The organism is Nocardia sp. NPDC058658 (genome assembly GCF_042716665.1).
In the GTDB taxonomy this organism is placed as follows: domain Bacteria; phylum Actinomycetota; class Actinomycetes; order Mycobacteriales; family Mycobacteriaceae; genus Nocardia.
This window is the reverse complement of record NZ_JBHXRR010000001.1, coordinates 450,360-506,548: the sequence shown is the minus strand read 5'-3', so window position 1 is coordinate 506,548 and position 56,189 is coordinate 450,360. Positions and strand designations below refer to the sequence as shown.

At 66.4% G+C, this 56,189-nt stretch carries 55 protein-coding genes and 1 pseudogene (2 of these 56 cut by a window edge); 33 read left to right on the top strand and 23 right to left on the bottom strand.

What is annotated here, in order from left to right:
• Window positions 1–472: the end of a phosphotransferase family protein gene (locus ACFWUP_RS02445; protein ID WP_379229966.1), read on the top strand. Its footprint begins 566 nt before the window's first position; 472 of the gene's 1,038 nt are visible here — the last part of the coding sequence; its start codon lies off the left edge, out of view; it ends in the stop codon at window positions 470–472.
• Window positions 473–479: 7 nt separating this feature from the next.
• Here ACFWUP_RS02445 and ald read toward each other — a convergent pair whose 3' ends face one another.
• Window positions 480–1,580 carry an alanine dehydrogenase gene (gene ald / locus ACFWUP_RS02440; RefSeq protein ID WP_379229964.1) on the bottom strand — a complete coding sequence of 367 codons (1,101 nt, stop codon included), beginning with the start codon at window positions 1,578–1,580 and terminating at the stop codon, window positions 480–482.
• 120 nt (window positions 1,581–1,700) lie between these two features.
• Between ald and ACFWUP_RS02435 the strand changes: the two genes are divergently transcribed.
• Window positions 1,701–2,204, top strand: a complete 504-nt coding sequence (locus tag ACFWUP_RS02435; protein ID WP_379229963.1) for an Lrp/AsnC family transcriptional regulator — start codon at window positions 1,701–1,703, stop codon at window positions 2,202–2,204.
• Window positions 2,205–2,206: 2 nt separating this feature from the next.
• Here the strand turns inward: ACFWUP_RS02435 and ACFWUP_RS02430 are convergent, their stop codons facing one another.
• On the bottom strand, window positions 2,207–3,109 hold the full coding sequence (locus ACFWUP_RS02430) for a helix-turn-helix transcriptional regulator (RefSeq protein ID WP_379229961.1): 903 nt from the start codon (window positions 3,107–3,109) through the stop codon (window positions 2,207–2,209).
• Window positions 3,110–3,257: 148 nt separating this feature from the next.
• On the opposite strand from ACFWUP_RS02430, the gene ACFWUP_RS02425 reads away from it, so the two are divergent.
• The 6 genes from ACFWUP_RS02425 to ACFWUP_RS02400 all read left to right on the top strand — a co-directional run bounded on the left by ACFWUP_RS02425 (window position 3,258) and on the right by ACFWUP_RS02400 (window position 8,414).
• A complete protein-coding gene (locus ACFWUP_RS02425) occupies window positions 3,258–4,472 on the top strand; it encodes an MFS transporter (RefSeq protein WP_379229959.1) in 1,215 nt (404 codons plus the stop codon).
• A gap of 38 nt (window positions 4,473–4,510) precedes the next feature.
• On the top strand, window positions 4,511–5,473 hold the full coding sequence (locus tag ACFWUP_RS02420; protein WP_379229957.1) for an alpha/beta hydrolase: 963 nt from the start codon (window positions 4,511–4,513) through the stop codon (window positions 5,471–5,473).
• On the top strand, window positions 5,454–5,636 hold the full coding sequence (locus ACFWUP_RS02415) for an alpha/beta hydrolase (protein WP_379229955.1): 183 nt from the start codon (window positions 5,454–5,456) through the stop codon (window positions 5,634–5,636). Before ACFWUP_RS02420 ends, ACFWUP_RS02415 begins: the two co-directional genes overlap by 20 nt.
• 27 nt (window positions 5,637–5,663) lie before the next feature.
• Window positions 5,664–6,143, top strand: coding sequence for a cyclophilin-like fold protein (locus ACFWUP_RS02410; RefSeq protein WP_379229953.1), 480 nt, complete (start codon window positions 5,664–5,666; stop codon window positions 6,141–6,143).
• Window positions 6,144–6,192: 49 nt separating this feature from the next.
• Window positions 6,193–7,479: an MFS transporter gene (locus ACFWUP_RS02405; RefSeq protein WP_379229951.1), complete on the top strand. Its 1,287-nt coding sequence runs from the start codon at window positions 6,193–6,195 to the stop codon at window positions 7,477–7,479.
• A 119-nt stretch (window positions 7,480–7,598) separates the two neighbouring features.
• Complete coding sequence (locus ACFWUP_RS02400) at window positions 7,599–8,414, top strand: cyclase family protein (RefSeq protein ID WP_379229949.1); 816 nt, start codon at window positions 7,599–7,601, stop codon at window positions 8,412–8,414.
• A gap of 6 nt (window positions 8,415–8,420) precedes the next feature.
• On the opposite strand, the gene ACFWUP_RS02395 is transcribed toward ACFWUP_RS02400, so the two are convergent.
• Window positions 8,421–9,977 (bottom strand): FAD-binding oxidoreductase, encoded by a 1,557-nt coding sequence (locus ACFWUP_RS02395; protein WP_379229947.1) that lies wholly within the window; start codon window positions 9,975–9,977, stop codon window positions 8,421–8,423.
• A gap of 174 nt (window positions 9,978–10,151) precedes the next feature.
• On the opposite strand from ACFWUP_RS02395, the gene ACFWUP_RS02390 reads away from it, so the two are divergent.
• Window positions 10,152–10,502 carry a hypothetical protein gene (locus ACFWUP_RS02390; protein WP_379229946.1) on the top strand — a complete coding sequence of 117 codons (351 nt, stop codon included), beginning with the start codon at window positions 10,152–10,154 and terminating at the stop codon, window positions 10,500–10,502.
• A 6-nt stretch (window positions 10,503–10,508) separates the two neighbouring features.
• On the opposite strand, the gene ACFWUP_RS02385 is transcribed toward ACFWUP_RS02390, so the two are convergent.
• Window positions 10,509–11,300, bottom strand: coding sequence for a GTP pyrophosphokinase family protein (locus ACFWUP_RS02385; RefSeq protein WP_379230928.1), 792 nt, complete (start codon window positions 11,298–11,300; stop codon window positions 10,509–10,511).
• A 253-nt stretch (window positions 11,301–11,553) separates the two neighbouring features.
• Here ACFWUP_RS02385 and ACFWUP_RS02380 point away from each other — a divergent pair, with 253 nt between their 5' ends.
• Complete coding sequence (locus tag ACFWUP_RS02380) at window positions 11,554–13,614, top strand: AMP-binding protein (RefSeq protein WP_379229944.1); 2,061 nt, start codon at window positions 11,554–11,556, stop codon at window positions 13,612–13,614.
• 94 nt (window positions 13,615–13,708) lie between these two features.
• On the opposite strand, the gene ACFWUP_RS02375 is transcribed toward ACFWUP_RS02380, so the two are convergent.
• Window positions 13,709–14,263 carry a hypothetical protein gene (locus tag ACFWUP_RS02375; protein WP_379229942.1) on the bottom strand — a complete coding sequence of 185 codons (555 nt, stop codon included), beginning with the start codon at window positions 14,261–14,263 and terminating at the stop codon, window positions 13,709–13,711.
• A 111-nt stretch (window positions 14,264–14,374) separates the two neighbouring features.
• Between ACFWUP_RS02375 and ACFWUP_RS02370 the strand changes: the two genes are divergently transcribed.
• The 8 genes and pseudogenes from ACFWUP_RS02370 to ACFWUP_RS02335 all read left to right on the top strand — a co-directional run.
• Window positions 14,375–14,695 (top strand): hypothetical protein, encoded by a 321-nt coding sequence (locus tag ACFWUP_RS02370; protein ID WP_379229940.1) that lies wholly within the window; start codon window positions 14,375–14,377, stop codon window positions 14,693–14,695.
• 167 nt (window positions 14,696–14,862) lie between these two features.
• A complete protein-coding gene (locus ACFWUP_RS02365) occupies window positions 14,863–16,563 on the top strand; it encodes an alpha/beta hydrolase (RefSeq protein ID WP_379229939.1) in 1,701 nt (566 codons plus the stop codon).
• On the top strand, window positions 16,560–17,726 hold the full coding sequence (locus tag ACFWUP_RS02360) for an LppA family lipoprotein (RefSeq protein ID WP_379229937.1): 1,167 nt from the start codon (window positions 16,560–16,562) through the stop codon (window positions 17,724–17,726). Before ACFWUP_RS02365 ends, ACFWUP_RS02360 begins: the two co-directional genes overlap by 4 nt.
• Before the next feature lie 61 nt (window positions 17,727–17,787).
• Window positions 17,788–18,153 carry a hypothetical protein gene (locus ACFWUP_RS02355; protein ID WP_379229935.1) on the top strand — a complete coding sequence of 122 codons (366 nt, stop codon included), beginning with the start codon at window positions 17,788–17,790 and terminating at the stop codon, window positions 18,151–18,153.
• Window positions 18,150–18,794, top strand: coding sequence for a DUF3558 domain-containing protein (locus tag ACFWUP_RS02350; RefSeq protein WP_379229934.1), 645 nt, complete (start codon window positions 18,150–18,152; stop codon window positions 18,792–18,794). The genes ACFWUP_RS02355 and ACFWUP_RS02350 overlap by 4 nt, the downstream gene beginning before the upstream one ends.
• 52 nt (window positions 18,795–18,846) lie before the next feature.
• Window positions 18,847–20,169, top strand: a complete 1,323-nt coding sequence (locus tag ACFWUP_RS02345) for a hypothetical protein (protein ID WP_379229932.1) — start codon at window positions 18,847–18,849, stop codon at window positions 20,167–20,169.
• Window positions 20,169–20,888: an ESX secretion-associated protein EspG gene (locus tag ACFWUP_RS02340; RefSeq protein ID WP_379229930.1), complete on the top strand. Its 720-nt coding sequence runs from the start codon at window positions 20,169–20,171 to the stop codon at window positions 20,886–20,888. The genes ACFWUP_RS02345 and ACFWUP_RS02340 overlap by 1 nt, the downstream gene beginning before the upstream one ends.
• 154 nt (window positions 20,889–21,042) lie before the next feature.
• Window positions 21,043–21,298, top strand: a pseudogene (locus ACFWUP_RS02335) (N-6 DNA methylase); the annotation flags it as partial.
• Here the strand turns inward: ACFWUP_RS02335 and ACFWUP_RS02330 are convergent.
• The 3 genes from ACFWUP_RS02330 to ACFWUP_RS02320 form a co-directional block, all read right to left on the bottom strand.
• A complete protein-coding gene (locus ACFWUP_RS02330) occupies window positions 21,214–21,477 on the bottom strand; it encodes a hypothetical protein (RefSeq protein WP_379230972.1) in 264 nt (87 codons plus the stop codon). The pseudogene ACFWUP_RS02335 and the gene ACFWUP_RS02330 sit on opposite strands and share 85 nt — an antisense overlap.
• A gap of 155 nt (window positions 21,478–21,632) precedes the next feature.
• A complete protein-coding gene (locus ACFWUP_RS02325; protein WP_379229929.1) occupies window positions 21,633–22,688 on the bottom strand; it encodes an alpha/beta fold hydrolase in 1,056 nt (351 codons plus the stop codon).
• Between the two features lie 144 nt (window positions 22,689–22,832).
• Complete coding sequence (locus tag ACFWUP_RS02320) at window positions 22,833–23,630, bottom strand: SAM-dependent methyltransferase (RefSeq protein ID WP_379229927.1); 798 nt, start codon at window positions 23,628–23,630, stop codon at window positions 22,833–22,835.
• Between the two features lie 171 nt (window positions 23,631–23,801).
• On the opposite strand from ACFWUP_RS02320, the gene ACFWUP_RS02315 reads away from it, so the two are divergent.
• On the top strand, window positions 23,802–24,125 hold the full coding sequence (locus tag ACFWUP_RS02315; protein WP_379229925.1) for a hypothetical protein: 324 nt from the start codon (window positions 23,802–23,804) through the stop codon (window positions 24,123–24,125).
• 181 nt (window positions 24,126–24,306) lie between these two features.
• Complete coding sequence (locus tag ACFWUP_RS02310) at window positions 24,307–25,527, top strand: cytochrome P450 (protein ID WP_379229923.1); 1,221 nt, start codon at window positions 24,307–24,309, stop codon at window positions 25,525–25,527.
• A 43-nt stretch (window positions 25,528–25,570) separates the two neighbouring features.
• Here ACFWUP_RS02310 and ACFWUP_RS02305 read toward each other — a convergent pair whose 3' ends face one another.
• From ACFWUP_RS02305 to ACFWUP_RS02295, 3 genes are read right to left on the bottom strand one after another with little or no spacing between them, the layout of a single operon-like run.
• Window positions 25,571–26,800: a cytochrome P450 gene (locus tag ACFWUP_RS02305; RefSeq protein WP_379229921.1), complete on the bottom strand. Its 1,230-nt coding sequence runs from the start codon at window positions 26,798–26,800 to the stop codon at window positions 25,571–25,573.
• Window positions 26,797–27,225, bottom strand: a complete 429-nt coding sequence (locus tag ACFWUP_RS02300) for a roadblock/LC7 domain-containing protein (protein WP_379229919.1) — start codon at window positions 27,223–27,225, stop codon at window positions 26,797–26,799. Before ACFWUP_RS02300 ends, ACFWUP_RS02305 begins: the two co-directional genes overlap by 4 nt.
• The gene (locus ACFWUP_RS02295) at window positions 27,225–28,460 is read right to left on the bottom strand and encodes a sensor histidine kinase (protein ID WP_379229918.1); all 1,236 of its coding nucleotides are present in this window, start codon (window positions 28,458–28,460) and stop codon (window positions 27,225–27,227) included. The genes ACFWUP_RS02300 and ACFWUP_RS02295 overlap by 1 nt, the downstream gene beginning before the upstream one ends.
• Before the next feature lie 431 nt (window positions 28,461–28,891).
• Here ACFWUP_RS02295 and ACFWUP_RS02290 point away from each other — a divergent pair, with 431 nt between their 5' ends.
• The 11 genes from ACFWUP_RS02290 to ACFWUP_RS02240 all read left to right on the top strand — a co-directional run bounded on the left by ACFWUP_RS02290 (window position 28,892) and on the right by ACFWUP_RS02240 (window position 41,126).
• Window positions 28,892–29,050 carry a hypothetical protein gene (locus ACFWUP_RS02290; RefSeq protein WP_379229916.1) on the top strand — a complete coding sequence of 53 codons (159 nt, stop codon included), beginning with the start codon at window positions 28,892–28,894 and terminating at the stop codon, window positions 29,048–29,050.
• Between the two features lie 237 nt (window positions 29,051–29,287).
• Window positions 29,288–30,238, top strand: a complete 951-nt coding sequence (locus tag ACFWUP_RS02285) for an MHYT domain-containing protein (protein ID WP_379229914.1) — start codon at window positions 29,288–29,290, stop codon at window positions 30,236–30,238.
• 867 nt (window positions 30,239–31,105) lie between these two features.
• Window positions 31,106–32,296 (top strand): lipid-transfer protein, encoded by a 1,191-nt coding sequence (locus ACFWUP_RS02280; RefSeq protein ID WP_379229912.1) that lies wholly within the window; start codon window positions 31,106–31,108, stop codon window positions 32,294–32,296.
• Between the two features lie 35 nt (window positions 32,297–32,331).
• The gene (locus ACFWUP_RS02275) at window positions 32,332–32,772 is read left to right on the top strand and encodes an SRPBCC family protein (protein ID WP_379229911.1); all 441 of its coding nucleotides are present in this window, start codon (window positions 32,332–32,334) and stop codon (window positions 32,770–32,772) included.
• On the top strand, window positions 32,769–33,641 hold the full coding sequence (locus tag ACFWUP_RS02270) for a MaoC/PaaZ C-terminal domain-containing protein (RefSeq protein WP_379229909.1): 873 nt from the start codon (window positions 32,769–32,771) through the stop codon (window positions 33,639–33,641). The genes ACFWUP_RS02275 and ACFWUP_RS02270 overlap by 4 nt, the downstream gene beginning before the upstream one ends.
• A 13-nt stretch (window positions 33,642–33,654) precedes the next feature.
• Window positions 33,655–34,533: an SDR family oxidoreductase gene (locus ACFWUP_RS02265; protein WP_379229907.1), complete on the top strand. Its 879-nt coding sequence runs from the start codon at window positions 33,655–33,657 to the stop codon at window positions 34,531–34,533.
• A gap of 2 nt (window positions 34,534–34,535) precedes the next feature.
• Window positions 34,536–36,743 carry an acyl-CoA dehydrogenase gene (locus tag ACFWUP_RS02260; RefSeq protein ID WP_379229905.1) on the top strand — a complete coding sequence of 736 codons (2,208 nt, stop codon included), beginning with the start codon at window positions 34,536–34,538 and terminating at the stop codon, window positions 36,741–36,743.
• A 220-nt stretch (window positions 36,744–36,963) separates the two neighbouring features.
• Complete coding sequence (locus ACFWUP_RS02255; RefSeq protein WP_379229903.1) at window positions 36,964–37,647, top strand: TetR/AcrR family transcriptional regulator; 684 nt, start codon at window positions 36,964–36,966, stop codon at window positions 37,645–37,647.
• An 83-nt stretch (window positions 37,648–37,730) separates the two neighbouring features.
• Entirely contained in the window at window positions 37,731–38,690 is a 960-nt protein-coding gene (locus ACFWUP_RS02250) for a diiron oxygenase (RefSeq protein WP_379229902.1), read from the top strand.
• Window positions 38,621–40,015 (top strand): lipase family protein, encoded by a 1,395-nt coding sequence (locus ACFWUP_RS02245; protein WP_379229900.1) that lies wholly within the window; start codon window positions 38,621–38,623, stop codon window positions 40,013–40,015. The genes ACFWUP_RS02250 and ACFWUP_RS02245 overlap by 70 nt, the downstream gene beginning before the upstream one ends.
• 79 nt (window positions 40,016–40,094) lie before the next feature.
• Window positions 40,095–41,126: an alpha/beta fold hydrolase gene (locus ACFWUP_RS02240; protein WP_379229898.1), complete on the top strand. Its 1,032-nt coding sequence runs from the start codon at window positions 40,095–40,097 to the stop codon at window positions 41,124–41,126.
• Here the strand turns inward: ACFWUP_RS02240 and fadD5 are convergent.
• The 3 genes from fadD5 to ACFWUP_RS02225 are packed head-to-tail and all read right to left on the bottom strand — an operon-like array spanning window position 41,116 to window position 44,482.
• A complete protein-coding gene (gene fadD5 / locus ACFWUP_RS02235; protein ID WP_379229896.1) occupies window positions 41,116–42,678 on the bottom strand; it encodes a fatty-acid--CoA ligase FadD5 in 1,563 nt (520 codons plus the stop codon). The genes ACFWUP_RS02240 and fadD5 overlap by 11 nt on opposite strands.
• A gap of 17 nt (window positions 42,679–42,695) precedes the next feature.
• Window positions 42,696–43,502, bottom strand: a complete 807-nt coding sequence (locus ACFWUP_RS02230) for an enoyl-CoA hydratase (RefSeq protein WP_379229894.1) — start codon at window positions 43,500–43,502, stop codon at window positions 42,696–42,698.
• Complete coding sequence (locus tag ACFWUP_RS02225; RefSeq protein ID WP_379230926.1) at window positions 43,499–44,482, bottom strand: NAD(P)H-dependent flavin oxidoreductase; 984 nt, start codon at window positions 44,480–44,482, stop codon at window positions 43,499–43,501. The genes ACFWUP_RS02230 and ACFWUP_RS02225 overlap by 4 nt, the downstream gene beginning before the upstream one ends.
• Before the next feature lie 172 nt (window positions 44,483–44,654).
• On the opposite strand from ACFWUP_RS02225, the gene ACFWUP_RS02220 reads away from it, so the two are divergent.
• Complete coding sequence (locus tag ACFWUP_RS02220) at window positions 44,655–46,151, top strand: aldehyde dehydrogenase family protein (RefSeq protein WP_379229893.1); 1,497 nt, start codon at window positions 44,655–44,657, stop codon at window positions 46,149–46,151.
• Window positions 46,152–46,186: 35 nt separating this feature from the next.
• Complete coding sequence (locus ACFWUP_RS02215) at window positions 46,187–47,332, top strand: acyl-CoA dehydrogenase family protein (protein ID WP_379229891.1); 1,146 nt, start codon at window positions 46,187–46,189, stop codon at window positions 47,330–47,332.
• A gap of 49 nt (window positions 47,333–47,381) precedes the next feature.
• On the opposite strand, the gene ACFWUP_RS02210 is transcribed toward ACFWUP_RS02215, so the two are convergent.
• The 9 genes from ACFWUP_RS02210 to ACFWUP_RS02170 form a co-directional block, all read right to left on the bottom strand.
• The gene (locus ACFWUP_RS02210) at window positions 47,382–48,038 is read right to left on the bottom strand and encodes a class I SAM-dependent methyltransferase (RefSeq protein ID WP_379229889.1); all 657 of its coding nucleotides are present in this window, start codon (window positions 48,036–48,038) and stop codon (window positions 47,382–47,384) included.
• A 143-nt stretch (window positions 48,039–48,181) separates the two neighbouring features.
• Window positions 48,182–49,426, bottom strand: coding sequence for a TetR/AcrR family transcriptional regulator (locus ACFWUP_RS02205; RefSeq protein WP_379229887.1), 1,245 nt, complete (start codon window positions 49,424–49,426; stop codon window positions 48,182–48,184).
• A 52-nt stretch (window positions 49,427–49,478) separates the two neighbouring features.
• Window positions 49,479–50,144 carry a hypothetical protein gene (locus ACFWUP_RS02200; RefSeq protein WP_379229885.1) on the bottom strand — a complete coding sequence of 222 codons (666 nt, stop codon included), beginning with the start codon at window positions 50,142–50,144 and terminating at the stop codon, window positions 49,479–49,481.
• Between the two features lie 11 nt (window positions 50,145–50,155).
• Window positions 50,156–51,340 (bottom strand): MCE family protein, encoded by a 1,185-nt coding sequence (locus tag ACFWUP_RS02195; RefSeq protein ID WP_379229884.1) that lies wholly within the window; start codon window positions 51,338–51,340, stop codon window positions 50,156–50,158.
• The gene (locus ACFWUP_RS02190; protein ID WP_379229882.1) at window positions 51,337–52,449 is read right to left on the bottom strand and encodes an MCE family protein; all 1,113 of its coding nucleotides are present in this window, start codon (window positions 52,447–52,449) and stop codon (window positions 51,337–51,339) included. The genes ACFWUP_RS02195 and ACFWUP_RS02190 overlap by 4 nt, the downstream gene beginning before the upstream one ends.
• Entirely contained in the window at window positions 52,446–53,540 is a 1,095-nt protein-coding gene (locus ACFWUP_RS02185; protein WP_379229881.1) for an MCE family protein, read from the bottom strand. Before ACFWUP_RS02185 ends, ACFWUP_RS02190 begins: the two co-directional genes overlap by 4 nt.
• Window positions 53,540–54,538, bottom strand: coding sequence for an MlaD family protein (locus ACFWUP_RS02180; RefSeq protein WP_379229879.1), 999 nt, complete (start codon window positions 54,536–54,538; stop codon window positions 53,540–53,542). The genes ACFWUP_RS02185 and ACFWUP_RS02180 overlap by 1 nt, the downstream gene beginning before the upstream one ends.
• Window positions 54,535–55,557, bottom strand: coding sequence for an MCE family protein (locus tag ACFWUP_RS02175; protein WP_379229877.1), 1,023 nt, complete (start codon window positions 55,555–55,557; stop codon window positions 54,535–54,537). Before ACFWUP_RS02175 ends, ACFWUP_RS02180 begins: the two co-directional genes overlap by 4 nt.
• A 4-nt stretch (window positions 55,558–55,561) precedes the next feature.
• A protein-coding gene (locus tag ACFWUP_RS02170) for an MCE family protein (protein ID WP_379229875.1) crosses the window boundary here: on the bottom strand, window positions 55,562–56,189 show its 3' end. 833 nt of this gene lie beyond the right edge of the window; only the last 628 of its 1,461 coding nucleotides appear in the window; its start codon lies off the right edge, out of view — the gene reads right to left on this strand; the stop codon is at window positions 55,562–55,564.

Sequence of the window (56,189 nt, the reverse complement as noted above, 5' to 3'; positions counted from 1 at the left end):
CCTGGCCGCCGACGTCCCCGCCGAGTCGCCGGTCGGGATCGTGCACGGCGACTTCCGGCTGGACAATGTGCTGACCGACGCCGACGACCGGCCCGCCGCCGTCATCGATTGGGAGATGGCGACTCTCGGTGACCCGCTCACCGACTTGGCATTGATAGTCGTCTACGGCCGCCTCGCCGCCGGAACCTCGGCCAATGCGAACGTGGCGGACGCGTCCGTGGCGCCCGGGTTCCTGTCCGAAGCCGAGATCATCGCGCGCTACACCGAGCGCAGCGACCGTGATATGTCGCGCTTCGGCTTCTACCTGGGCCTGGCGGCCTTCAAGCTCGCCGCGATCCTCGAGGGCGTGCACTACCGCTACCTGCACGGCCAAACAGTGGGCGCGGGTTTCGACAGCATCGGCGACGCGGTCGAACCGCTGCTCGAAACCGGCCTCGTCGCACTGAGTTCCGATCAACCCAGCGCGCGATAGGGGTTGCTCACCCGCCCTGTGCCACGAGGTCATGGGCGGCGGCGACCGGGACGTTGGTGACGTGGCCCGCGTGGGTGTTCAGGCCGAGGGCGAGGCTGGGGTCGTCCGCGCACGCGCGTTCCCGGCCCTTGTCGGCCAGGGCCACCACGTAGGGCAGCGTCGCGTTGGTGAGGGCGTAGGTGGAGGTGTGCGGCACCGAACCCGGCATGTTGGCCACGCAGTAGAACGTCGAGCCGTGGACCGGATAGGTCGGGTCCGCGTGGGTGGTCGGGCGCGTGTCCTCGAAGCAACCGCCCTGGTCGACGGCGATATCGACCAGCACCGAACCCGGCTTCATCTGCGCGACCAGTTCGTTGCTCACCAGTTTGGGTGCGGCGGCGCCGGGGATCAGGACCGCGCCGATCACCATGTCCGCCGCGCGCACCTCCTCGGCGATGGCCAGCTTCGACGACGCCAACCCGTGCACGCGATTGTTGTAGCGCCAGAACGACATTCGCAACTTGTCGAGGTCGGTGTCGAGCAGCGTCACGTCCGCGCCCATTCCGAGGGCGATATTGGCCGCGTTCTGGCCTGCGACACCGGCGCCGATGATGACCACCTTGGCCTGGTCGACCCCGCCGACGCCACCGAGCAGCACCCCGCGACCGCCGTAGGGCTTCATCAACGCGTGCGCACCGACCTGCGGCGCCAGACAGCCAGCGACCTCCGACATCGGGTACAGCAGCGGCAAACCACCGGAGGGCAATTGCACGGTCTCGTAGGCGATGGCCGTAACCCGTTGTGCCAGTAGCTGTTCGGTCAACGGCCGATCCGCGGCCAGATGCAGGTAGGTGAACAGGATCAGCCCTTCGCGCAAGCGGTGGTACTCCTGCTCGACAGGTTCCTTGACCTTCAACACCAGGTCCGCGCCCGCCCAGACATCATCGGCGTCGGCGAGGATCTGCGCGCCCGCAGCCAGGTATTCGGAATCCGGAATCGATGAGCCCACCCCGGCCCCGGCTTCGATGATCACGGAATGACCGTTCGACACGAGTTCGTGCACCCCGATCGGCGTGATCGCGACGCGAAATTCGTTGTTCTTGACTTCCTTGGGGACACCGATGCGCATGATTGCTGCTCCTCCAGGATGCTCGGGTTCTGCTATGAGCATCGAGAATTTCTGCGGCAATCGTCTATAACTCCTGCACAAGCAACGGAATTTGTTACATATACCGAGTATTCTGCGGTGATGGCGTCGCCACAGCAACACCAATCGCACCCCGTGCAGCCGTTCCGCGGGTCGCCATCGAACCTCGACGACATCGACCGCCGCCTACTCGCCGAACTCGCCGAGGACGCCCGCGTCCCCAACAACGTCCTGGCGGCCCGGGTGGGCATCGCCGCCTCCACCTGTTCACTGCGACTACGCAGGCTCCGCGACCTCGGCGCGATCCGCGGCTTCTACACCGACATCGCCCTGGAGGCACTGGGCCTGCCGATCCAGGCGATGATCTCGGTCCAGGTCCAACCGGCCGCCCGCGCCCGCATCGGTGAACTCAGCACCAAGCTCGCCGCACTCCCGGGCGTGGTGAACGTGTACTTCCTCGCAGGCACGGTCGACTTCCTGATCCAGGTATCGGCAGCCTCCCCGGACGCGCTGCGCGAGTTCGTCACCCAGGAACTCAGCGCAACCCGCGAATTCGCCTCGACCGAAACAAGCCTGGTCTTCGAACACATCCGAAGCACCCATTGAGATCAGGTGTGTGGTTCCGCGGGGGACGGCACGGCGAGGTTGGTCGCGGCCCAGTTGGCCAGCAGGGTCATGGCATCGGCTGAGGGGCTGGCCGGTTCGGGGCTGTAGAAGGTCAGCACCAATCCCGGTTCGGCCGGGAGCGGCATCGTCTCGTAGCCGACCTCGATGTCACCGACCACGGGGTGGTGGAAACTCTTGGTGCCGGTGTAGTGCAGGCGCACATTGTGTTTGGCCCAGCGGGTGCCGAATTCCTCGCTACGCGTGGACAATTCACCGACCAGGTCGGAGATGGTCCGGTCGTAGGGGTCGCGTCCGGCGTCGGTGCGCAAGAGGTTGACGGCGTTGTCGGCGGCCCGGTCCCAATCGGGGTAGAAGTCACGGGCTTTCGGGTCGAGAAAACAGAACCGCACGAAATTGACCGGTTTGCTCAGGTCGGGGTGCAGCGGGTCGGGGTACATGGGGGAGTAGAACGCGTGGGCCAGTCGATTGGCGCACACGAGATCCTGGCGGGCGTTGCGCACGAACGCGGGCACGGTCGAAGCGTCGAGTAACCGTTGCACCATCGGCCGGGTGGTCTTGGTGCGGCGCGGGCGGGTGCGGCGCGGACCGGTGGTGATCGCGCGGTGCAGGTCGAACAGATGGGAACGTTCGGCTTCGTCGAGTTCGAGTGCCCTGGCGATCGCGTCGAGCACCGGCGCGGACACACCGGTGACCTTGCCGCGCTCGATCTGGGTGTAGTAGTCCACCGAGAGCCCGGCCAGGGTGGCGACCTCCTGGCGGCGCAAACCCTTCACCCGGCGCTTGGCGGCGTCGTAGACCGGCAACCCGACCTGGTCGGGAGTGATCTTGGCGCGGCGTGACGCGAGGAACTCCCCGATCTCGGCGGCGCGTTGCTGGCTGTCCATACCTGCGAGGCTACGGCCCAGGTCACGGCCTGTGCCAGGTGCTGTGAGGGGGGTGCTGCCGGCACCCCTCTGATCCTCGCCTCCCACACATCGCGGTGACGGCGTTGCATGGATATCGAGCGAACAGGCAACGACGAAAGAGGCGACAGTGACGGCAAGCTCGGCGACCCGGCTGCCCCGGGTGGTGTATGTGCTCGGGGCCGGGATCTTCCTCATGGGCACCACCGAATTCATGATCGCGGGCCTGCTGCCCGAGGTCGCCGGTGACCTCGGGGTCGATATCGGGCGAGCCGGGTTGCTGGTCACCGCGTTCGCGGTCGGGATGATCATCGGGCCGCCGGTGATGGCGTTGGCGACGGTCCGGCTGCCTGCCAAGGCGACGCTGATCGGTGCGCTGGCGGTGTTCGCGCTCGGTCACGCCGTGGCCGCGGTGAGTGACTCGTTCGCGGTCGTGACGGCCTCGCGGGTCGTCACGGCGTTGGCCACCGGCACGTTCTGGGCGGTCGGCGCGGTGATGGCCACGAAGGTCGCGGGGCCGGGGGCCGGGGCGCGGGCGTTGGCGGTGATGTCGGGTGGGTTGAGCCTGGCGGTTGTCGCCGGTGTCCCGTTGGGGACCTTCGCCGGTCAGCTCACCGGGTGGCGTGGCACGTTCTGGATGTTGGCTGTGCTCGCGGTGGTGATGATCGTGGCGGTGTCGCGGCTGGCGCCCGACGAGCCCACCGCGCAGGTCTCGCCGCACACGGAACTGTCGGCCGAGGTGGCTGCGGTAAAACCGTGGCGGGTGTGGGTGGTGCTGGGCGTGATCACCTTGGCGCAGGCGGGGTTCCTCGGCGCGTACAGCTACATCAGCCCGCTGCTCACCGACCGGGCGGGCATCCCGTCCGCGCTGGTCCCGCTGGTGCTGGTCGGCTTCGGGATCGGCGCGCTCGGCGGCACCGCGCTCGGCGGGCGGCTCGGCGACCGGTACCCACTGCTCGTCATCGCTGTCGCGATCACGGCCACCGCCACATTGCTGGCAGTACTGGCGGCCACTGCGTCGCATTCGCTGATCGTCGTCACGGTGGTCGTGCTGCTCGGCGGCGCCGGACTCGGCGCCAACCCGGTGCTCATCGCCCAGACCATGCGGCACGCCGCCCCCGGTTCGACGTTGGCTTCCTCGCTGGCCACAGCCGCGTTCAACCTCGGCACCGCCGGGGGTTCGGCACTGGCCGCGACCACCCTGACCACCTCACTCGGACTGGTCGGCCCAGCGGTACTCGGCGCCGCACTGACCGCGTCCGCGCTGATCCCCCTTGCCGTGCTGGCGGCAACCACCGTCGCACGAACGGCGTCGTCGACGCCCGAACTCACCCCCACTCGCTGATGGCGAATCCCCACACCTCGACAACCAGGAGAACGATCATGCGAACCGACACCACCCGAAACCGGCTGCGCCACATCACCGGAGCCGGAGTCACCGCACTCGCGGTGCTGGCCGCCACCGCGTGCACCGCCACCGAGCGCACCGGCACGAACGCGGGCCCGGCGATCACACCGGTCGCCGATCTGGCATCCGGTGACACCTCCCGCGGCGCGGCCAACTTCTACACCAGCGACCGGGTCACCACGGAACCGGTGAAGTTCGAAAACCAGTATCAGATGGAGGTTTCGGGCAACCTGTTCGTCCCGAAGGATCTCGACCGAAACGCCAAGGCCCCGGCCATGGTCGTGGGCCACCCGATGGGCGCGGTGAAGGAGCAGAGCGCCAACCTCTACGCGACGAAAATGGCCGAACAGGGATTCGTCACCCTGTCGCTGGACCTGCCGTTCTGGGGCGGCAGCGAGGGCGAACCCCGCAACGCCGTCGCCCCCGACATGTACGCCGAAGGCTTCAGCGCCGGTGTCGATTTCCTGCGCACCCAGTCCTTCGTCGACCGCGAGCGCATCGGCGCGCTCGGTATCTGCGGCAGCGGCAGCTTCGTGATCAGTGCCGCCAAGATCGATCCCCGGATCAAGGCGGTAGCCACGGTCAGCATGTACGACATGGGCGCCGCAGCCCGCAACGGACTCAACCACTCGGTCACCCTCGACCAGCGCAAAGCCATGATCGATGCCGCCGCGGCCCAGCGCGATATCGAATTCACCGGCGGGCCAACCGAATACACGGGCGGAACCGTCCACGAACTCACCGCCGACTCCACCCCGACCGAGCGCGAGTTCTACGACTTCTACCGCACCCAGCGCGGTGCGTTCACCCCACAAGGTTCGTCGCCGGAGCTGACCACCCACCCCACGCTCTCGAGCAACGTGAAGTTCCTGAACTTCTACCCGTTCAACGACATCGAGACCATCTCCCCCGCGGCCGATGCTGTTCGTCACCGGTGAGACCGCGCACTCGCGTGAGTTCAGCGAAGACGCCTTCGCCCGGGCCGGTGCGGCCAAGGAACTGGTGATCGTGCCCGGTGCCGGCCACGTCGACCTCTACGACCGCACCGACCTGATCCCCTTCGACAAACTCACCACCTTCTTCCACACCAACCTGGGGTAACCCCAGCACCGGAAAGGAGCCACGATCATGCGTGGAATTGTCATTGCGGCACTGCTGTGCCTGGGTGCGGTTGCCTGCTCGGCGGACCAGGACAGGCCGCCCCCACCCGGCTCCGGAACGCCGACCACATCGGCCGACGAACACCGCGTCGGCACCCCGATCCGTCTCGTGATCGGTGAGCAGACGCTCACCGCGACCGTGTGGGAGACACCGACCGGTGCCGCGCTGCTCGACCAGTTGCCGCTGACGCTCACCTTCGCCGACCTCAACGGGGTCGAGAAGGTCGCGCCGCTGCCGCGACGCCTCACGATGGACCAGATGCCCGCAGGCGCCGACGCCGAAATCGGCGATCTCGGCTACTACGCGCCGACCGGCGACCTCGTTCTCTACTACGGCGAGGTCGGCTTCTGGAACGGCATCGCGCGCATCGGCCGCATCGACGGTGACCTGTCGATCATCGCCGACCGTTCCGAAGACTTCGTCGGGGTCGTCGAACGTACCGAATAGGTCCGGACCGTACCCGGCGTCGGGACAGACTCTCTGCGACGATGGGCCCATGAGTACCACCGCCCGACCGGGTGTGATCACGGCTGGCACGTTGGTTCTGTTGTCGTCGCTGTACTTCGCGCAGGGGCTGCCGTTCGGTTTCTTCACTCAGGCGTTGCCGGTGGTGCTGCGGGAATCGGGGTTCTCGCTGGTGGCGATCAGTGCCTCGGGGGTGCTGTTTCTGCCGTGGGCATTGAAGTTCCTCTGGGCGCCCTATGTCGATCGGTACGGCACTCGGCGGACCTGGCTGCTGGTGTTGCAGTTGCTGTCGGCTGCGGTGGCGATGGTGTTGGCCTGTCTGGATCTATCGGCTTCGCTGCGGTGGTTGTTCGTCGGCATCGTGGTCGTGAATCTGCTGTCGGCGACGCAGGATGTGGCCACCGACGGGTTGGCCGTGCGCATGTTGGGGGCGCGTGAGCGGGGGCTGGGGAACGGGATTCAGGTCGGTGCCTATCGGGTCGGGATGATCGTCGGTGGTGGAGCGCTGCTGTGGTTGTATGCGCTGGCCGGGTGGCGGGCGTTGTTCCTGGCCATGGCGGTGTTGATCGTGGCGACCACGATGCCGGTGTGGTTGATGCGGGAGCCGGTCGCGGACCGGTTGCCGCGACCGAAGCCCGCGCGGCTGCTCGGGGCCTGGTGGATCAGACTGCGGCGACCCGGGATTCTCGCCTTCATCGGGTTGATCGCGGCGTTCAAATTCGGGGACTCGATGGCTGCGGCGTTGACCGGTCCCTTTCTGTCCGACGCCGGACTCGACCTCGGCGAGATCGCGCTGATCAAAGGCGTGCTGTCCTCGGCGGGCGCGCTGGCGGGTGCGGCTCTGGGTGGCTGGATTGCCTACCGGTTCGGTCGCCGGAAGGCGCTGCTGATCGGCGGACTCACCCAGACGGCGAGCATCGCGCTGTACCTGTTCGCCTCGCTCGGCATCGGTGGTTTCGAACTGCTCGTCGCCGCGAGCCTGGCCGAGCACGTCTTCGGCGGTGCCGCTACCGTCGCCGTCTTCGCGCTCATGATGGACGCGTCCGAACCCGACCACGCGGGCAGCGACTACACCCTCATGGCCTGCGCCATCGTCGTCGTCCAGGGTGTGGCGGGCATGGTCGCGGGACTCGTCGGCGATGTGGCCGGTTACCCCGCCATCTTCATCACGGGGCTGGTTCTCTCCGGACTCGGCTGTGGCGCAATGGTTCTCGGCCTCGAGCGGGGTCTCGGGCCTGCGAACCTGTACTCCGGCGACCCGCAGGACGGCGGCTCAGGTGTCGTCGGACAGCACCGCGGCAAGGAATTCGCCGAGTAATCAGCGGTGATGGGTGTCCACGCCTGGGCCGCGGCGATCGGACGCGTCTGGGTACCGACACCGGGTTCGTCGGCCGCAATCAGGCGCCGGACCCGGTTCCCTCGGCTATCTTGAGTCCGATGTGTTCGCCCGAGATCGTTCGTTTCGCCCGAGAGCGCGCCCCGCAGCCGAGTCGGCGGGCGATGCTCGGCCTCGCCGGGCTCACCGCACTGGCCGCGGTGGCTCCCGCGCCCGCTGTCGCCGCGCCGCGCCGCGGCGTCGTCGACCTCACCCACACGCTCACCCCGCACCTGCCGGTGTGGCCGGGTAATCCGCCGATGGTGATGGTGCCGGTGGCCTGGCACGCGACGGGTGGGTTCGGGCAGTTCGCGCTCGGATACTGGGAGCACACCGGCACCCACATCGACGCGCCTGCCCATCGGATTCCCGGTGGCGCCACCACCGAGGCCCTCGCCGTCGACGACCTCGTCGCGCCGCTGGTCGTCATCGACATCAGCGCCAAGGCCGCCGTCGACGCCGACGCGGTGGTGACCGTGGCTGATATCGACAACTGGCGCTCGCAGCACGGGGACATCCCCGAACGTGCTTTCGTCGCGATGTATTCGGGGTGGGAGCGGCGCATCGCCCAACCGTCGACTTTCCTCAATCTCGACGAACGAGGAACGCCGCACGCGCCGGGATTCGCCGCCGAAGCCGCGCAATACCTTGTCGCCCAATGCGGGATCGTCGGAGCCGGTGTCGACACGCTCAGCCTCGATTGCGGCGCCGACCCCGAATACGGTGCGCACACAGCCCTTCTCGGTGCGGGCCGCTACGGCGTGGAGATGCTCGCCAACCTCGCCGCGGTACCGGCGGCCGGTGCGACGATCATCGTCGGGGCACCGAAACACGCAGGCGGTACGGGCGGGCCGTGTCGGGTGCTTGCCCTCACCTGAGCGGCATCACCAATCCGGTCGGCCGATCGAAAGCCGGTGCTGGAAAACATTTCTCGGATCGGCGGCGGCTTTGACTCGAAGCAGTCGCTGATAGTTGTCGCCGTAATAGAAGGCGTGCCACGGCAGCCCGGAAGTATTCCACGCGGCGTCGGCCAGATCAGGGTCCGGATAGTTGATATAGCTGCCGCCGTAGACCTCGTTCGGGACCGGAACGCCGCCGGTCGAAGCATGGACATCGCGGTACATCTCGCGCGCCCAGCGCACATACCGATCGTCGTCGAAAGGCAGTCGCCACGAGGCGTGGATCAGCATCTTCATGAACGAATCCCGTGCGGGCATGGCCGTCGCGTCCGCGGCGACGGCATTGATCGCGCCGCCGAACGGCAGGAACTCGAGCTGGGATTCGCCGAGGAAACCGAGATCGGTGATGTAGCGGTAGAAGATTCGGAGTTGGTCGGGGGAGTAGGCCTTGCGCAGGTACGCGGCTTTCACCTTCACGCGGGTGGTGTTCACGCCGTTCGCGTAATACACCTGGTTCACGGTGTCCAGGTAGGACAGCTGGGTGACCGGGGTGAGGAACGGCGGCGGGAACACACCTTCGCTCACGGTGGCGACGAACTCGTCGAAACGTGCTCGCGCGTCCGGTGTTTCGGCATCGAACAGGATCAGCATCTCGGCCGCGCCGGTGCCGGTGGTCCTGATCATCAGCGGCGCGTAGAGACCGGCGAACTCGTCGCCGGGCGCACTGTGACGTTCGAAGAACCCGAGATAGTTGCCGAGCAATCGGACGAACGAGTCCTCGGTGGTGACGGGCAGGATCAGGCGCGCGTTCAGCATGTCGGCAGGCGGTTTCGGCAGTGCGCGTGCGGGATCGGCGCCGTCGGAGTCGGGCGACCGGAGCAGGTACCGGGTCACCACACCGAAATTGCCGCCGCCACCACCGGTATGTGCCCACCAAAGGTCATGGTGGGGACCATCTTTGGTCGCGACCACGATATTCGCGGACCCATCGGCATCGACGGTGACGACTTCCACCCCGACCAGATGATCGGCTACGAGGCCGAATCGCCGTGACAACGGACCGTAACCACCACCGCAGACATGCCCGCCCATCCCGACGCCGAGGCAGATGCCGCCCGGCACCGTCACACCCCAGCGGTGCAGGGCGTTGTACACGGTGCCGATGTCGGCGCCGGCGTCGACCGAGAAGGCCCGATGATGTTCGTCCCAGAACACCGCGTTCAACCGGCCGAGGTCGATGATCGACCGGGTCTGCGCGTTGTCGACGAAATCGTCGAAGCAGTGCCCGCCCGAGCGTGCCGCGATCCGCGAGTCCTCGCCCACCGCCCCGGCCACCGCGCGACGCACCTCGTCGGCGCTGGTCGGCACATAGATCCTCGCCGGTTGCGCCACGAACCGCCGGTTGTATCCGCGCGAGGCCAGCGACTCGAAATCACCCGCACCGACCACACGCTCCTCGGCGCGCACCGGGGGCATTCCGAGCGCGGCCACCGCCCCGCCCACTACGGCCGCGGTGATCAACTTCCGACGTGAGAGCGGCACCGGATTCCTTTCCCGTCACGCGGTTCGCGATGAACCTGGTCGGACACTAGCGGAATCGCCGGTGCGCGGACGGCAGAAATGCGGAGGGGCCGAACTCTTCGGCGGGTGGGCATGGCGTGAATCCTGTGCTCTGATGGAGGCAGGATCACCGCCCACCAACGGGAGGTACGACCATTGCCTGACAACGTCGCGAAGACCGAGGACCAGGCTTTTCGCCTGGTCGTGCGCTATGGCCTGTCGGTGATCGTGGTGGCCGCGGTGGTGTGCGCGATCGCCACCGTCTGGGCGGCGAACAGGAGCGCCTGCGCGAGCGCCGACACCCGACTGTGCGACGACCCGGCCAAGATCGCGGTCCTGTTCGGTCCCGGCCTGATCCTGCTCGCCGGGGGAATCGGCGCGTTCGTGCACACCTATCAGCGCTGGCGCGACGGCCGGAGCTGGCGGGCGTGGCAGGGCGCGGGCTGGTTCCTGTTCATCCTGATGACCGCCTATCTGGCGATCGGCGCCGGTTCGTTCACGAACTGAACCGGGTCAGGCCGGCGGATCTGCCGGGCGCAGGTAGACGGGGTGACCGCCGGTGAGGCTGTTGTACAACATGCTGAGGTCGAGCGAATCCGTGGACGGTTTCGGCTTCGGTTCACCGCTGCGGTCGACCTGACGGTGCAGGGCTTCCATCTTCTCGTCGAGTTGCGTGGCGACCTCGGCGGCCTGGGCGAGATCGGCCCGCAGATTCGGGGGCACCTCGCCGCGGTACTTGTAGTAGATCTTGTGTTCGAGGCTGGCCCAGAAATCCATCGCGATCGTGCGGATCTGGATCTCGACCGGAATCAGCTCGGTGCGGTCGGAGCGGAACACCGGGATCGACACGATCAAGTGCATCGACTGGTAGCCGTTGGGCTTGCGATGGGTGATGTAGTCGCGTTCCTCGAGGACCGTGATGTCCTCCTGACCGGCCAGCATGTCGCGGATCGTGCCGATATCGGAGATGAAGCTGCACACCACCCGCACCCCGGCGATGTCCAGGACGTTGTCCCGGATAGCCCCCAGGTTCATCGCGTAGTTCTTCCGACGAACCTTCTCGAGCACACTTTCGGGCGACTTGAGCCGCGACCCCACGTGCTCGATGGGGTTGTACTCGTGGGTGTTGTTGAAGTCCTCACGCAAGATATTGATCTTGGTCGTCACTTCGTCGATCGCGAACTTGTAGCCGAGCATGAAGTCGACGAACTGCTCCCTGAGCATTCGCAGGTCATCGATGCCGACGCCGTCCCCGTCGCGGAGCGGGCCGTCACCGGGGCTGGGGTCGCGCTGCCACTGTTTCATCGGTTTCCATTGTGCCGTTCTTCCGGCGAACACCTCGACCAGTGCGTTCGGCGTCACGTTGGCAACTGTCACAGCTATCGGTGGTTCGGTTCGTACGGCCGACAGAATCGGAAGATTTTTCATTTGCCCACGGGCCGACCGGCCGAAGATGGGTTCTGGTGCAGTGCCTGACGACGGGCACCGTCACGGCACGGGGGCCGAGGCGAGCAGGCACTACCCGGCAGTGTGGCCGGGCTGAGGAAAGCGCACAGCAATGCCGAGTGATGTCGTCGATGTGTCCGTGGAATTCTCCGTCCCGCGCCGGGCGCTGTGGGATGTGTTGCTCGAACCGCAGAGTTATCCGCGGTTGTGGGCCGGAATCGGGGGCTGCGATCGGCTCCTGAATCCCGACGGGAGCACCGTGTGGGAGATCAGAATCGGTGACCGGGCGGTCGGCATCCGACGGACCGGGCTGGCGCTGACCATCGGCCGGTGGTACGAGAGTTTCGAACTGCACAATCCCGAATCGGGGAGTTTCGCGCTGATCCGGCTCACCGGCGACGAGCAGCGCACGAGGGTGAGCGTGACCGTGTTCGCGGCGCCGCGCCTGCACCCGAAGCTGGCGGGCGTGACGAACGCGGTGATCATCGGATGGGTCAAGGACGGACTTCGCCACGCGGCCGACGTGGTGGCGGGCGCGCGCACCTCGGTGGTGGCCAATGGCAATCGGGCGCCGATCCGGCGCAAGTCCGAAATCGTGCGCTGGTGGGTGCACTCGGGTCAGGTGGCGCCGCCGCTCACCTCGGCGAGGCAGCTGCGTTCGCTGTACCGCTGGGGTTTCAATCTCGCCGGCGGATACGCCGCCGGTGCCGCGCACAGCCCGGACCAGGTCGCCCTGATCGACGACGAGAGCACCGCCTCCTTCGCCGAAACCGACAAGCGGACCACCGCGTTGGCGGGGGCGATGTACGAGATCGGGCTGCGCGCCGGTGACGCGGTGGGCCTGCTGGCCGGAAACCATTGCGGCATGGTCGAATCCATGGTGGCGGCGGGCAAGCTCGGGGTCGATGTCGCGCTGCTGAACTCGGGGCTCTCGGCGCGGCGGATCGAGGATGTCGTGCAGCGGCACCGGCTGTCGGCGTTGTTCGTCGACGCCGATCTGGCGCATCTCGTGCAGTACCTGCACACGGATCTGCCGCGCTTCTTCACCGACGACGCGCCCGCCGACCCCTCGCGGATCACCATCGAAGACCTCATCGCGATCCGCCACACCAAGTTCCCCGTCCCCACCTCGCCCGGACGGCAGATCGTGCTCACCTCGGGCACGAGCGGCACGCCGAAGGGGGCGCGGCGTCCGCACCCGAAGGGTTTCGACACGCTGGTCGCGCTGCTGTCGCAGATCCCGATCCACGCGGGCAGCACCATGATGATCCCGGCGCCGCTGTTCCACACCTGGGGGCTGTCGGCACTGCAACTGAGCACCGCGGTGCGCGCCACGGTGGTGCTGACCCAGGGCTTCGACGCCGAGGAATGCCTGCGCCGCATCGCCGAGCACGGGGTGCACACCCTCATCGCGGTCCCCACGATGGTGCAGCGACTGGTCGACCTGCCCGACCACGTGCGAAACCAGTACGACCTGAGCACCCTGCGGCACGTGATCAGCTGCGGCGCGCCTCTGGCGGCGGTCACCGTCGACCGTTTCCTCGACGACTACGGCGACGTCCTCTACAACCTCTACGGTTCCACCGAGGTCTCCTGGGCCAGCGTCGCAAGCCCCGACGACCTGCGCGCCGCCCCGACCACGGCAGGCCGCCCGCCGCTGGGCACCAAGATCGCCATCCTCGACGCCGACCACAAAGCCGTCCCGATCGGCGTGGTCGGCCGGATCTTCGTCGGCAACCACATGCTCTTCGACGGCTACGTCAGCGACGCCCCGCCGGACGAATCCGACGGCATGATGGACACCGGCGACCTCGGCTACCTCGACGCCGCGGGCAGGCTGTTCGTGGCAGGCCGCGACGACGAGATGATCATCTCCGGCGGCGAGAACGTCTTCCCACGCCCCGTGGAAGAAGCCCTGGCCTACCTCCCACAGGTCACCGACGTCGCGGTGGTCGGCGTCCCTGACCGCGAATTCGGCCAGCGGCTGGCGGCGTTCCTCGTGAAGAACGAAGGCTCAGGCCTCGACCCGGAAATGGTGCGCACCTACGTCCGAAACCGCCTCAGCCGCTTCTCGGTTCCCCGCGACGTCACCTTCCTCAACGCACTCCCACGCGGCGAAACCGGCAAGGTGTTGAAGCGACTGCTGGTCGACCCGGAAGGGCTGGCGGGCTGAGTTGAAGGCGCACCGAGGCCAGCTTCAGGCTGCAGCAGCAGGATGAAAAAGGCTCAGTGAATGGTTCCGAACCACGCGTCACCTCGATCTTGTTCTAGTCGTACTCGAGCCAGGATTCCCGCTGGAAGTACTCGTCGTCGGCATCATCGTCTTCTTGCGTCGGTGCGCGCCCGGTCGAGGCCGCTGGTGCTGTCGGTGCCGACACCCAGCCGGGATGCTGCTGCTCGGGCGCGTACGGCTGAGACGGCGTCGGCGGCTGATGCTGCGACGCGGGCGGCTGATATGGCGGTAGCGACTGGGTTTGCTGTGCCGGGAATGATTGTTGCTGTGGCAGCGGCTGGTCGAGTGCGTCGGCGTAGCGTTCCCGCTGAGCGCGCAGGCGTGGATCGGCGTCGAGTTCGGCTATTGCCGCGTTGACTACTTGGCGGGACTCTGCGAGCGCTGCGGCATGAAGGCGGACGATCGCGGCGACGAGAGTGTCAGGGTCGAGGCGACGACCAGCCTCGGTGAGGTGAATCGCCTCCAAGGCTCCGTCGGCGCTGACCTGCACCGATGCGACTCCACCGGCCATCGATGCTGATGCGGGCCGAGTGAGACCGGCGTGAAGTTGCTCGGTGTTGGCGTGGAGTGGATCTAGTGCGCCGGTCATGATGTTGCTCCCCTATCGATCACCCTGGCGGTGCCCGCGGAGTCTATAGTGGCCGGGACCGATCGCGTTGGGGAGCGTCGCAGGTGTCGTAACCCTTGGGGAGGGAAACCAGTGAGTCCAACACCGAGTGCTGAAACGTTCGATCTCGACCCGGACGCGGTACGCGCGCTCGCGGCGGGAATGGGCACCGCCGGCCAAGAAATTCAAGTCATCGGCAAGGGCGGTGCGCTCGCCGACGGCGTCTTCGAGTGCATGCCCAACGGGGACACGCCAGCGGCATATCAGGTCGCGTCACGTCGCGCGGACAAAGCGATGAGTGCGGTGGGGACCGCGCTGGCGGAGCTGAGTGGCAAGACCGTCGCTGCCGTGATCACGTTCCAGCAGCAGGACCAGGCGTTCGCCGGCGCGCTGCAAGGGGCCGGTGAGCGGTGAGTCAGCATCTGACGGTCCCGCTGGTCGAGTCGTGGAAACCGGTCGCGTTCGGCGCCCAGGCTGTCGAGTTCACTCGGCAGGCCAACGAGCTACGCACCGCGATCGACACCCAATATCGTGCGGTCGACGCCTCCCGCGACACGTTCCGTCGCGAAACCGGTGACGCGATGCGCGCCCGTTACGACGAGGTCCACAGGAAGGCGTTGATCATCATCGACGCCCTCGAACGTGGTCGCGATGCCGCGACTACGGCGCAAACGTCGATCGGGGCGGCGCGGGATCTGTTGGTGGCGAAGAAGACCGACGCGATCGGCAAGGGTTTCGAGGTCCGCGACGACGGGACCTGCGTTGTCGGTGAGACGGCCAAGCAACGGCTTTACTCGTCGATCGCTAGCTCGACGACCGACACGAGGCAGGTTGCCGTCAAGTACAACGTCGGCATGGCCGTGTTGGACGTGTCGGCCAAGGCCCACACCAAGTGGGTCAAAGATGCTCTGACCGGCGCGGTCAACGCCGATACCGCGGCGAAAACGGCGATCGAAGCCGCGTTCGATAGGGTACCGACGCCGGATTCGTTCGGCAATGCGAGCACGCCGCAGACTGGCACCCCCCAACCACCGAAAGATGGTACGCCGCAAGCGAATCGGGCGTGGTGGGACTCGCTGACCACCGCGCAGCAGGACGACATTCTGAAGAACTCGCCAGGTTCGATCGGCAATCTCAATGGGCTACCGGCTCCGGTGACCGATGCGGCGAACCGGTTGATGATCGGTCCCGAAATGACCCGACTCCAAAATGACCAGAAGAGGTATCAAACGGAACTGGACGCGGCCCTAACCCAGGCTGCATCAACCGGCGGCTCGACGGGCATCCACGAAGCGCAGACCAACCTGGATCGGACCAATCAGAAACTCAGAGATCTCGAGGCGGTCAAGACCGCGATCGGGGACAGTCCTGGCTCCTCGAATCCGCCGCGCTATCTGATGGCACTCGATATGCAATCCGGCAGACAAGGCCGCGCCGCCGTCGCCGTCGGCAATCCTGATACGGCCGACCATATTTCGGTCACCACGCCCGGGCTGGGATCGAATCTGGAATCCACGCTTATTGGCGGCGACCCGAAGAACCCGAACGGCGGCATGATGGGCGAAGCCCAGCAACAGATCGCATCCGCCCAATCTCAGCTCATCGGAGCCGGTCGACCGAACGAGCAAGTAGCCTCCGTGGCCTGGTTCGGGTTCGATCCGCCGCAAGGCGGTCTGTGGCCGGTGACCAAGATCGAGGGCGACACCGTCAATGTTGCCTCGGAAGGTCGAGCCCAGGAAGCAGCGCAGCCGTTGTCGTCGTTCTTCACCGGTCTAGACGTTGCGAGCGAGAAGAACGATCCACATATCACCGCACTGGGCCACTCCTACGGCTCCCTCGCCACCAGCCACGCGCTTCAGGAACAATCCGGTGTCGTCGATGACGTGGTCTTCTATGGATCGCCCGGTCTCGGCGCGGACGTACCCGGTATGGCGGGCCTGAGCGGCGTCGGCTCCCCGGTTACGAACCTGGGGTTCAACGACGCCGTCGAAAACGCAGGGGATCTCGGCTTGAAGGATGGCCATGTCTACGAGATGACCGAACAGGACGAGATCGTCGGAAACCTGGATTCGTTCGGCCGCAGCCCGAATTCGATGCCGTGGGTTACTCATCTGAGCACCGATCCCGTCACGATCAATGGCACGGAGTACACCGGCGGTAGCGGTCATTCCGACTATGCCCGAAACGGCGACAACAACCAGCTGCATCGGTCCGGTTATAACCTTGCCGCGATCGTCGCCGGGCTGCCCGAGAACGCGTTGAACCCCAAGACGGGTGGGTGAACCGGGTGAAGGGCGAAAAACTGGCGAGCATGGCGCGTTCGGTCGTCTGGCTGATCGTGGGCGGTATCGCAGCATTTCTCGCCCTGAACGCCGTGGTGATTTTTGCGTTCTGGTGGGGTGCCCGCGACAGCGGGCATGACGACGTCAGCCCAGAAGAGTTGGCAGCCGCACAACAACGGCTGCAGGAACGCCCCAGTATGGAGGCCGAGTTCACCTCGATGCGATCCATGACTGTCGAGATCGGGGCGGTTGCCACCGAATTGGTTCGTGGTACCAGCTTCCACTGGTCAGCAAGAGATACCCTCCGCTCCGAATCATGCCTCAACTCGTACCGGCAAACAGGTGGCGAGAGGATCACCCTTGAGGATTACAATTCTGCTGGGCCAGTAGATTTTTCCGATTCGGAATGGCAGCAATTCACACGTCGCGTAGAGGATATCGTGACCCGCGTTGGGGCAGCGCCCACCGACACCCCCACGGGCCCTTCCTCGAAATTTGCCAAGTTCCGCAATTCAGAGGACGGAACCCAAATCTCGTTGAGTAGAGGCCCCGCGGTTTCGATCGAAACGACCGTCGGCTGCCGTCTCCGCGACAAACCGCTCAACAATGCGAATCAGGCGCCTGCTACCGGCCCCGAAGAAACCGCCGCTGCCCAGCAACGACTACTCCAACGCAGCAGCGTCGAACACGAACTCGCCGCGATGCGCTCCGCCGTCGAGGAAATCGGAACCGCCGCTGACGGGTTCCTCCAGACTGAATCATTCGTCTGGGAGAAGGGGATCCCGGACCGGCCGGACGCCTGCAAACAACCTTATGACCAGACCCAGGGCGTAAACGTCAATCTGCCGTCGTACAAGGTCAAAGTCGTTTCACCCTCAACGATTCCCGACAGCGGCTGGCAGCAGGTTGCTGACCGTGCCCTCCAGGTAGCCGCACGCTTCGGTGCGACACCACCGGCGATCAGTGCCGCGCCAGGAAATTACTATCAGCGATTCGTCAACGACGAGGACGGTGCCAGCATTACGGTCCAGAAGGTACCGGGGGAGATCACAATCGGGGCGAGAACCGGGTGCCGTCTTGCTGCACATCCCGCGCCGGGTGGGCATGCCGACTATCCGACACCCATTCCGCCGACGACCAGTCCGACAGCGAGGCCACGATGAGTCAGGACTCCGCAGCCACCGCCGTCCTACCCCCAATTGCCGCATGGATTGGAGTCACCCCGTGACAATCAACGACACCTCACCGGCTGGTCTCTGGCAGGCAGCCGGTGACGGGAGCTTTCGGCTCGAGGCCGACGCAGCACGAGAGTGCGCAGCGCACTTTGGCTGGATCGCAGACGAACTGAGCGAACGGATCGCCGAAATGGAACGTCTGAACGTTCTTTCGGGATTCGGCGGGTTCGATTCGGCGGATCAATTACGCCAGGGTTTCGAGAGCAAGGCGAACCAGGGTTCCGCAGCGTTAGCTAGTGTTAGGCAAGAATGTAGAGAACTCCAAGCGGCGGTGCTTCGGGCAGGCGGGCTACTCGACGAGCAGGACCTCGCCGCCGCTGCCGCACTGACTTCGCAGGGCGGTGAGATGCCGTGAGGTCGGAACGCGCTGCGCTGGCATTCGGCATGGGGCTGTGCCTGATGACCGCGGTTACGGCTTGTGGCGGGGCTGTTACCGACGATCCGGGTGCAACCTCAGCCAGTGAACAGGCCACCACGTCTCCGGCGACGAGTGTGCGGCCAACGCTGACGGCGCCGAAGCTACAGCCGCCGTCACAGGACAACAGGTACACGAGCGCGTCGGGTCGGCCGAAAGTCGTTGTTGATCCATGCACTTGGATCCCGGACGAAACCATCCGCGAATTGAATCTGGACCCAGCGACGCGCAAGCGCGGAAAGGATCTGGTAGCCGAATACACTTTCCTCACTTGTGATTTCACCAGCGCCCCGTCGAATGCGCGTTGGAGTGTTCTGGTGGACTCCGGCAATGTGTCTCTGGACGAAGTCCGCCAGAAGTATGTGGGGCAATTCGAGAACATCGATATTAATGGGCGCGAGGCCGTCAAGACGGCAAAGACTAGAAATGCCTCGTGTGCTGTGGATATGAAAACTGAGGTCGGCTACTTCGGCGTGGACGTTATCCTGAACCACGCGTCCAGCGCTGATACCGAGTCCCCGTGCGATAAGGCGATGGAGCTCGCGCGCGGTCTCGAGCCTGTGATCGGGGCGGGGAACTGAGCATGTCCGAAATGAAGGGCGGGGAACTATGACTACTCCGATTATCCCTGGCGTGACCGGGTTGATAACCACGTTCCAACCGGCTGCATTCGGCGCGGCCACCGGTTCGCAGCGTAAAGCTGCGGGAATCGAGGCGGGTGCGGCCGGTACCGACCCTGCCTATATCCAGATGATGGAAGAGTTTTCGAAAATTTCGCACGCGGATCTCTACGCGAAAGCTCAGCAGATGCAGCCCGGCGTGATGACCCAGTCGGCCGAAGCGTTGAAGGCAATCGGTACCGCGCTCACCGGCAATGTCATCGGGATCACGGGGAAGGTGAACGCGACAATCGCGCGCGGCTGGGAAGGGCAGACCGCACAGGCGATTACGGCTGCTACGCGAGCGATGACGGGTCGACTGACCGAGTTGCAAAATGTCACCCAGAGTGTGGCGTGGCGGGTCGAAGCAGCCGCCTTCGGCGCCGAGGCGGTGAAGGCCCAGATACAGCCTCCTCCGGCGCCGCGGATTCCGCTGATCCCAGGAGCTGAGAGTCCGGCCGTTGCGATCGCATCGGCGAAGGAGCAATCGGATGCGTGGCAGGCCGCGATCTGGACTATGCGCAATAGCTATGTGCCGACGTATGAGCCTGCCGGGCAGGGTGTTCCGGTGTTCCCGACATCGTCGGGCCTGGGCAACAACGACATTCCTGTCGGTACCGGTGGTGCGAGTTCCTCACCATCGAACGGGTCGGCCGACGGTGGAGCCGGTGCGGGCTCGGGGGCCGAAACCGCAACTGCGGCGGATTCTGCCCAGTCGACCGACGCGGGCACCAATTCGAGTGAGTCCGGTTCGGCCGGAAAGGATTCCGGTACCGACGACGGAAGCGGTTCCGGTTCGCAGTCCGAGGACACCGAGACCGCCGCAGCGGGTACAGAACAACCCGGTTCGAGCACACCCGGCACCTCGCAGCCCGGCACCCCGACCGGTTCGGGATCGCCGAGTGCAAGTGGGCCCGGAACCGGAGGTACAGGGGTGCCCGGTACCGGAGCGCCGGGCGGGTCCGGCGCAGCGGTGGGCTCTCCCGGCGCGAAAGCTGTTCCCAGCCCAGGAAACCCGGTGCGAGGCGGGGCGCCGGCAAACGCTGGCGCTGGCGCCTCGACTGGCGGTTCCGGTGCCCGTGCGGCGGCGGGTGCGCATGGTATGCCGGGCATGGGAGCACCGGGTGCCGGACGCCAGCGCGGTAGCGACGACGATGAGCACAAGGGCCGCGCCGAGTTGCTGATGCATCCACGTAACCGGCGCGATCTGATTGGTCCGCCACAGGGAACGGTGCCACCGGTCATCGGTGCCCGGCCCGAGGAACGGTCCGCACGCGAGGATCGGGAGTCGCGATAATGCGATGGGAATTCAGCCCTGACGAATTCCTGTTCGCGTGGAATGAGATCGGCAGTGATCGGATTCCAGCGCCGCTGGTGGTGGTTCCGTCGGTGAACTGGCGCGACGAGTGGGACGAGATCGTGGGCGACCTGCGGGAGCGCCTGCTGGTGCGCGATGATCCTGACTTATCAGCGGTGCTGCGTCTGGCCGCCGATCCTGACACCGCGGTGACGGTGATCGGCACGCGAAACAGTGCTCCGATCCGGTTGTATTGCGGACTGACACATGAGAGTTCAGTTGTGCTCGCCCAGTTGCCGGATTCGGACGAGGAGTTCGGGGGCAACGTGGTCGTACGCACTGGAAGCCCGGCATCGATCGCGGCGTGGGTGTCGCGGTTCGCCGGTGACCAACGTGCCGGTGTCGCACCGCCGATGACGGAATCTGTCGCCGCGCTCACCACACCAGCGCAGGCCGTCGGCCTGGACTACGGTGAGGTGAGCTTGACCGACCGGGTTCACGATCTGCTGGCCGCCGCCCGGTCCGGGCAGGGACATGTTGAGGTCATCCGGGGTCGTCATCGATCCGAGGATGGGCCGGTGCACCGGTATCTGAGCTGGTTCGATGTCGTCGACGACGGCCGGTATGCATATCGATACCAGCACGGTGACCTGATGGTCGAGCCATGCTCGACGGCCCGGTTCGAGAAGGCCGTGTCGCGGATGGTCGGCGTTCGCTAAAAAGCCACCGCGCAAGCGGACAGCGACCACACGGTCCGAAGGAGTCCGCTGGTGGGTGCCTGGCGCGTCCGAGTCGGGCGTCAGGTGCGGTTCCTAGGCGGCGAAATCGGGCGCGCAGCACCTTCGCGGTGGTCGCCGTCGGATGCAGAGCACCCGAGTTGGCTTCCTCCAACACATCATGACCATCCTCGACATCAATGGTCGTGCGGCCGTGGTGCTTCCGGACAATGTGCTGTTCGAAGGTGGGGCGGGCGACACTGCGCCGGAAGCTGCTCAACGACGACTACGACCTCCAACCGATGCTTCGGCTGCCCACCGGGATCTTCTACGCGAACGGCGTGAAGGCCAACGTGCTGTTCTTCGACAAAAAGCCTGCGGTGGAACAGAACTGGACCAAAGGGCTCTGGGTGTAATACCGCTTGTCGAAGGGGATATCGCCGGGGTCGTCCACCGCTTGACATGCGGCGGCCGGACTTTCGAGAACCGCGCGGTCGGCGTGGCCGGGCGCGGCTACCGGCACCGCGAGTAGTAGGGCTGCACAGGACGCGCCGAACAGCGCGGCCAGGCGTTTCGTCAGAGAGGACGCCATGGAAACTCCTTGCGTGCGAATCGAATTGCGATTCGCACGCTACATGGACAGTTATGTTCTCCGATATGGATTCTCGCCGTGGAATATCACAGGGCGCACCTTCGGCCCAGAGGACGAGGCGCTTTTCGTCGCTGACCCCGCGCGGTGACGTCCGGTCAGTGCGTCTGCGACGGAGTGCGCACGCTGCCGAGGAAGTCGGCGATGGTCGCCCAGGTGGTCTCGCGGGCCGTGGGGCCCGCGATGATGCCGAGGTGGCTGCCCGGAACCTCGGTGAAGCGAACCTCGGAGGCATTGATGAGAACCCCGACACCCGCCGCGACCGATGCCGAGGAGGCCAGCGTGTCCTTGGTGCCGCCGATCAACTGCGTCGGCGCGGTGAGGCAGCTCAGATCGATCGCGCGATCAGGGCCCAGATTGACTGTGCCCTTGAACATTTCGTTGCGCAGGATCAGCTGTCGGTAGGCCTGGCGATAGAACCGGCCCGGGTAGCCGGGCATGGTGTCCATGAACCGGTCCACCGATTGCATGCGGGCCAGTGCCTCGGTGTCGGCGATATTGCGGGCGATGTACCAGGGCTTGGTGAGTTCCCGGTCGATCGACTGGATCCGAAAGCCCGCGCGCACACCGTATTTCGGCACACCACCAGCCACGCGCACCGGCCAGGTGACCTCACGGCCCCCGGTGAGCTGCCCGAATCGGCGGGCCAGGGAGATCTGGCCGTTGCGGCGCTGATCGAACGGGGTGCCCACCGCGGTGACCGACCCGATCGGCAGGTCGGCGTGCCCGGCGGCGGTGAGCACGCTGATGGTGCCACCGAACGACCAGCCGATCAGGTCGACAGGGGCGTGCTCGTTGTCGGCGCTGACCGCGCGAATCGCCGTCGGCACGATGTCGTCGACCCACTCCTCGAAACCGAGATCGCGGTCGGCGTAGGTGATCTCGCCGTAGTCGAGCACATAGACCTCACGCCCGAGGTCGAGCAGGAATCGCACCAGGCTCTGGCTCCGACGCATGTCGTAGCAGGAGATCGTCACTGCCAGCGGTGGCACCAGCAGGACAGGCGCGCCCGTCGCGGGAGCCGAGCGCCGGTAGCGCAGCAGCTTGCGGTGCGGTTCGTCGTAGATCGCGTCCGACGGCGTCGGCGCGTACGGCTCGACGCCGTCGCCGAAGAGCGCGACCATGTTGCGCAGCGCAACAGACGGGGGGCTCATGGACATCTCCGGAGGGGTCGCGACAACGGGAGAAACTAGCTGTGACTCCTGGTATCACCATATCTGTTCTCGGCGAGACGGCCGAATCCGCGGATGACCGATCGCTCGGCGGGATCTGTTGTGTGTCCCGCCGAGCGGCGTCGATCAGGGTTTGCGGGCGACGGCGCCGTAGGCCGAGATCGGGCGGACCTCGCCGACCTCGGTGGCCTCGGAGCGCCACTGGGTGATCGAGGTGAAGCCCGGTTCCACCAGTTCCAGGCCGTCGAAGACGCCGCGGATCTGGGCCTGGGGGCGCGGGATGTAGGGGGTGCCGCCGGTGCCGGTGTAGTTCTCGCACAGGGTGACGTAGGCCTGGCTGTCGTCGGTGCCGTCCCACATGATCAGGTAGCTGCCAGAGGGCACCGCGTCGATGACCGTTCCCACGATGCGCAGCAGGTCCTCGTAGGTCCTGGCATGGCCGAGAACGCCCATGAACATCACGGCGATCGGCTCGTTGAAGTTCAGCACGTTGCGGGCGTCGGCGACGATCTGTTCCGGATCGTGGAAGTCGGAGTCGATGTAGGTGGTGACACCTTCGGCGGTGGTGCTGGTCAGAAGTGCGCGCGCGTGGGTGAGGACCAGGGGATCGTTGTCCACGTAGACCACCTTGGCCTCGGGCGTGACGCCCTGGGCCACCTCGTGGGTGTTCTGCATCGTGGGCAGCCCGGTGCCGATGTCGAGGAACTGCTTGATGCCGCGTTCCTTGGCCAGGAAGCGCACGGCCCTGATCAGGAACTGCCGTGACTGCACGGCCATGGTCGAAATGTCCGGGTCGACCGCGAGTCCGGCGTCACCGGCGATCTTGTCGATCTCGTAGTGGTCCTTGCCGCCCATCCAGTAGTTCCAGATCCGGGCGGAATGGGGGATATCGGTCCTGATCACGGGGGTTTGCACGTCAGTCATGAGCCTTGCTCCTCTGCAACTGTGACAGTGGCGCGCCCACCCAGGGTGCAACCACCAGTGGCATAGCATCTGATCCGTTTGCGACAGTACAAGATTCACGCCGAACCGGTCGGCCCAATTCGTGAACCCTGCAGGCTGCTTTCCCCGGCCGAAATCGGGTACTGCCGCTCCATGACAACTCTGCGTAGAAGTGCTGTGGCCGTCGCGATCACCGCGGCCGCGATCGCCGTCCTCGGCACCGGTTGCGACCAGGTGGAGAAGGCGGTCAACAAGGGCGGCGACACCCCGTGTAGCGAATACACCGCCCAGAATTCCGACGACCGGCGGGTCACGGTGACCAAATTCCTCGAGCAGGAGCAAGGCGGCGACGCGAAGCCCGATCCGAACACCGTCGACATGTCCGTCGCCGCCATCGACCTGATGTGTAGCGCGCAAGCCAACCCGGACACCCCCATTCGGGAAGCTGATCTGACGGGTGTCCTCGTGCCCAAGTGACACCCGCGCGCCCGGACGGATATCCCGTCCGGGCGCGGCGTCGGGGGTGATTTCACTGTGCATCACCCATTTCAAGTGTTCACTGCGACAGACACGTTGGACCGGTAGCATCGCTAACGGACCGTAAGAGACAGTCCAGCAAGATGTTTCGTGGTGATCGAGAGGTTTCACAGTGGAAACAGTGACGAATCGAGTCGTGCTCGACCCGACCGGGCGAGACATTCAGGGTGAGATCGCCGAGATCAGAAAGCACGGCCCGGCCGCGATGGTCGAGTTGCCGGGTGGTGTGCAGGCATGGTCGATCACCGATGCCGCACTGCTGGAGAAGCTGCTCGTCGATCCGCGGGTCTCGAAGGACGCGAGTCGGCACTGGCCCGCGTTCGTCGCCGGAGAGGTGCCCGCGGATTGGCCGTTGTTCCTGTGGGTCGCGGTGGAGAACATGTTCACCGCCTACGGTTCCGAGCACCGCAGGTTGCGCAAACTGGTGGCGCCCGCGTTCACCGCGCGACGCACCGAGGCCATGCGCGGACAGGTCGAGCGCATCACCGACGACCTGCTCGACGCGCTGGCGAAGACCCCGACGGGTCGGCCAGTGGATCTGCGCGAGCAGTTCGCCTATCCGCTGCCGATCCAGGTGATCTCGGGCCTGATGGGCGTGCCGGAATCGCTGAACCCCGGGCTGCGCACGTGCATCGACGGCATCTTCGACACCTCGCTCACCCCGGAGCAGTCGCAGGCCAACTACCTGGAGATGTACCGGATCCTGGGCGAATTGGTGGCGTTGCGCCGCGAACAGCCCGGTGACGACATCACCAGCCTGCTGATCGTTCAGCGCGACGAGGAGGAAGGTCAGCTCACCGAACAAGAGCTGATCGGCACCCTGCTGCTGGTGATCTCGGCGGGTCACGAGACCACCGTGAACCTGCTCGACCAGGCCGTCACCGCGCTGCTCACCCACCCCGAGGTGCTCGCCGGCCTGCGCGACGGCTCGATCACCTGGGCCGACACGGTGGAGGAGACGCTGCGTTACGAGTCGCCGGTCGCGCACCTGCCGTTGCGTTTCGCGGTGGAAGACATCGACATCGACGGTGTCCACATCGCCAAGGGTGACCCGATTCTGGCGAGCTACGCCGGTGCCGGTCGCGACCCGAAGCGCCACGGCGAGACCGCCGACACGTTCGATCCGACGCGAGACAACCAGTCGCACATGGCTTTCGGATACGGGGTGCACCACTGCCTCGGCGCGCCGCTGGCCCGCCTCGAGGCGCTGGTGTCGCTGCCCGCGCTGTTCGAGCGGTTCCAGCAGATGCGGCTGGCCGTGCCCGTCGCCGAGCTCGGCACCGTGCCCAGTTTCATCTCCAACGGTCACCGCAATCTGCCGGTCTACCTGCACGGCGAGTAGTCGACCGTGCTCGGCCGGCCCGTGCGGCCGGCCGAGCAGCGGTTCACAGGCCGGGTACCACCAGCGGGGGAGTGCTGGGGAACACCACCGGCAGCCCGGCCAGCGCGCGGTGGAAAGGCCCTGGCCGCCAGACCAATTCGTCCGCCGGGACCGCCAACTCGAGTTCCGGCAGCGCGTCGAGGAGCTGGTCGATGGCCTCCTGGGCGATCAGGTAGGCCGGTGATTTCGCCGGGCAGCCGTGCGGGCCGGTGCTCCACGCCAGGTGCGCACGGTTGTCGAGGAAGTCGCCGGTCCCGATCGCGGGATCGTTGTTGCACGCGGCCATGCTGATCACCACCGGCTGATGCGCGGGCAGCCACACATCGTCGACGAGGATCGGCTGGCGCGGATAGGTGGTGCAGAAGTTGGCCATCGGCGGGTCGGTGTAGAGCACCTCGTCGAGGGCGTCGCGGGTGGACAGGCTGCCGCCGAGCAGGCTGCCCGCGAAACGCTGGTCGGTGAGCATCAGCCGCACCGTGTTGAGGATCAGATTGAGCATCGGCTCGATTCCCGCGCCGTACATCGTGAGCACCTGGTTCATCAGCTCTTCGTCGGTGAGCTGCTGGGGATGCTGCACCAACCGGCTCGTCACATCGTCGGCCGGTTCGCGCTGTTTGAGCCGGACCAGGTCGTAGAGCGCGTTCTCCATCATCTGGGTGCCCGCGGCGGCCGTCTCGCCGCCCTCGAACATCTGCGCCATCCCGGTGGCGACCTGTCCGCCGATGTCATCGGGGACACCGAGCATGGCGTTGATGGTGGCGAAGATGACGGGAAAGGCGTACTGGCTCAACAGATCCGCGCTGCCGTCGGCACAGAACGAGTTGATCACCGGCATCGCGATCTGCTCGACGGTGCGATGCAGCTGGTACAGGTCGACACCAGCCAAGCCCGCGACGGTGACCTGGCGATGGCGCGTGTGCTCCACCCCGGCCGTCCGAATCGCGTTGGGGCGGTAGCACATCATCGGCAGAATCGGGCAGTCGGCGGGGATGTCGCGCTGCCACATCCGCGGGTCGGCCGGGAAGTGGTCGGGATCGTTGAGAATCTGCACCGCCGTGCGATAGCCGATCACCAGGGTGGCGGGCACGCCGGGCACCAGGTCCACCGGCACCAGCGAACCGAAGCGGTGCCGCATGGCGCGGTAGGTGCCCTGCGGGTCGGCCGCGAACTCGGCCGAGTACAGCGGCACCCGATCCTGGCCGCTGCGCGAATCCGGCGAAATGTCCAGTGTCACAGCGCGTACTCCTGATTCGACGATCGGTGCCTCGGCGACGCGCCGAGTTCGTGGCCGACCCTGGCGGCCAGTTCGTTCATGCGATGGGCGACGAGCGCGAGGTCCACATCCGGGGTGGTGGCGACACCGAGCAGCGTGCCCGCGCCCGCGGCCGTGATCAGGACCATGCCCTCGTCGTATTCGGTCATGTTCTGGCGCACCGTGTTCGCGAGCCCACCGCAGAACTCGCCGAGCACCTTGCCCAGCGAGCGCAACCCGCACGCGGCGGCGGCGAAACGCTCCGCGTCGTCGGTGCTGATGGCGCCGGAATGGGCCACCCGTAGGCCGTCCTCGGATAACAACACCGCGAAGCGGACGCCGTCGAGTGCCAGGTCGTCGAGCAGCCACGCGAGACGGTTGGTGCTGTTCGCGATCGGAGTACTCATCAGCTGTCGAGCCCTTTCGTGGAACGCGCGGCCGCGGCGCGGCCGTGTCGGGAGCCGCTGTGCCAGGCCGCGGCGAGTTCGGGGCGAGCCAGGACCTCGCCGGTGTCGAGACGCTCGTCGGCCGCGGCGACGGCGCGGCGGGTGCGCTTGGGGAGGCCACCGGTGGTGCGGTCGTGCTCGACGACCTCCGGTGCGCTGATCTCTGGAACCAGCTGCGGCGCTTCCGGTTCCGGTACCTCGGCATGCTTGGGCTGGTGGACCTCGGTGGCCGTGACGAGCAATGCCGCGGGCACGAACACCATCGCTCTGGTACCGCCGTAGATATTGGGCCCGTCGACATAGGCGGCGAAGCCGTAGCGGCGTGCGAGCGCGGCGACGCCGGGGAACCCGACCCGCGGTGACGGGCCGAGTGCGTTGATGTCGACCACGCGCTCACCGGAGAGCACCTGGCGCGCCTCCTCCATCTGCTCGCGGCTCATCCGCACGCCCGCGTCGTCGATGATCACGGTGACGCCGTGATGGCCCTGCTGGTAGGAGATGTCGACGAACGACGAGGGCGGTGAGTAGCGCAGCGCGTTGTCGAGCAGCGTCGCGACCGTGTGCACGAGCGGTTCGACCGCCCGGCTGATCACGACCTGCTCGCAGTTGCCCGGGCGCACCCGCAGGAAATCGCGCACCCGGCCGGTCGCGCCGCCCACCACGTCGCCGATGGTCTGCTGGGGCCAGCGCCTGCCGGGCAGCCCACCCGAGACGATCACGTAGGCCTGGGCCTGGCGGATCATCTGCTGGACGGTGTGGTCGATCCGGGTGAGCGTCGCGTAGACCTCGTCGTTGCGGTTCTCGCGCAACGCGTTGCTCACGACCTGGCCCACGTCGGCGCCGAGACTGACCACGGTGGTGCCGAACGCGCGCACCGCGTTGCTGGTGGCGGCGCGCGCATCGGCGGCGACCTGTGTGCGCGTGGCCTCCTGCGCGGCGACGACCTGCGCCGCGGTGCGCTCCTGTGCGGCCTGCTCGGCCAGGGTCGCCTCGTGTGCGAGCGTCCGCAACTCCTCGGCATGGGCGAGCGACAGGTGTTCCATCGCCGCGTCTTTGGCGTGGAGTTCACGCTCGGCGACCGCAAGGCGGGCGCGGACCTGACGTTCGTTGCGCAGGGCCTGCAGTGCCACGGCGACCGCGCCGAGCAGGACCACTGTCGCGAGGGAGAACAAGAAGACCGCGAGCGTCGGAGTCATCGGTTCCTTTGTCGTTGGGTACCGACCGAAGAGCCGTGGTGGCCGGGTCCTCGCCGGTCTCTCCGACGAGACTGCGCGCCGCCGACCGAAACTCACAACACGAGCGCTGCACCACAATTCGACACCGCGCACCCGAGCTCGGCCGAGTCCGGGCTCGCTGCCCGGGGTTTCGGCGACGGGAGACACGTTAGCAGTGCGAACCGCCGAGTGCACGAAACGAACTGTCGCAGAACGTAACTCGCTTTGTGGTCGGGGGCGGGAGAATTGATACCGGTGGTTTATCCGCGCCGTGTACGGTTGAGCGCATACAGGTCAGCCGCGGACCAGCGGTGACCAGCGCGTCGTCGCCGCACTCGGCCTCGAGTCACCGGCCCATTCCCTCTCTCGTCTCACCGCAGCGGCGCCGTCGATCGATCCGAGGAAGAGCCTGCATGACGAGCGATCTCGACGACGACCCGTCCGACATCACACCCGCGGATCCCGAGGAGGAAGACCCGACCGTCCACTGGCCCGAGCCGAGCCCGCTGCAGTCGTGGTGGACCGACATCATGGGTGCGAAGAAGCCGCGCCGGTTCGGTCAGCAGAGTTGACCCGGATTGCTGATCGGATGCCGCGGCTCTCGATCATCGGCTGGGTCACTGGTAGTTAGCGTGGTTAAACATGCAATGACTCACATTCGTGCGGAATAATCCCAGGTGGGATCGAGAAAGCGAACTGGACGTTCGTTCAGAGCCAAAAAGTTGCCCGCAGCACCGTATTGTCTGTCGTCGGTCGGATTTCGGTGTGCCGTGGCCGGGCTGCGGCACTGATTCGAGGGTTCTCACGGCGTGCTCGACATCTATCACTTCTCCTACGGGTGGATCACCCCCGTCCTGGCTTTCTTCATGTCCTTCGTCGGCTGTCTGCTCGGCTTGCAGTGCGCCGCGCGCGGGCGCAACGCCGAGCAGGGGCGAACCGGCTGGTTGGTGAGCTCGGCGGTCGCGATCGGCGGCACCGGCATCTGGGTGATGCACTTCATCGCGATGCTCGGCTTCACGATCGAGGGCGCCGAAATCCGCTACGACATACCGCTGACCCTGTTCAGCGCGGTGACGGCGATGGTCGTGGTCGGCATCGGCTTGTTCATGGTGAACAAACCGCAGCCGACCCTCGCCGCGCTGGTCAGCGGCGGCACGATCGCGGGCCTCGGCGTCGGCAGCATGCACTACACCGGCATGTACGCGATGAAATCCACTGCCGCGGTCGGTTACAACCTGTGGGTGGTGGCGGTGTCGATGGTGATCGCGGTGGTCGCCTCCGTCGTCGCGCTCTGGTTCACCCTGCGGGTGAAGGGCCTTCCCGCCACGATCGGTGCGGCCGCGATCATGGGCGTGGCCGTGTGCGGAATGCACTACACCGGCATGGCGGCCATGCACGCGCACGCCGGTCACCAGAACGCGCCGCCGCCGTCGGGCGCGCAGGCGATGCAGCTGCTCGGTCCGCTGATCGGGGTGATCTGCGTGGTCACCATGTTCGTGCTGATCATCGTGAGTCTGTCCGAGGTCGAGAACAAGGAATCGCTGCCCAAGATGCGTCTGAACGCGTCGGCGCCCCCGCGTGCGCAGGGTTCGTGGCCGGTGGCATCGGCAGAGGAGCGCGACAGCGCGCCGACCTACCCGGCGTTCTCGTTGGCCGCGTCCTCCGCGGCGTCCTCTGCCGGGAAGGCCAACGGCAAGTCGCTGACCTGGCCGAGGAACACCCCGAACGGGCCTGCCGACATCTCGGACATGGTGTCGTAGTAATCCTGATCGAACTCGACCTGGCCGGTGCCGTCATAAAAGAACTTCAGCGGGATCGACGGATGGAACCAGTAGTAGTTGCGGACCGGATTTCCCGCGCTGTCCACGCCCGTCAGGCCGACTTGAAACCCCTCGTCGGTCTGGAATTTGACCTCGGTCACCAGCTGGAGATGGGCGAGAAATTTCGTATCGCCGTCGGCGATACTGAGCGTGACGACTTCACCGTTGTACACGAATCCCGACATCGACGGCCTCCTCGTAGACAACCCTGACGGCCCCATCTTAGGCACTGCGGCCGAGTCGGCCTGGTCCGCGCGGCGGTGCGCCGCGGTGGCGATCCGCACAAGATTCGCAATAAGAAGACTTGTCCAGCCTGTCGATGCGTAGCGTGATTCGCCCGAGATACGCGATGCCGGTGGCTGTGTTCGCGCCGACTTTGCAATACCGGCGAGTAGGCGAATTACTTCACAAAGACCGGAAAGTATTCTTTGTGAATTCCCATTACGCGGCGCGAATTCTGATGCATGCTTTCGTCGCTCGATCGTTGGAAATCTGATGAAGTTTCGCCCTATCGAGGAGGAGCTCTACCCATGACGGAAACGATGACCGGATCTGCCGCCGACTTCCTGGCCGACGTGATCTCCAAGACGCTCGTGAGTCTGGCAACGTCGATGAGCGCCGCCTGAGTCGATGAGCGTCGGCTGATCGACGCCGAACCCGCTGGGGGTCGCACCGTTCCAGGTGCGGCCCCTGCTGCATTTTCGAACCATGTTGCCCAAGGTGTTGACCTGGACGCCGTGTCCAACCTAAGTTACGTGGACACCGTGTCTCAGGTATCCGGGACACACGGCACACGGGAGTGCGTTCATGACACAGAGGGTGTTCGTCGTCGGCGTCGGCATGACGAAGTTCGAGAAGCCGGGCTCGCTGGAGTGGGACTATCCGGACATGGCCCGCGAGGCAGGCACCAAGGCGCTCGCCGATGCCGGAATCGACTACGACCAGGTCGAACAGGCCTACGTCGGCTACGTGTACGGCGAGTCCACCTCGGGCCAACGCGCGGTCTACGAGCTGGGCCTCACCGGTATTCCGGTGGTCAACGTCAACAACAACTGCTCCACCGGATCCACCGCGCTCTACCTCGCGGCCCAGGCGATCCGCGGCGGACTGGCCGAGTGCACCCTTGCGCTGGGCTTCGAGAAGATGCAGCCCGGCTCGCTCGGTTCGACCTACGACGACCGTGAACAGCCGATGATGAAGCACCTGCTGGCGCTGGCCGAACTGCAGGAATTCGCCATGCCGCCCGCGCCGTACATGTTCGGTGCCGCCGGTAAGGAGCACATGGAGCTCTACGGCACCACCGCCGAGCAGTTCGCCAAGATCGGCGTGAAGAACCACAAGCACTCGGTGAACAACCCGTACGCGCAGTTCCAGAAGGAATACAGCCTCGAGGAAGTCCTCGGCGCCAAGCAGATCTACGGCCCGCTCACCAAGCTGCAGTGCTCGCCGACCTCCGACGGTTCCGGCGCGGTGATCCTGGCCAGCGAAGCCTTCGTCGACCGGCACAACCTGGCCGATCGGGCCGTGGAGATCGTCGGCCAGGCGATGGTCACCGACCTGGCGTCCACCTTCTCCGACCCGACCGCGATCAACCTGGTCGGCTCCTCCATGTCGCGCACCGCCGCACAGAAGGTCTACGAGCAGGCCGGCATCGGCCCCGACGACGTCGACGTCATCGAACTGCACGACTGCTTCTCCACCAACGAACTGCTCACCTACGAGGCCCTCGGCCTGTGCGCGCCGGGTGAAGGCGGTCGTCTCGTCGACGACAACGCCACCACCTACGGCGGCAAGTGGGTCGTGAACCCCTCGGGCGGCCTGATCTCCAAGGGTCATCCCCTCGGCGCCACCGGCCTCGCCCAGTGCAGCGAACTCACCTGGCAGCTGCGCGGCAATGCCGACGCCCGCCAGGTCACCGACGCGCGAATCGCCTTGCAACACAACATCGGTCTGGGTGGTGCGGTCGTCGTGACCGCCTACCGCCCCGCCAACCGCTGACCCTTTCCCTACCGAATCACATCAGGAGTAACACCATGGCATCTGTGTCCGTTTCCACCGCCCTGCCCGTCGCCCCCGAGGTCGCGTGGGCCCGTCTGAGCGATCTCGCGAACTGGGAAGAGTGGCTGACCATCCACGAGGGCTGGCGCGGCGACCTGCCCGCCGAGCTGGCCGCGGGTTCGCGTTTCACCGAGGTCGTCTCGGTGATGAACATGGCCAACAAGATCGAGTGGACCGTCGCCGAGGTCGTCCCGAACTCGTTCCTGCGCATCACCGGCGCCGGCATGGCCGGTGTCACCATCGAATTCGCGCTGAAGGTGGAGGCCACCGACACCGGCTCCACGGCCGCGTTCGACGCGAGCTTCAAGGGCGCGATGATCGTGGGCCCGATCGGTAAGGCCGTGGCCAAGCACGCCGAAGCCGACCTCAAGGAGTCGATGGACAAGTTCAACGCGCTCGTCGGATCGGCCGCATGACCACCTCGGAATCGGCCGGAGTCGTCTTCGACGGCTCCACCCTGGGGGAGTGGACCGACGAAGAGCGGTTCTCGGTCACCAAGGAACGGATCGCGGAATACGCTGCGGCGACCAATGATCCGATCCCCGTGCATCTGTCGGGCGAGATCGCCCCGCCGGTGTTCGCGGTGGTTCCGGTGTTCACCTCGATGGCGCCCGCCGCGCTGTCGGTCGCCCCGGTGGAACTGCTGATGAAGCTGGTCCACGGTGAGCAGGACTTCCTGTTCCACCGCCCGATCCGGGCCGGTGACGAACTGGTGGTGAAGGCCAAGCCGATCGGCTACGTGGGCCGGCCCAACGGTTCGACCGTGGTCATCTACGCCGAAACCCGTGACGCGGCAGGCGAACTCGTCAACGAACAGTGGATGACCGCGTTCTTCCGCAAGGTCGACGCCGGTCCCGGTGAAGGCGAGCTCGCGCCCGCGCACCGGATCACCGACGAGGACCGGGCAGGCGAGCCCGCCGCGAAGGTCACCGCGCACGTCGACGAGGACCAGACCTTCAGGTACTCACCGGCCTCGGGTGACCCGATGCCGATCCACCTCGATGACGAGATCGCCCGCATGGCAGGGCTTCCCGGCATCATCAACCACGGTCTGTGCACCATGGCGTTCACGTCGTGGGCCGCGCTGACCGAACTCGCCGACGGCGACACCTCGCGCCTGCGCAGGCTGGCCGTGCGGTTCGCCAAGCCGGTGCTTCCCAATCAGAACATCACCACCACCTTCTGGCCCACCGCGTCCGCTGATCCCGCCGTGCGCGTCTACGCCTTCGAGACCGAAGCCGTGGGCGAGATCGCGATCACCGACGGCCGCGTCGAATTCAACTAGGAGAGTAAGACTTATGGGAAAACTCGACGGTCGTGTCGCGGTCATCACCGGTGCCGGTCGCGGCATCGGCCGCGAACACGCCCTGCTGTTCGCCCGCGAGGGCGCCAAGGTCGTGGTCAATGACCTCGGCGGCGCCAACGACGGCACCGGCACCGACGCGGGCCCCGCCCAGCAGGTGGTCGACGAGATCGTCGCCGCCGGCGGTACCGCGGTCGCCAACACCGACAACATCGCTACCTGGGACGGCGCGAAAGCCCTTGTCGACCAGGCGATCAGCGAATACGGCACGCTGAACATCGTGGTGAACAACGCGGGCATCCTGCGTGACGCGTTCATCGCGGGCATGGACGAATCGCAGTGGGATTCGGTCATCGCGGTGCACCTCAAGGGTCACGCCGCCACGCTGCATCACGCCGCGGCGTACTGGAAGGCGCAGTCCAAGGCGGGCACCCCGGTGTCGGCCTCGGTGATCAACACCGCCTCGGCTTCGGGCACGTTCATGCCCAACGCTGGTCAGGGCAACTACGGTGCGGCCAAGGCGGGCATCGCCGCGCTGACGCTGGTCGCTGCCGACGAGCTCGAGCGCTACGGCGTGCGGGTCAACGCGATCGCCCCGATCGCCCGCACCCGCCTGACCCTGGCCACCCCCGGCATGGGCGCGCTGTTCGCCGCCGAGGTGCCAGAGGGTGAGTTCGACGCGTTCGCCCCCGCCAACATCTCCCCGCTGGTCGCCCACCTCGCCGAGGCCGACTGCACGATCACCGGCAAGGTGTTCGCCGTGCAGGGTGGCGCGATCGTCGAACTGGCCGGTTGGCATGACGTGCGCACTGTCGAGACCGACGGCCCGTGGACCATCGACGAGGTGGCCGCCCAGCTGAAAGAGACCAACTAGCCATGGCGCGCAACAGTTATGAGCTCGGTGTCGGCGTCAGCGAGGACCACCTGGCCCTCGCCGACGCGGTCGCCGGTTTCGTGGAGCGGACCATCACGGCCGAGGTCGTGCGGTCCGCGGTCGAGTCCACCGACACGGGCAAGCTCCCGTACTGGGATGCCCTCGTCGGGCAGGATCTGCTGAGCCTGCACATCGCCGAGAACCTCGGCGGTCAGGGCGCCGGTCTGCTGACGCTGGCCGTGGCGCTCGAGCCGCTCGGCCGGGGCCTGCACACCGGTCCGTTCGTGCCGACCGTGCTCGCCTCGGCGGTGCTGGCCGCAAGCGCCGGGGACAGCTCGGCCCGGCTCGCCGGATTGGCCGACGGGTCGCGCACCGGTGCGGTGGCGCTGTCGTCGAACCTGACCGGCACGCTCACTGATGGTGTGCTGACCGTGAACGGCACGGCCGACGGTGTCCTGGGGGCACTGACCGCCGATGTGATCATCGCGCCGGTGACGGTGGCCGACGAGCAGCGGTGGGTCGCCTTCGAGAACATCGAGCTGACGATCAGCACGCAGGACAGCATCGACGTGCTGCGCGGTTCCGCACGGCTGCAGGCGGATTCGGTCGAACTCGCCTTCGACCGCGTGCTCGACGTGCCTTCGGCACGCGTGCGTTCGCTGGCCGCGGTGGTGCTCGGCGCCGAGGCGGTCGGCGTGATGTCGTGGTGTGTGTCGACCGCGTCGGAATACGCCAAGACCCGCGTGCAGTTCGGTCGCCCGATCGGTCAGTTCCAGGGTGTCAAGCACAAGTGCGCCCAGATGGGCATCGCGCTGGAGAAGGCGCGCGCGGTGTTGTGGGATGCCGCGTTCGCCCTCGATCGCGATGACGACACCGCCGATTACGCGGCCGCCGTTGCCGCGCTGATCATTCCGGACGCCGCCGTGACGGTGGCCCAGGAGTGCATTCAGGTGCACGGTGGCATCGGCTTCACCTGGGAGCACGACGCACACCTGTACTACCGGCGCGCGCTCGCGTTGCGTGGGCAGCTCGGTGCGCGTGACGTGCGGGCCGACGCGGTGGCCGACTACGCGCTGTCCGGGCTCACCCTGTCCAGCGAACTGGAACTGCCTGCCGAGGCCGAGCAGATCCGGGCCGCTGTCCGGGCCGAGCTCGCCGAGATCGCGGCGATCGACGACGAGGACGACCAGCTCGTCGCCCTCGGTGACGGTGGCTGGAACCTGCCGCACCTGCCCCGCCCCTATGGTCGGTCGGCCTCGCCGCTCGAGCAGGTGGTGATCGCGCAGGAGATCAAGGCCTCCGGCATCCAGATGCCGCAGCTGCTGATGGGCACCTGGGCGGTCGGCGCGCTCGTGCCGCACGGTGACGAACGCCAGAAGCAGGAACTGGTCGTGCCGACCCTGCGCGGTGAACTGGTGTGGTGCCAGCTGTTCAGCGAACCGGGCGCAGGCTCGGACCTCGCGGGTCTGACCACCAAGGCCACCAAGGTCGACGGTGGCTGGAGCGTGACCGGCCAGAAGATCTGGACCACAGTCGCGCAGTTCTCGGACTGGGCGATGCTGATCGCCCGCACCAGCCCCGACAAGCCCAAGCACGAAGGCATCACCTACTTCGTGCTGGACATGTCCTCGCCCGGCATCACGGTGCGTCCCCTGCGGGAGATGACCGGATCGGCACTGTTCAACGAAGTGTTCCTCGACGAGGTGTTCATCCCGGACGAGAACGTGGTCGGCACCGTCGACGACGGCTGGCACGTGGCCCGCACCACCCTCGCGGGTGAGCGCGTGGCCCTGAGCCAGAAGATGGAGGCCTACGCCACCGACACGGACCTGCTCCGTTTCGCGACCGGCCGTGACCTCTCCCCGGTGGCCCGCTACCAACTCGGCGAACTCATGGCCGAGAGCCGGGCGGTCGACGTGATCAGCTCCCGAGTGGTGCTCAAGCAGCTGTCCGGCATCGACGTGTCCACCACGTCCAGCGTCGGAAAACTGCTGGGAATGGCACTCGGACAGGCGATTTCGGAATACGTCGTCGCCGAACTCGGCGTAGCAGGCGTGGTGTCGGTACCCGGTGAACGCAGCGACCACGCGATGGAACAACTCATCGCGGGCCGTGCCACCACCATCTACGGCGGCACCACCGAAGTCCAGCTCAACGTCATCGGCGAACGCATGCTCGGCCTCCCCCGAGACGCCTCAGCCACCGCGTGAGTACCGGTCGGGCATCGGCACCCCCGACGCCCGACCGCCCCCATCCCCACCCGGATAGCCGCACCCCGTGGACTACAGTCCGTAGTAGCACAACCACCCGGACCGGGTAACCCTGCCGAGTCTCTACCAAAGGGGCCCCGAAGGGCCCCGCTCGAGCGCGCCAGCGCTCCAAAAACACAGCCCCAACTACCCGGGCCAGGTAAACAGTGAGGAGGAACGCGTGACCGCACAGCACACCGACGGCAGAGCCACCCGCTGGGACCGCCACCGTGCCGACCGCCGCGAACTCATCCTCACCGCCGCCCTCGAAGCCGTCCAATCCCAAGGCGTCTCCGTAGGCGTCCAGGAAATCGCCGACCGCGCGGGCGTTCCCCGCTCGGTCCTGTACCGCCTCTTCAAAGACCGCCAGGACCTGGACGAACAACTGCGCGCCCGCATCATCGACGACCTGATGACCGCGCTGGCCCCCACGCTGAACCCCGAAGGGACCGTCACCGAGGCGATCGCCCGTTCCATCGACGCCTACGTCGGCTGGATCGCCACCAACCCCCGCCTGCACTACTTCCTCGGCGCGGGCTCGGACGCGACCAAGGGCCGCAACTCGCCCATCGTCTCCGGCACGAAAATCGCCATCGCGGGCACCCTGCGCGAGATCTTCGAAACCGCGTTGCGCGCTCAATCGGCCCCCGTGGCGGTCGCCGAACCGATGGCCTTCGGCCTGGTGAGCTTCGTGGACGGCAGCGTGAACCGCTGGCTGAGCCGCTCGATGCAGCCCATGGACGCCGAAGAATTGTCGTCCTACCTGCAGATCGCCATCTGGGCGGTCATCGACGCCAGTCTGCGCGAAGTGGGCATCGCGCTCGATCCGCTGACCTCGATCGCGGAATTCACTGCCGCGAATTAGCTGTGACACGCAGTAGCGTCAACTCTTGTATGGGACCACTGGTACCAGTAAACTGGTAGGTGGAACCACCCGAGGAGACACCGATGACGTTGTCCAGCTATCACGAGACCCTGCAGAGCCTGTCCGAGGGCTCGGTCACCAAACACTTCGATCCCTACGTCGACATCGACTGGGATTCGCCCGATTTTGCCGTGCACTCCGATGATCCGCGCTGGATCATGCCGGATGAGGACCCGCTCGGCCACCACCCCTGGTACAAAGCGCAGCCGGTCGCACGGCAGATCGCGATGGGGCTGTGGCGCCAAGCCGGCATCGCGAAGGTGGGTATCGACTTCGAGCAGCTGCTGATCCGCGGGCTGATGCAGTACCTGATCTCGGTCCCCAACGGTGACCCCGAGTTCCGCTACGCCACGCACGAGGCTGCCGAAGAGTGCAACCACACGATGATGTTCCAGGAGATGATCAACCGCATCGGCTATCTCGATGTGGTCGGTATGGGGACCATCGATCGCAAGCTCACGATGGTCATCTGGCCCGCGGTGAAGTACTTTCCCAACTTCTTCTTCACGATGGTCCTCGGCGGTGAGGAGCCGATCGACCACCTGCAGAAAGCGTTGCTGCGCAGCGGAATCGAACAGCACCCGATGGTCCACCGGGTCATGGAGATCCACGTGGCCGAGGAAGCCAGGCACATCTCGTTCGCCCACGAATATCTGCGCCGCAATGTGCCGACGTCGAGCCCGGTCGCGAAATCCGTACTGTCGGTGGTCTTTCCGATCACCATGCGGGTGATGCTGTCGATGATCGCGACCCCGTCGAAGGAGTTCGTCGACAAGTTCGACGTGCCCGCTGAGGTAATGCGTGAGGCGTACTGGGGCAGCCCCGGTTCCCAGCACATCAAGCGTGACGTGTTCACCGATGTGCGCGCGCTGGCCACCGACATCGGCCTGATGAACCCGGTCGCCAAGCGGGTATGGCGCCTGCTCGGCATCGACGGACCGGTCTCGCGCTACCGCAGCGAGCCCGCGCGCAGAGCCGTATGAAGCCCGAGAGCTGGGCCGCGCCCACCCGAGCCGTGGTCCCGGACAAAGATCCGTTCTACACACCTCGGCCGGGCTTCGAAAGCCTGGCCGAGGGCACGATCCTGCGCTCGCGGCCGGTCGAACTGGCCGCATTCGGCCTGATCGGGTTGAAGGTGCGGGCGTGGCAGTTGCTTTATCGCACAACCGATCTCAACGGGATGCCCGAGGCCACGGTCACCACCGTGGTCGCACCGCTCGGCGGTGTCGCGCCCGGTGCGCCGCTGCTGTCGTTCCAGTGCGCGATCGACGCCATCTCGCCGCGCGCGTTCCCGTCGTACGCGTTGCAGCGTGGCTCGCGCGCCATCGGCACCTTCGCCCATGTCGAACTCCTGTGTTTCGCCGATGCCCTGACCAGGGGTTGGGCGATCTCGATCCCGGATCACGAAGGCATGCTCGGCGCGTGGGGCGCACCCCGCGAGCCGGGCTACCGCGCACTCGACGGAATCCGCGCGGCGCTGTCCTTCGAGCCCGGCGGGCTCGACCCGTCGGCACAGGTCGGCCTGTGGGGATATTCGGGCGGTGGCCTGGCGACGGCGTGGGCCGCGGAGATGGCACCGTCCTACGCGCCCGAACTCGACATCGCGGGCGCCGTGCTCGGCTCCCCGGTGGGTGACCTGGTGTCGACCTTCCATCGGCTCAACGGCAGCCTGCACGCGGGCCTGCCGATGCTGGTCGTGGCCGGTCTGCGCCGGGTGTATCCGGCGTTCGAAGAGCTCGTCGCCACCCATTTCAGCGACGAAGGCCGCGCGGTGCTCGACAAGGCCGCCCGGTCGACGACCGCCGCCGCGGTCATGCGCCTGGCCCGCTACAACGTCGACCGGCACAGCGGCACCCCGATCGCCGAGTTGCTCGCCATGGAAGCGATGCTGGCAGTCTTCGCCGACCTCACGCTCGGTGACCGCGCGCCCACCGTGCCGCTGCTGGTCGTGCAGGGCGTGCACGACCAGATCATCGCGGTCGAGGATATCGACGCGCTGGTGCAGCGCTACCGCGACCGCGGCGCGCACGTGACCTACCTGCGGGATCGGGGGAGTGAGCACATCAGCCTGCTGCCGCTGTCGACACCGCTGAGCCTGAACTGGCTCGCCGACCGGTTCGCCGGTGTCGCGGTGACACCCTCGCACACCCGCACGGTCCGCAGCGTGCTCGCGCTGCCGGCGGGGAGTCGTGGGCTCGGCTCCCTCGTGCGCAGTGCGTTCCGGGTCCTGTTCGGGCGACCGATCACCGCGTCGGCAACCGGTCACGGCAGCGAGCGCACGGGCCGTGAAGCACGTCACGCGGCGTGAAAACAGAACTTACTCACTGGTAAGATACGGATAACGTGTCTGCCGACAGGCAGCAACTGGTGAGGTAAGGGGTTTACCGATGGGGATCGTTGCCGAGCTGCCGCGCGCAGTGCGCAATGTGTGGTCGGTGTCGTTCGGTGGGGGCCTCGAGTCCTATCGGCCCACGCCGTCGACGACGGTGTACGAGGGGCCGCACCGCCACCTGAAGCGCTACGCCCGCGCCACCCCGGCGACGGGCAATCCGGTGCTGCTCGTGCCGCCCCTCGCGGTGACGACGGCGTGCTTCGACCTGCGTCCCGGGCAGAGCCTGGTGGGCTTTCTGCTCGAGCAGGGCAGGCAGCCCTACGTCATCGACTACGGCGAATTCGGTTATGCCGACCGCGATCTCGGCCTCGAGGACTGGACCGACGACATCCTGCCCGAGGCGATCTCACGGGTCTCCGAAGAACACGACGGCCGTGGTGTCGACATCATCGGCTGGTCACTGGGCGGCGTGCTCGCCCTGCTGACCGCCGCCTCGCACGCCGACCTGCCGATCGCCTCGATCACCTGCCTGGCCGCGCCGATCGACCAGGCGCGCACCGCGTTCCTGATCCCGCTGCGCCTGGTCTCCAAGGTGACCGGTGGTCGGGAGATGGCCCTGGCCACCAAGATCATGGGCGGCATCCCGCAGGAATTCGTGCGGCTGGGGTTCCGGATCCAGGCCATCGACCGCGAGCTCGCCAAGCCGATGTACTTGGCCCGCAACGCCTTCGACACCGAAGCGCTGGCGAAGATGGAGGCCACCGACCGGTTCATGGCCAGCATGCCCGGCTACCCCGGCCGCTCCTACTGGCAGATCTACCGCAGCCTGGTGCTGCGCAACGAACTCGCGACCGGGTCGATCCGCTTGCGCTCGGACCTGGTGATCGAACTGTCGAAGGTCACCTGCCGCGTGCTGCTGGCGGGTAGCCGCAGCGACGTGGTGGTGCCCGCGGCCTCGGTGCGCCGCGGCCTCGATGTGCTGCCCAACGCCGAGGTGGAGTTCGTCGAGGTCAGCGGCGGACACCTCGGATTGGTGTCCGCCGCCGACACGACCTGGCCCGCGATCGAGGAATTCCTCAGCCGCTGACCACCGCCGTCCCGTGCTGTGCGCGCAGCTCGTGCTTGATCACCTTGCCGCCCGCATTGCGCGGCAGCGCGTCCACGATGACGAGCGCTTTCGGGTGCTTATAGCGGGCGAGGTGGGCGTCGAGGTGAGGGGCGAGATCGGCCAGGTCGATCTCGCCGTCCTCGGCGGCGACGACCGCGACGGGCACCTCGCCCCACCGGTCGTCGGCCCGGCCGATCACCGCCGCCTCCCGGATCAGGGGATGGGCGAACAGCACGTTCTCGACTTCGGCGCAGTAGATGTTCTCGCCGCCGGAGATGATCATGTCCTTCTTGCGGTCCACCACGTAGACGAAACCCTCCGCGTCGCGGCGCACCAGATCCCCGGAGTGGAACCAGCCACCCGCGAACGCATCGGCGGTCGCACGCGGATTGTTCCAGTACTCGCGCATCAAAGTCGGCCCGCGATAAACGATTTCGCCGATTTCACCCGGCTCGACATCGTGCATCTCGTCGTCGACGATGCGGGTGGCGATGGTGGGGATCGGCTTGCCGACCGAGCCGAGCTTGCGAATCGCGTCCTCGCCGTCGAGCACACAGGTGATCGGCGACATCTCCGTCTGCCCGAACACGGCCACGTTGAGCGCGTTCGGGAAGGTCTCGGCCATCGCGCGCAGCACCGTGTCCGAGGCGGGTGCGGCACCCCAGCTGATCACCCGCAAACGCAGATCACGCTGTGCCACCGTCGGATCGGCGCACACCAGCTGCCACTGGGCGGGCACGAGGAACACCGAGGTGGCCCGCTCGCGTTCCCACGCGTCGAGGATCTCGGTGACGTCGAAGGCCTTGAGCGGGTGGATCACCGTCAGCGTACCGAGCACGAAACAGGCTGCGACACTGCCCAATCCGGCGATGTGGAACAGCGGTGACGCGCAGAACGCGACATCGTCGGTGCGGTAGTGCATGGCCCGGATGCAGGTGAGGGCCTGGGCGTTCATATTGAGATGGGTCAGCACCGCGCCCTTGGGGTTTCCGGTGGTGCCGGAGGTGTACATGATCAGGGCGGCACTGTCTTCGGCGATGTCGCGCGGCTCGTGCGGTGCGCCGTCCTCGGCGAGCAGATCCTCGTAGCCGAGTGACCCGTCACCGGTCGCGCGCCCGACCACGATGCGGGTGGCCAATGCGTCGGTCAGCGACGACACGGCGCCGACCAGCGGCGCGAGCACGACATCGGTGATCACCACCGTCGCACCGCTGTCACCCACCTGGTACGCGATCTCGGGTGGGGTCAGCCGGAAATTCACCGGGACGGCGATCGCGCCGAGGGTGTTGATCGCGAAAACGGACTCGATGTACTCGGTGTTGTTGAGCATCAGGATCATCACGCGATCACCGTCGCCGACCCCGCGCCGGGCGAGTGCGTCGGCGAGACGTTCCACCCGCCAATGTAATTCGCCCCAGCTCGTGGTCTTGCCGAGATAGCGAAGGGCGGGATCGTCGGGGCGGGTGGTGGCGTGCATCGCGATCTGGTTCATCCAGTGATTACGGCGTGAACGCATCGGTTCGGTGGACATCTGAGTCTCCTTGGCGGCTAGGCCGGGTCGGCGAGAGGGCGGACGGCGCCGTCGAAGTCGGGTGCGCGGTGGGTGAGCATCGCGGTCATTCCTTCGAAGAAGTCGGCAGAGGTGAGCAGTTCGACCTGTCCCGTCTTCTCGCGGGCGAGCGCGTCATCGAGCTGGGCGAGAGTCGCGGCGTTGATGGCCGCCTTGGTCAGTTGCAGCGCGCGCCGTGGACCCGCCGCGAGCTGAGCGGCGACCGCATCGACCTGGTCGGCGAGATGTTCGGCGGGCAACGCGCGGGTGATCAGTCCCGCCGCGGCGGCCTCGGTCGCGGGCAGTCGCGCACCGAGCAACGCCAGTTCGGCGGCCCGCGCGCGACCCATCGAGGCCGCCACGATCGCCGACGAACCACCGTCGGGCATGAGTCCGATGGAGGTGAAAGGCAGCAGCAGATACGCGGTATCGACGGCGTAGATGAGATCGGCGGCCAAGGCGAGAGAGGTGCCCACCCCGGCGGCAGGCCCGTTGACGTGCGCGATCACCGGCAAGGGGGAGTCGACGATCGCGCGCACCACATCGTTGGCGCGATCCATCACCACCTCCGGCGACGCCTCGCTGCCCCCGGCCGCAGCGGCCGCGGCCAAGTCGGCACCGGTGCAGAACGACTTGCCCGCCCCGGTCAGCACGATCACCCGGACCTCGGGCCGGGTCTCGGCGTCGATGATCGTGTCACCGAGTTCGCTCATCGTCTCGAGGTCGATCGCGTTCATCCGCGCCTGACGGTCGATCGTGATCCGCAGGATGCCGTGCGCTTCGCTGATCCGCAGGCTCTCGCTCATCGGGCCACCGCCTCGACGATCGAGCCGGCCAGCCGACCGGCGATCAAGGCCTCGGCCTCACGCACCATCGTCTCGATCAGCTCCGCGCAGGTGGGAACGTCGTGGATCAGGCCCTGGCACTGGCCCACGCTCCAGATCCCCGCGTCCAGGTCGCCCTCCTCATAGACCCTGCGGCCACGAGCGCCCGCCACGAGTTCGCGCACATCCTCGAAAGTGCCTCCGCCACGCTCGATCTCGACCACCTGCCTGCTGACGGCGTTGTCGGCGACCCGGGCGGTGTTGCGCAGCGTCCGGAAGATCAGCTTGGTGTCGAGCTCGGAATTGGCGACGATCCGCTCCTTCACCACCCGCGCGATCGGCGACTCGACCGTGCACAGGAACCGGGTGCCCATATTCACCCCGTCGGCACCCAGCGCCATCGCCGCGACCAGGCCACGCGCGTCCGCGATGCCACCGGAGGCGAGCATCGGAATCTCGAGCTCGCGAGCCGCAGCGGGGATCAGCACCAGTCCCGGGGTGTCGTTCTCCCCGGGGTGACCCGCACATTCGAAGCCGTCGATACTCACCGCGTCGACGCCGACCTGTTGGGCCTTGAGCGCGTGTTTGACGCTGGTGCACTTGTGCAGCACCTTGATTCCCGCGTCTTTGAGAAACGGCAGATGCGTGGCCGGGTTGGCGCCCGCGATCTCCACGATCGGCACCCCGGAGTCGATGATCGCCTGGCGGTACTCCGCGTACGGTGGCGGCGAAATCGACGGCAGGATCGTGAGATTCACCCCGAACGGCTTATCGGTGAGGTCTCTGGTGCGGGCGATCTCCTCACGAAGGGCCTGCGGGGTGGGCTGAGTCAGGCCGGTGAGGATGCCGAGCCCGCCCGCCTCCGAGACCGCGGCCGCGAGTTCGGCACGGCCGACCCACATCATTCCGCCCTGCACGATCGGGTGCTCGACTCCGAAGGCTTCGGTGAATCGGGTGCGCAACATCGCGCCCTCCGTCCGGTTCGACGTTCTCGGCGGTTGGCGCGAAAGCTCTGTGCAACCCACGAGAATCGTGATTAACTTAGCGAGAATTGGGATTAACTTAACGGCCGCTGAGGTGGACTGTCAACAGTGTGCGCAAGTCCGCGTCGTGCTACTCGAAGGATGGTCGAAGATGACCGAAACGCCCGCTACCACACCCGTTTCTGCGACAATGCTGACGACCGTCGACGCCGTTTCCGGCGAGCCGATCGGGAGCTGGCCGATCGACGACGCGGCCGCTGTCGCTGCCGTTGTCGACCGGGCACGCGCGGCCGCGCCGCTGTGGCGTGAGCTCGGGTTCACCGAGCGGAAACGGGCATTACGACGGTGGGCCGCGCAGATCGTCAACAATGTCGACGAGTTCTGCGCGCTGATCAGTGCCGAGAACGGCAAGCCCACCGACGACGCCTATCTCGAGGTGATCACCGCCGTCGAACACATCAACTGGGCGGCCGCGAACGCGCAGAAGGTCTTGAAGCCGAAGACGGTCTGGCCGGGGCTGATGATGGCCAATGTCGCGGCGGTGATCGAGCAGCGTCCGCACGGCGTGGTCGGGGTGATCGGCCCGTGGAACTACCCGGTGTACACGCCGAACGGGTCCATCGCCTACGCGCTGGCCGCGGGCAACACCGTGGTCTTCAAGCCGAGCGAGCTCACCACCGGGATCGGGCACTGGTTCGTCGACGCGTTCGCCAAGGCTAATCCCACACTGCCCCAGGACATTCTGAGCGTCGTCACCGGCCCCGGCGACACCGGTCGCGCGCTGGTGGAGTCCGGTGTCGACATGATCGCCTTCACTGGGTCGACCGCCACCGGCAAGCGCATCATGGCGGCTGCGGCGCAACGGCTCACGCCCGTGGTCCTGGAATGCGGTGGCAAGGATGCCGCGATCGTGGCCGAGGATGCCGATCTCGCGGCCGCCGCGGACGCGATCGTGTGGTCGGCGATGGCGAATTCCGGCCAGACCTGCGTGGGCGCCGAACGCTGCTACGTGGTCGATTCCGTGCTGGAGCAGTTCCTGGCCGAGGTCACCACGCGGGTGCGCGAACTCGCGCCGGGGCAGTCCTACGGTCCGATGACTTTGCCCAGCCAGATCGACGTGGTCGCCGACCATGTCGACGATGCGCTCGCCAGGGGCGCAACAGCGATGTTCGGTGGGTCCGATTCGATCAGAGCGCCCTTCGTCGGCCCGATCGTGCTGCTCGATGTCCCCGAGGACGCGCCCGCCGTCCGCGAGGAAACCTTCGGGCCGACGCTGACCGTGCGCGGTGTGCGCGATGTCGAGGAAGCGATCGCGCTGACCAATGCCTCCCGCTACGGACTGGCCTCCTCGGTGTACTCACGCAAACGCGGCATGGAGATCGCCCGCGCGCTGCGGGCAGGCGCCACCTCGGTGAACAGCCCGGCCTCCTACGCGGCCATCCCCGCCCTGCCCTTCGGCGGGGTGGGGGAGTCCGGCATCGGCCGCATCCACGGCGCCGCCGGTCTGCTCGGCTTCACCCGCCCGCATTCGATCGCCCGCCAGCGCTTCGCGATTCCCGGCATGGCACTGCAGTCCTTCGCCCGCACCGAATCGACCATGGCGCTCGTTCGCAAGATCACCGCCCGCCGTTTCGGGCGCGCGAAATAACATCCACCCCAACGAAAATCGAGGAAATCACCAGTATGGGCGTCGAATTCAGTCAAGAACACAAAGATTTCGCCGCGGCGGTCGCCGCATTCGCCAAGCGGGAGGCGGGCACCCGCGAACAGCGTGACGCGCTCACCGCCAACGACACCGAACAGCACAATCCGGGCGTCTACGCGAAAATGGCCGAGCTCGGCTGGCTCGGCCTGGCGGTGCCGGAGGAATACGGCGGGTCCGCGGCCACGATGGTCGACATGTGCATTCTGCTGGAGGAATCACTGCGCGGAATGCTCCCGATCGGCGCGATCGGGCCGACTCTCATCACCGGCGGCGCCTACGCCAAATTCGGTACCGAAGCGCAGAAGGACACCGTGCTGCGCGGGATCGTTCGCGGTGCGTCCCAATCGATTTCGATGTCGGAACCCGAGGCAGGCTCGGATGTGGGAAATCTGTCGACCAAAGCGGTGAAGACCGCCGACGGCTGGCTGATCAACGGCCAGAAGACCTGGTGTTCCAACGCCCACATCTCCGAGAACATCCTGCTCGTCGCCCGCACTTCGAAAGACGGCGGAAAACACGAGGGGCTCACCATGTTCCACGTCCCCGCGGACACGCCCGGTCTGCAGATCACCCCGATCGAACTGATGGGCAACCAGCGCGAAACCAACGACCTCTACTTCACCGACTGCCTGCTCCCCGAAGACGCGGTCATCGGCGAAGAAGGCAACGGCTGGCGTCAACTGATGACCGGCCTCAATTTCGAACGCCTCATCCTCGCCGCCATGAGCCTGGGCGCCGCCGAACGTGCCTTCGACGACACCCTCCAATTCGTCACGCAGCGTAAGCAGTTCGGCCGACCCGTCGGCACCTTCCAGGCCCTGCGGCACCGCCTCGCCGACCTCGCCACCGAAATCGAATGCACCAAACTGCTCGTCTACAGCGTGGCACGCGAAGCCGACGCCAACCCGAACAAGATCCTCGCCAGGGAAGCCTCGATGGCCAAGCTCAAAGCCACCGAAGTCGGCAAGCGGGTGGCCCTGGAGGGCATGCAGATGATGGGCGGCTACGGCTACGCCCGCGAATTCGACATGGAAAAACACGTCCGCGGCGCGCTGGTCTCCACCATCTTCGGCGGCACCAGCGAAATCCAGCGCGACATCATCGGCCGCACCCTCGGCCTCTGACCCGGCGACCTCGTCGCCACCGTCGGGGGGTGGCGACGAGGACCGCTGGTCATGGCTTCGTGGCGACGACCAAAATGTTCTTGCCGAACAGCTTTCCGGTGATGAGCTGCAGTGCTTTGCTGAGTGGGAACACCGCCCGGTCGTAGAGCTTCAGTGCGCGCGTGTTGATCGTGCCGTCGTCATTTCCGGCGAACCGGTATGCCAGCGTGGCGAAGAATCCGATCGGATCGCAATAGCTGGACTCCACGACCTCGAGGCCGGCGTTGCGCAGAATCCGGTTGAGCTGGGTGCGGCGATAACGCCGGTAATGTCCGACTTTGGTGTCCATTGATGTGAACAGCACTTCGAGCGCGGGCACATAGATCACCATGGTCCCGCCGGGGCGCAACAGCGAAGCCAGATGCTCGGAGGCTTCCTGATCGTTCTTGATGTGTTCGAAAACGTTGAAAGAGTAAATCAGACTGTACATTTCGGATTCCGACGCGGGCGGAGTCTCACAGTCGACGACGTGATATCCCTTCGACGTCAGCAACTCCTGCAAATCACCGTCGGGCTCGAGACAATCCGGTTTGGTGCCCCGCTCGGCCAGCATGTCGGCATAGGTGCCACGACCGGCACCGAAATCCAGAATTCGTTCCTCCGGGGAGGTCACGTGTTTGTCCACGCAGTCGATCAAAAATCTGTTGTAGTTGACCGCTTCGGTCATCGCCTCCAGGTTGTCGCACCCGGTGTACGCGAATTCGCTGCTGGTCACGCTTGATCCCCTCAATTCTTCGATGGGCGGCAATGGCGCCCCAGCGTAGTCCGGTTACATTGCGGTGCCACGACATCGCCGAAACCAACGCGAATTCAGTGGGGGAGTGGCCGTCCGAGCAGGATGGTCTGCAGCAGGCGGATCACCGTCTCCTGCGGGCAGATCCCGTCGTCGCCGAAGGTTCGGCCGAGGTCGACCACCAGGCTGAACGCCGCGTGCACCAGAATCCTGGCCTCGCCGATCGACAGTTCCGGCCTGGCCTGCGCCACCAGTTTGGCCCATTCGGTGATGATCAACTGCTGCAGGTGGCGCAGGGTCACCTGGTCGGCCTGGTCGACGTGGGTGAACTCGGCGTAGTAGACGAAGGTCAGCGCGCGTTCTTCGAACGACCCGGTGACATAGAAGTCGATCAGTGTCCCCAGCGCCTCGGCGGGGGTATCGGCGGAGGTCACCGCGGGCGTGATCGCCCCGGATACCCGGTCGGCCGCACGCCGGAACGCCGCGGCCAGCAGATCGCTCTTGCTGCGGTAGTAGCGATACACCGCCGAGGCGGCCGACAGATCCGCCGCGACCGCGATGTCCTCCATGCTGACGTTCGGATAACCACGCTCGTGGAACAGCTCCACCGCCTTGCGGAGCAGTAGTTCGTGTTTGAACGGCTGCACCAGCTCGGCGGCCCGCCTGGCAGGCGCGGCGCCGCGCTCGCCCGACAGGTCAGCATCGATCAGCGCCCAACTGGTCGACTTCAGCAGCGGGGCAAGCAATTTCGCCGACACGGTCGCGTGGTGGTCGCCGATGCTGCTGATCATCGCCAGGATCGACACGGTGCGGACCACGCGGTCGTAGCCGTCGAGTTCGGGACGCACTTCCCGGATGAGAGCCCGAATGGCGGCGAGCGTCCTGGTGAATTCGTCGATGAGCCGGTGGAAATCGGCGGGCTCGAGGTAGCGGCGCTCCCACCGTGCCAGCGCGACGGTGGGGCGGTTGGTGATGGTCAGGTCGATGATCGCGTCGAGGACGTGCTCGAGGCGCTCACGCGGCGTCCAGCCTGCGGCCTCGTCGGGCAGTTCGACCGCGCTCAACGCCAGCCCGGACAGTCGCAGCAGTTCCTCGCGGAACAGCGCGTACTTGCTCGGGAAATGACGGTAGAGGGCGGTGGAACTGATCTCGAGCCTGCGGGCGATGTAGTCCATGCTCACACCGTGGTAGCCGTGCGCGCCGAAGGCGGCCGCCGATTCCGCCGCGATCTGCGCACGCCGATTCTTCGGCCTGCGCTTGACCACCCGTGGTGGCGCGTCCGGTGTCGACTGTGTCGCGTGCTCGTTCGTCGTCCTGCCCATCTCGACTGTCATGTTATCGCCCAGCTACCGCAGGCCCGCGCATCGGATTCGGTCACTGGGCCTGCGTGGGCGGCGTCGGGGAGTTCACCTTCTCCACGAGCCAGCTACCGTTGTCGTTGCGCAGGCTCAGCACCATGGCGAGCTGGCCGGGCTTGGGTTTGTGCCCGGTGCCCAGGCTGGTGATGGTCTGGCGGATCACCACGATCGCCTCGGCCGAGTCCTCGTCGGCGGTGCGGATCGCGCACTGGGTGTCGGTGACCTCCGAGGTGACCTCGCCCTGGGTGAGCACCTCACGCAATTCGGTGCTGGTGGATTCGAACTGCTTCTTCCAGTCGCCGACCGCGCCGTCGAGCACCGCCTTGAAGTAGGTGTCGAGGTTCTTGCTGTCGTAGTCGGCCAGGATGGGCCCGTAGTGGCAGGCGGCCTCGCGGGCCTGTTCCTGGGCTCGCAGCAGGTTGTTGCTGTGCTGGTTCTGCACGAACAACACCACCGAGGTGGTGAGCGAGGCGCACACGACCGCGGCCACGCCCACCCGTGCGGTGACCGTGGCGGAGCGTCCGGTCCACCACGACTCGGTTGCCTCACGATCGACCTTCGCAGCCTGCGGCTCGGTGTCCACGGCGGATTCCGATTCGACGACCTTCGTCATCTCGACAGCAGTGTCCGCGCCGGAATCGGTGTCCGGTTCGGTCGGGGTGGCTGTTTCGTCGTTGCTCATAGTCGAATTCCTCAACGTGGTGCGGGGACAGCGGGCTGGGACAGTTCGTTTCCGGTGACACCGGGCGGTGGCCCCGCACCGTTGTCCGGTCCGGGCGGGCGCGGCGCGTTGGCCGAACCACGCACCTGCAGAGCCGGATTGGAGGTGACGCAGTAGTTGTAGAGGCGCACCCTGGTGTCGGTGGTCTCGGTGGTCGGCACCACGGGCACCGTCTCGTATTCGCACGAGGGTCGTGGCCACGGATCGATGAGAGTGAAGAACCCGCCGTCGTGGGCCGGCACACCGACCGCTTCGGCGAAGCGACTCAGCGACGGGAACAGTGCCTCGAGTGCCGGTTGCCGAAGCTTGGCGGCTTTGGTGATGGCGACGAAGTTCGTCACCAGGTCGGTGATCGGATCGTGGGTGCGCGCGACGAACCCGCCCAGCGTCGCCAGCTGCCCTGGCCCCTGTTCGAGCAGGTGGCGCACCTCGGCGTCGGCCGCGCTGAACTGCCGGAACAGTGCGGTGCCCGACCGGGTGAGCGTGGTGAGGTCCGGTTGCGCGTGCGAGGTGGTCTCGGCGATGACCTGGAGATTGCGCAGCAACTGCTGGGTCTGGGGCAGCAGTTCGGTGAGCCCGGCCATCGCCCTGCTCATCCCGGAGATCATGTTGCGCAACCGATCCGGGCCACCGGCGAGGGCCTTGTCGAGTTCGTCGACGATCACCGTGAGCCGCTCGGGATTCATCCCCCCGACCAGCCCGCTCATGTTCGCCAGCACCGACTGCATCGGCACCGGCACCGAGGTCCGCTCGCGCTCGACCACCGAGCCGTCGTGCAGATAGGGCCCGCCCTCGGAGACGGGCCGGAAGTCCAGGTACTGCTCACCCGCCGCCGACAGCCGGTTCACGACCACCGTGCCACCGACGGGAATCGGTGTCCCCCCGTCGATCTCGGCTACCGCCGCGACACCGTCACCGGACACCCCCACGGCGCTGACCCGGCCTACTCTCCACCCGCGGAAGGTGACATCGCTGCCGACCGACAACCCACCCGAGGTCGCCAAGTGCACTGTCACCGAGTACTGCGACCGACTCGGATCGATCCGCAGCACCGCGCCACCCAGATACAGACAGCCCAGCACGAGCACGACGACCAACCCGGCATTGGCGACGGCGATCCGCTTGCGCACCAACCAGTTCCACAGCGGTGAATTCATCGCGGACCCTCCTGCGGTGCTGGCTGCGGGACGCTGGTCACGCGACCGAACACCTTCGCGAGCACCTCGGCGAGACTGCCGATGAACGCGGGCACATCAGCGCCTTCCGGCCAGCGACTCCCCGACGGGTCGGTGAGTGCGCCGATGTCGAGATAGGACACCGTCGCCGCCACCGCCAGGGTCGGGCCCTGCAGCGACGCCATCAGCGAGGGGTAGAGGGTGTGCAGACCGTCGAGGGTGCCGGTGAGGTCGTCGCCCATGCTGGTGAACCCCGACATCAGGTTCTGCACGCTCTGGAACAGGCTCACGAACTGCGGCCCGTTGCTGGTGCTGAAGTCGCCGAGCGCGTCCATGGTGACCGCGACCTTGCCGATCAGGTCGACGATCGACTGGTTGTTCTCCGCGACCAGGCCGATCAACTGCGGAAAGCTGTCCGCGACCGCACCGAGTTCGGCCTTGCGTCCCGCGAGTTCGCCGGTGAGCACCTGCAAGCCGTGCAGGGTGGCGTCGAGGTCGCCGGTGCGCGCGTTGAGTGCCGCGATCACATCGGTCATCTCGGTCACCAGGTGGCGCAGGTGCGGCGCGTGCCCCGCGAAGATCGAGTCCAGTTCGGAGGTGATCCGCGCGGCCTGGTTGATGCCGCCCCCGTTGATCAGCATCGAGATCGACATCATCAGCTGTTCGACCGAGGCGGCCGATCCGGTGTGTTCGATGCCGATGGTCTCGCCCGCGCGCAGCGGTGCGCCCGCCTCGGCGTCGCTGGGCAGGGTCATCGCGACGAAAACGTCACCGAGCGGCGTCGCCTGACGTAGTTCGGCGGTGGTGCCGCGCGGCAGCTGGATGTCCTCCCGGATCAGCATTTCGACGTCGGCCAGGAACGAGCTGGCCGAAATATCGGTCACCACACCGATATCGGTGCCACCGATCTTCACCTGGGCCCGGTCGGGCAGGTTGAGCGCATCGCGAAAAGTGGCGTGCAGGGTGTAGCCGGGACGGCCGATACCGGGCTCGGGCATCGGCAACTCCCGCACCGTCAGCGAACAGGCGGTACTCGCCGACATGACCACCGCGGCACATACCGCCGCTGAAACTGTCGTGCGCAGGTTCATTTCGTGATTCCCAGCAGTGCGGCGGTGAGTCCGAAGTCGGGGCCGAAGTCGGCGATCTTGCCGGTGCGGCAGCCGTCGTGGCGCATCTGGACGCGTTCGCAGAACAGCGACAGTGCCTCGCCGTCGAGCGCCGCCTTCTCGAGCAGGCCGTGCAGGCGCAGCGCTTGGCGTTCACGGCTGACAGCGTTGTCGATATTGTCGAAGAAAAGCGGGCCGACATCGACGATCTCGGTGAGTCCACGGGCGTTGGCCCGCATCTGGGCGGCGATGGCGACGAACTTGGTGAGCGCGCCCGCCAGTTGGTCCTGGTTCTGTCCGACTACCGAGGCGGTGTTGGTGACGAAGTCGTCGAGCTGTTTCAGCACGGCCTGCAAACCAGGTGCCTGGTCGCCGAGCAGGGTGATCAGTTCGGTGATCCGGCCGCTGAAATCGCGCACGGTCTGGTCGTTGTCGGCGATGATCTGGGTGACCTCGTTGAGCCGGATGACCGTGTTCGCGATCTGATCCTTGTTGGCCAGGGTCACCTCGAAGGCCGCGGACAGCGAGTCGAGGGTTTCGCGGAGCCGGTCGCCGTTGCCGTCGAGCAGCGGGAACAGCACTCGGCTTGCCATCGGACCCGCTTCGCTGTCGCCTTTGAGCGCGGCGCCGAGCTGGTCGAAGTTCTCCAGGATGCGGTCGAGTTCGACGGGAGTTCTGGTGCGCGCCAAGGGAAGATGCGCGCCGTCGGCCAGTTCGGGACCGGTCCCGGTGTAGGCGGGCGCGAGCTCGACGTGCCGGTTGGTGATCAACTGTGGTGAGATCAGCGCCGCCATCGCGTCGGCCGGGATCCGCACGTCACCCTTGATCGACATCACCACCTCGACATAACTGCCGCGCGGGGTCACCGATTCGACGACGCCGACCGGAACGCCGAGCACCGCCACCTCGTTGCCCTCGTACAGCCCGGCCACGCTCTCGAAATCGGCGCTGATCCGCTTGTTCTCGCCGAAGTACCGCTCGCCCAGGTTCGACACGCTGCTCGGGAGCAGCGAACACCCCGAGACGACAGCAGCGGCCACACACAGCGCGATCAGTTTCGCTCTGCTTCTCATCAGTTGCACCCCTGTACGGCCTGCGCGAAGCACAGCCAGTTGTCGGGAAAGAGCCACGGCGCCCACACATCGCCGTAGGGGCCGTTGCCGACCACGTTGTTGAACTGGCGAAGGGTGACCGGGGTGATCTCGTAGAGCCGGTCCAGGTTTTCCTTGTTCTCGGTCAGGCCGTCGGCCATCGTGTCGAGGTTGGTGATCAGCGGACCGAGTTCACCGTTGTTCTCGATGCCCATGTCCTGCAACAGTTTCGACAGCGCGGCGACATTGTCGAGCAACTGCGCCAGCAGCGTCTGCCTGGTCTGCACCGCGGCACCGATCGCCTCGCCACGGGTGAGCAGCACGAGCACGCTGTTGCGGTTGTCGGAAGCCAGCTGCGACACCTGGTCCATGCTTTTCAGCAGCACGTCGACCTCGTCGCGGCGGGCATTGATCACCTGGGCCAGCGCGCCGACGCTGTCGAGCGCCTGCACGGCCATCGCGGGGGAGTCGCCCATCTGCTTGTCGAGCAGGTCGAGCGCGGTCCGCAGCTTGCTCGGGTCGAGGCGTTCGATCCGTTCGAACGAGGACGTGTACTGCGGGTCCTGGATCACCTTGCTCAAGTTGTAAGGCACAGAGGTGTTGTCGATGGTGATCCGGTTGTCGGTCAGGGTGCCGCTCTTGCCCGGCTTCAGGTCGATATGGAGCCGGCCGAGAATGGTCGACATCTTGATCGCGGCCGTGGCATCAGCGCCGAGGCGCAGGTCGCGGCGCACCGCGAGGGTCACGACAACCCGATCGTTGACCAACTCGACCGCCCGCACCGCCCCCACCTCGATCCCGGAGATATCGACGGTGGCACCCGCCCGCAACCCGGCTGCCTGGGCGAACTCGACCTGTATTGTCTTGTCGCCCAGTCGAAGCTGTGCGAGCAGACTGGAACCGCCGAGCAGCACCGCCACCGCGAACACCGCGCCCAGACCCAGGCGCAGATTCCGGTTGTTGCGCAGGATGGCGATCATCGGCACACCCCCGACTGCGATTCGCCGCCCACCTGGGAGAAGATCCCCGGCGGCAACACCACATTCCACAGCGACACATCGAGTCGGCAGATATAGGCATTGCCGTACGCCCCGTAGCTGGTGAACCGCGCGACCCCGTTGAGGAAGTCGGGCAATTCCACCGCGGCCCGATCGAGCGCGACACCGTTGTAGATCAGCATCATCACGCCCTGGGTGGCGGTGCGCTGCGCCTCGCCCATGCCCGGTTTCACCTGGCCGATGAGCGTGACCAGGGAATCGGTGGCGGTCGCCACCCGGTCCACCGAACTCTTCAACGCTTGTCCTTCCGCGTAGAGCCCGTCCATCAGGGTGCGGGTCTGGGTGATCAGGGTTTCCAGTTCGCCGCTGCGGTTGGCCAGACCCGCCATCACCGAACTGAGATTGCTCAGCACGTCGCCGAGGATCTCGTCGCGCTGGCCGAAAGTGTTCGCCAGCTCGGCCGCCTGGGTGATCAACGCCGACAGCGAGATCTCGTTGCCCTGCAACGCCTGGATAAGCGTTTCCGACAGTGAGTTGATCTGGTCGGGTTGCAGCACGCTGAACAGCGGCTCGAAACCCGACAGCAGCGACGACACATCGAAGGACGGCTCGGTGCGGGTGAGCGGAATCTGCGACCCCGGCGGCACCCGCACGCCCGGTACTTCGCCTGCGGCCAGGGCGACGTAGCGCTGGCCGATCAGATTCTGGTAGCGGACAAGGGCTTTCGTCGTATCGGTGAGGTATTGGCGGTCCTCGATCCGAAAGTCGACCCGCGCCAGGTAGTCGTCGGTGAAATCGATCTTGTCGACGCGGCCGACGCGTACCCCGGCCATCCGGACGTCATCACCCACGCGCAGTCCGAGCACATCGGTGAACACCGCCGAGTAACTGTTGGTGGTGCCCGGCACGCTGCGTTGCAGTGTCGACCAGACGGTGTAGGTGAGTACCACCGTGAGGACGACGAAGCAGCTGAACCCGAGCAGTGCCCTGGTCGATTTCATCGCGCTACACCGCACTTTCGGGGACGAGGGGGATATCGCCCAGTATCGGACCGAGCAGCAGGAGTTGGATGACGGTGGGGCGTCCGCCGACCAGCGCTGCCACCGCGGCAGGACCTCGCACCGAGATCGGTGTGGCCGCACCGGGATTCGACGGCGTCGTCGGCCCCGCGGGCCGAGTTCCCGGCGCAGCGGCCGGGGCGGTGATTCCGGGAATGGTGGGCAGCCCGGGGATCGACGGAAGGCCGGGGACAGACGGCAGCCCCGGGAACGCGGGCACAGGCAGGCCGGGGACGACGGGAGCGCTCGGCAGGCCGGGGATCTGCACCGTCGGCGCCGGACCCGCCGCATCGAGGCGCTGCGGGAGCTGTTGCGCCGGATATTCCTGCGGCGGTGCGACTTCCGGCACCGACGGCCCCCCGCAACGCGGCCCGGCCATGTCGCCGTAACGCGGACAATCCGCCGCCGTGTACTGCTGGAACGGCGTGAACGACACGTCCATCTTCCACACCATCTGCTTGCGCGGCCCGAAGTGGAACACTTCTTGGAGCTTGCGCAGTGAGTTGTTGAGATTGGCGGCGGTTGTCTGCAGCGCGCCCGGATCCTTGGCCAACGCGCCGAACACCGTGTCCAGC

What these genes read in the sequence shown, in the direction of transcription:
- ACFWUP_RS02260 (WP_379229905.1), top strand. Translation starts at nt 34,536, where the DNA reads ATGGCGCGCAACAGTTATGAGCTCGGTGTCGGCGTCAGCGAGGACCAC.
- ACFWUP_RS02270 (WP_379229909.1), top strand. Translation starts at nt 32,769, where the DNA reads ATGACCACCTCGGAATCGGCCGGAGTCGTCTTCGACGGCTCCACCCTG.
- ACFWUP_RS02195 (WP_379229884.1), bottom strand. Translation starts at nt 51,340, where the DNA reads ATGAATTCACCGCTGTGGAACTGGTTGGTGCGCAAGCGGATCGCCGTC.
- ACFWUP_RS02410 (WP_379229953.1), top strand. Translation starts at nt 5,664, where the DNA reads ATGCGTGGAATTGTCATTGCGGCACTGCTGTGCCTGGGTGCGGTTGCC.
- ACFWUP_RS02300 (WP_379229919.1), bottom strand. Translation starts at nt 27,225, where the DNA reads ATGAGTACTCCGATCGCGAACAGCACCAACCGTCTCGCGTGGCTGCTC.
- ACFWUP_RS02415 (WP_379229955.1), top strand. Translation starts at nt 5,454, where the DNA reads ATGCTGTTCGTCACCGGTGAGACCGCGCACTCGCGTGAGTTCAGCGAA.
- ACFWUP_RS02215 (WP_379229891.1), top strand. Translation starts at nt 46,187, where the DNA reads ATGGGCGTCGAATTCAGTCAAGAACACAAAGATTTCGCCGCGGCGGTC.
- ACFWUP_RS02430 (WP_379229961.1), bottom strand. Translation starts at nt 3,109, where the DNA reads ATGGACAGCCAGCAACGCGCCGCCGAGATCGGGGAGTTCCTCGCGTCA.
- ACFWUP_RS02210 (WP_379229889.1), bottom strand. Translation starts at nt 48,038, where the DNA reads ATGACCGAAGCGGTCAACTACAACAGATTTTTGATCGACTGCGTGGAC.
- ACFWUP_RS02420 (WP_379229957.1), top strand. Translation starts at nt 4,511, where the DNA reads ATGCGAACCGACACCACCCGAAACCGGCTGCGCCACATCACCGGAGCC.
- ACFWUP_RS02320 (WP_379229927.1), bottom strand. Translation starts at nt 23,630, where the DNA reads ATGACTGACGTGCAAACCCCCGTGATCAGGACCGATATCCCCCATTCC.
- ACFWUP_RS02325 (WP_379229929.1), bottom strand. Translation starts at nt 22,688, where the DNA reads ATGAGCCCCCCGTCTGTTGCGCTGCGCAACATGGTCGCGCTCTTCGGC.
- ACFWUP_RS02405 (WP_379229951.1), top strand. Translation starts at nt 6,193, where the DNA reads ATGAGTACCACCGCCCGACCGGGTGTGATCACGGCTGGCACGTTGGTT.
- ACFWUP_RS02265 (WP_379229907.1), top strand. Translation starts at nt 33,655, where the DNA reads ATGGGAAAACTCGACGGTCGTGTCGCGGTCATCACCGGTGCCGGTCGC.
- ACFWUP_RS02205 (WP_379229887.1), bottom strand. Translation starts at nt 49,426, where the DNA reads ATGGGCAGGACGACGAACGAGCACGCGACACAGTCGACACCGGACGCG.
- ACFWUP_RS02275 (WP_379229911.1), top strand. Translation starts at nt 32,332, where the DNA reads ATGGCATCTGTGTCCGTTTCCACCGCCCTGCCCGTCGCCCCCGAGGTC.
- ACFWUP_RS02315 (WP_379229925.1), top strand. Translation starts at nt 23,802, where the DNA reads ATGACAACTCTGCGTAGAAGTGCTGTGGCCGTCGCGATCACCGCGGCC.
- ACFWUP_RS02240 (WP_379229898.1), top strand. Translation starts at nt 40,095, where the DNA reads ATGGGGATCGTTGCCGAGCTGCCGCGCGCAGTGCGCAATGTGTGGTCG.
- ACFWUP_RS02180 (WP_379229879.1), bottom strand. Translation starts at nt 54,538, where the DNA reads ATGATCGCCATCCTGCGCAACAACCGGAATCTGCGCCTGGGTCTGGGC.
- ACFWUP_RS02185 (WP_379229881.1), bottom strand. Translation starts at nt 53,540, where the DNA reads ATGAGAAGCAGAGCGAAACTGATCGCGCTGTGTGTGGCCGCTGCTGTC.
- ACFWUP_RS02200 (WP_379229885.1), bottom strand. Translation starts at nt 50,144, where the DNA reads ATGAGCAACGACGAAACAGCCACCCCGACCGAACCGGACACCGATTCC.
- ACFWUP_RS02385 (WP_379230928.1), bottom strand. Translation starts at nt 11,300, where the DNA reads ATGAAACAGTGGCAGCGCGACCCCAGCCCCGGTGACGGCCCGCTCCGC.
- ACFWUP_RS02295 (WP_379229918.1), bottom strand. Translation starts at nt 28,460, where the DNA reads ATGACTCCGACGCTCGCGGTCTTCTTGTTCTCCCTCGCGACAGTGGTC.
- ACFWUP_RS02190 (WP_379229882.1), bottom strand. Translation starts at nt 52,449, where the DNA reads ATGAACCTGCGCACGACAGTTTCAGCGGCGGTATGTGCCGCGGTGGTC.
- ACFWUP_RS02250 (WP_379229902.1), top strand. Translation starts at nt 37,731, where the DNA reads ATGACGTTGTCCAGCTATCACGAGACCCTGCAGAGCCTGTCCGAGGGC.
- ACFWUP_RS02230 (WP_379229894.1), bottom strand. Translation starts at nt 43,502, where the DNA reads ATGAGCGAGAGCCTGCGGATCAGCGAAGCGCACGGCATCCTGCGGATC.
- ACFWUP_RS02365 (WP_379229939.1), top strand. Translation starts at nt 14,863, where the DNA reads ATGCGCGCCCGTTACGACGAGGTCCACAGGAAGGCGTTGATCATCATC.
- ACFWUP_RS02245 (WP_379229900.1), top strand. Translation starts at nt 38,621, where the DNA reads ATGGCGCCTGCTCGGCATCGACGGACCGGTCTCGCGCTACCGCAGCGA.
- ald (WP_379229964.1), bottom strand. Translation starts at nt 1,580, where the DNA reads ATGCGCATCGGTGTCCCCAAGGAAGTCAAGAACAACGAATTTCGCGTC.
- ACFWUP_RS02380 (WP_379229944.1), top strand. Translation starts at nt 11,554, where the DNA reads ATGCCGAGTGATGTCGTCGATGTGTCCGTGGAATTCTCCGTCCCGCGC.
- ACFWUP_RS02290 (WP_379229916.1), top strand. Translation starts at nt 28,892, where the DNA reads ATGACGAGCGATCTCGACGACGACCCGTCCGACATCACACCCGCGGAT.
- ACFWUP_RS02400 (WP_379229949.1), top strand. Translation starts at nt 7,599, where the DNA reads ATGTGTTCGCCCGAGATCGTTCGTTTCGCCCGAGAGCGCGCCCCGCAG.
- ACFWUP_RS02280 (WP_379229912.1), top strand. Translation starts at nt 31,106, where the DNA reads ATGACACAGAGGGTGTTCGTCGTCGGCGTCGGCATGACGAAGTTCGAG.
- ACFWUP_RS02330 (WP_379230972.1), bottom strand. Translation starts at nt 21,477, where the DNA reads ATGGCGTCCTCTCTGACGAAACGCCTGGCCGCGCTGTTCGGCGCGTCC.
- ACFWUP_RS02375 (WP_379229942.1), bottom strand. Translation starts at nt 14,263, where the DNA reads ATGACCGGCGCACTAGATCCACTCCACGCCAACACCGAGCAACTTCAC.
- ACFWUP_RS02175 (WP_379229877.1), bottom strand. Translation starts at nt 55,557, where the DNA reads ATGAAATCGACCAGGGCACTGCTCGGGTTCAGCTGCTTCGTCGTCCTC.
- ACFWUP_RS02340 (WP_379229930.1), top strand. Translation starts at nt 20,169, where the DNA reads ATGCGATGGGAATTCAGCCCTGACGAATTCCTGTTCGCGTGGAATGAG.
- ACFWUP_RS02435 (WP_379229963.1), top strand. Translation starts at nt 1,701, where the DNA reads ATGGCGTCGCCACAGCAACACCAATCGCACCCCGTGCAGCCGTTCCGC.
- fadD5 (WP_379229896.1), bottom strand. Translation starts at nt 42,678, where the DNA reads ATGTCCACCGAACCGATGCGTTCACGCCGTAATCACTGGATGAACCAG.
- ACFWUP_RS02220 (WP_379229893.1), top strand. Translation starts at nt 44,655, where the DNA reads ATGACCGAAACGCCCGCTACCACACCCGTTTCTGCGACAATGCTGACG.